Raw genomic sequence first — 57,503 nt, 5'->3', positions numbered from 1 at the left:
TGCAGGTGCTCTCCGACGATCTGTGCAAGGCGCTGTCCGGCCGGATCATCAACATCCACCACTCCTTCCTGCCGAGCTTCAAGGGCGCCAGGCCGTACCACCAGGCGCACGCCCGCGGTGTGAAGCTCATCGGCGCCACCGCCCACTACGTCACCGCCGACCTCGACGAGGGCCCGATCATCGAGCAGGAGGTCGAGCGGGTCGGCCACGAGGTCACCCCCGACCAGCTGGTCGCCATCGGCCGGGACGTGGAGTGCCAGGCCCTGGCCCGCGCGGTGAAGTGGCACAGCGAACGCCGGGTGCTGCTCAACGGCACCCGGACGGTCGTCTTCGCCTGACCGCCGGTCCCACCGGCACCCCGCCGCCTCCCCTTCCGTCCCTGCGGATTTCCGCTCAGAGCCGGGAGAGGGAGGCGGTGGCGTAGAGGACGTCGCGGATCGCCTCGCGTTCGCCGTCCGAACCGGCGGCCGCCTCGTCCGGGACGATGTGACCGGCCGCCAGCTGGCAGAACTCCTCGCCGTCCAGCGCGAGGTGCGCCACGGTGTGCTCCGGCGAGCCGACCGCCGCCGGGGAGTCCAGGGCTATGTACCAGTGACCGCCGCCGTCCCCCTCGATCTCCAGATGGAGCGTCCGGCCCGGGGCACCGGCCGCCACCAACTGCCGCGGCGGCGCGGCGAGGCCGGACTGCCGGAGGTGGGCCAGCGCCCGCGGCAGCAGCCGGGCGGCGAGATCCACCAGGCTGTGGAGGTGGTCGGCGGCCGGGCCCTCGTGCGGATAGGCGACCGCGTCCGCGATGTCACCGGCGTGCAGCCAGCAGCCGAAGGCACGGTCGAGGAAGGCGTCGCGCAGCGGCAGCTGGACCGGGCCGTACGGCACCGCGAGATCGCCCACCCCGCCGCCGGCGAACGCGGCGGTACGGATCAGGGTGTGGCTCTGCTCGCGCCACGGCCGGCGGAGGGCGGGCGTCCGGGGCGCCTCGCCGACGGTGCGCCACAGGGCGCGGGTGCGGGCGCCGGGCCCGGCCCGTCCGGTGGGTGCGGCGTCGCCGAGCGGATCGGGCAGGCCCAGGGCCGTGGCGACCAGCCCGTCGACCGCCAGCAGATGGCCGAGCACCCCGGCGGCGGTGGTCTCGCGGTGCACCGGCCGCTCGCCGTCGAACCACCGCAGCCGCACCGGGGCGCGCCACTCGGCCTCGCCCATGTCGCGCAGCAGGGCGTCCAGCTTGGCGGTCTCCGCGTCGTACGGCGCGGCCCACTCGGGCACCGGGATACGGGCCGGGCGGCGGCCCAGGCAGCCCTCCAGGACGCGGGAGCGCAGCAGCGGGTCGAGGTCGAGGCTGTCGGCGGGGTGGAGGAGGCCGACGGCGTCCCGCAGCCGCAGTGCCTCGTCGGCGCAGGGCGCGCAGTCGGTGAGGTGGGCCTCGACGGCGGCGGTCTCCTCGGGCGAGCAGGCGGCCAGCGCCCAGGCGCCGAGCAGCGAGGTCAGCACGCGGTGCGGCAGCTCGGGGCGGCCGTCGCCGGGCCGGGTGTCACCGGGGCGGGCGGCGTCACCGGGGGCCGCCCGGGCGCCCGGGGCGGCGGCGCCCGCGGGTCTGCGCTCCGGCTCCGGTGCGGCGCTCTCCGGGCCGTCGGGCAGCGGGCCGCCGTCCTCGGCCGCGGCGCGCGGTGACGGTATCCGGGGCCGGGCCGCGGGCGGGCCCGGGTCTGCGGCGCCGGGCGGCTCGCCGGGGCCGTCGGGGTGCGGCGGGTACGGCTCCCCGTAGTCGTACCCCTCCCATTCCTCCGGGCCGTTCACCGAGGCCCTCCGTTTCCGGCGCCGGGCCCGTCGGACGGCGGCTTCTGGTGGTGGGCGGTGGACAGCAGCTGAAGGCCGAGGCGGAGCCGGCGGCGCGCCTCGTCCGCGGTGACGCCCAGGTCGGCGGCGGTCTGGCGGTAGTCGCGCCGCTGGAAGTAGGCCAGCTCCAGGGCGTCGCGCAGCGGGGCGGGCATGGACGTGACGATGTAGTCGGCGCGGGCGGCGGTGGAGGCGTCGCGGATCTTCCGCTCGACCTCGGCGGGCGCCGCCTTCTGCGCGCCGTCGCCGGCGAGGGCGGCTTCGGTCTGGCGCAGCCGGTGGACGGCCTGGCGCTGGGTGAGGGTGGCGACCCAGGAGCGCAGCGAGCCCTGCTTGGGGTCGTAGGCGTCCGGGTTCTCCCAGATGTAGCCGAAGACTTCGCGGGTGACGCGGTCGGCGGCGTCCTCGTCGCCGAGGACGCGGTGGGCGAGGCTGTGCACGAGGGAGGCGAAGCGGTCGTACAGCTCGCCGAGGGCCGCGGCCTCACCGCGGGCGAGCCGCTGCTGCATCCGTCTGTCCCAGCGTGGTGGTGCGTCGCTCGCCATCGGCCTCTGCCCCGTCCCGTCGTACGGACCGCCCGAGGTGCGGCCGGACGCGCCGTCGTGCGGTCAACTCCTTGCCCGCGCCCCGCCCGCGGGTGGGACGCGCCATCGAATGTAGTCGGGGGGTCCGACAGTGCACGCTTCTTTGCGGCAAACCACTCCGGAACAAGGGTGCGGATGGTAAAGGAGTCGTCACTTTGGGGTGGGAATGCCCGGTCAGGCGGGTTCGCAGGAGATCGTTCCCGCTCTTTTCGGTGAATGCGTTACCGGGGTGTGACCGAAATTCGGCAAAGAGTGACCGCGGGCTGGGCATAGCCTTGGACGGGAACGGCCCAGTGCGCCACGCATTCCGCAGTGTTTCAGGGGAGAGAGGCCGGGCAGTCGAGCCGGGGAAGGGTGTGTTCCGGATATGTCCGGGAAACATCCCGTCCACAAGCGAGCGAAAGGCTTCGAGCGCGTGTCGTTGAAGGTGGCAGAAGACGAACAGGGCCGGTGGGCCGTCCTCCAGGTGTCCGGTGAGATGGATCTGGTGACCTCGCCCGCGGTGCGCCAGCACGTCCACGACGCGGTGGCCGACGGCCGGCGGAACGTCGTCCTCGACCTGTCCGAGGTCCGGTTCTGCGACTCCAGCGGCGTCGGCGTGCTCATCGCCGCCCGCCGTCTGATGCGCTCCTGTCAGGGCCGTCTCCGGCTGATCCTCCCTGCTCAGGGCGCCGTCGACGGTTCGCATGTCAACCGCGTCCTCGCCGCCCTCGGCGTCCGCCGCCTCTTCGAGGTCTACCCGGACCTGCACACCGCCGTCGACGAGACCGCCGCCCCGCTCTCGGCCTGAGCCCGGCACCCCTGGGTGACACGCCCCAGGGGCCGCCGCCCCGACCCCTACGGCTACGGCGCGTCCGTCCCGTAAGGGGAATCCGCCCGGTACGGGAAGCGCGCGCGGACGAGGAAGCCGCCCTCGGGCGTGTGCCGCGTCTCCAGCGTCCCGCCGAGGCTCTGCGCCCGCTCGCGCAGCCCGACCAGCCCGTGACCGCCGCCCGGCAGCGCCGGAGCCGCCGCCGAGGCGTCCGGCGGCCCGTTGCGGATCTCCACCCGTAGCCCGCCGGTGGCCGACGCGTCCGCGGTCCGCCCGGCGTCCGGCGCCTGAAGCGGATCGACGCGGACCCGCACCCGTGCCCCCGGGGCGTGCTTGCGGACGTTGGTCAGCGCCTCCTGGACGGTACGGAACACCGCCCGCTCCACGGTCTGCGTGCCCCGACCGCCCGCCACCACACCCGGCTCGTACGTCACATCGAGGCCGCTCATCCCGATCAGCCGGGGCAGCTCCGTCAGATCCGGCTGCGGCGCCGGACGACGCGCCTCCTCCGGGCCGCCGGCCGCCCGCAGCACGCCGACCATGTGCCGCAGCTCCTCCAGGGTGCGCACCGACAGCTCCCGTATGGTGCGCGCCCCCTCCCTGGCCGCCTCGTCGCCCGTGCTGACCTGCACCGCGCCCGCCTGGAGACTGATCAGGCTGACCTGGTGGGCGACGACGTCGTGCATCTCCCGGGCCAGCCGGGCGCGCTCGGTGGCCTGCACCCGGTCGGCCAGCAGCCGGTCCTCGCGGCGCAGGCTGCGGGTCAGCTCCTCGACCCGCGCGGCCAGCTCGCCCCGGGTGCGTACCAGCAGCCCCAGGGTGATCGGCGCCGCCGAGGTGACGCACGCGTCGATCAGCACCAGGGTGTTCTCCCGGTACGCGGTCAGCTCCAGGTCCGAGAGCGGATACGGGAAGAAGTGCGCGGCGATCAGCAGTGCCGCGCAGATCCCCAGCCGCACCCGCCCCGGGCGCCGCGCCGCCACCGTGTAGAGCGCGATCATCGGCGCGAACCAGATGTAGCCGATGTAGAGCCCCGGGAGCGTGAAGAGGAAGACCAGCAGCGGGAAGCGGCGGCGCAGCAGCAGCGCGGCGGCCGCGACCAGCGACACGGCCAGCTCCAGGAACATGTGGAGCCCGTTGACGAGGAACGCGTCGGCGATCCCCAGCAGCGCCGGGACGGCCAGCGGGGCGACCCGGCGTAGCCACCGCGGCACCCGCGCACCCGGGCCGCCGCGCGCCCCCGATGCGACGGCCCCGGCCCGCGCCCCCGGTGCCGGATCGTGCCCCCGCGCCCCGGGCACCGCCGGAAGCCGGTCGCCGGGCGCCCCCGGCGCGCCGTCGTCCGCGCGCGCCCCCGGCGTCCGCCGTGCGTCCCCCGCCACCGTCAGCACGTCCCGCCGGGTATACGGGCGACCAGGCCCGCGCGGTCGGCGACGATCGCCGCCTGGATGCGGTTGAGGCCGCCCAACTTGCCCAGCAGGGCTCTGACATGGTCCTTGACGGTGCTGGGTGCCAGCCCGATCCGGTCCGCGATCTGGGCGTTGGCCAGCCCCTCGCCGAGCAGCGCCAGCACCTCCGACTCCCGCGGCGTCAGGCCCTGGACGGCCCGCGCCGCGGCGGCCTGGTCCTCGGCCGTCAGATAGCCGCCGATCACCGCCCGGGTCACCCCGGGGTCCAGGACGCTGCCGCCCGCCGCCAGCGTCCGCACCGCGCGCACCAACTGCTCCGGTTCGGAGTCCTTGAGCAGGAACCCGGCGGCGCCCTCGCGCAGCGCCGCGGTGAGGTACTCCTGGGCGTCGAAGGTGGTCAGCATCGCGACCACCGGCGGCTCGGGGGCGGCGCGCAGCTGCCGCAGCACCGTCAGCCCGTCGACGTCCGGCATCCGGATGTCCAGCAGGACGACCTCGGCACCGCTGTCCAGTACGGTCCCGACCGCCTCGCCGCCGCCGCAGTCGGCGACCATCTCGATGTCCGGGGCGGTGCCCAGAATCATCCGCAGCCCCGACCTGACGAGCCGTTCGTCGTCCACCACAGCGACACGGATCACCGGGCGCCCCTCTCTTCTCGCACGTTCCCGCCGGGCGCACCACCCCGGGGAGGCCGCCCCGCGGCGGGCCCGTACCCCCGCCGACCGGCGGGGGTGTGCCCGGGACCTCGGGACGATGCCTCACCGGGGCGTCCACCGGCAGAGTGCCTTCATGCTGCACCACCGGCCGGGCCACCGGCACCGGAGGCGGTGCAGCTCACAGCGACGGCCGCCGCGGCCCCCACACGCGGCGGCCGCCTCTGCGCGTGGCCCGGCCCGCCCGCGCCCCTCAGCGCTCCGCGGCCGCCGCCCGCAGACTCTCGGCCCGCGCCCCGCCGTACGGCCCGCCCGGCCGCCCCGAGGAGAGCACCACCACCGACGTCATCGCCGCCAGGCCGTACGCCGTCGTCGCCAGCCACAGCACGCCCTGCGGCGTCTCCAGCGACCGGTTGAAGTAGTCGGTCACGGCCAGCTGCACCACCGACCGCACCGTCAGATAGAGCTGCACCGCCCCGAACGCCAGCAGCGCACTGCGCACCTCGCACCGGCCGCACCAGGCCAGCGCCCCCAGGACCAGCAGGACCAGCGCCGCGCCCGCCGCGGCGAACTCCGGGGGCGTCGCGAGCCCCACCGTCCCCGTCGCGGACGCGTCCACGACCGCCCGCAGGAACCGCCCCGGGTGCCCGGAGGCGAGCACCGGCCCCTGGACCGTCCACGCCAGCTGGACCACGCCCATCACCAGGAACAGCGTCCCGCAGATCCGTGAGGGGCGGCGCCGCCAGAGGTCCGGGGGCGCGTCCGGACCGCCGTGCGCCCCCCGGCGCCCGTCCCCGACCGGCAGCAGCGCCCCCAGCACCACCAGGGCGGTCACCAGCCCCAGACACCGGGTGGCCAGCAGCCAGCCCCACTCCGGGGCGGTCACGTACCGCACGCGGTACGCCTCGTCGCACAGCCCGACGGCCTCCCGCAGCGCGGCCGCCAGCAGCACCCAGCCGACCAGCAGCGCCGCCGCCCGCGCCGCCCGCCGCCCGGCCAGCGCCGGAGCGGCGACGCCCAGGAACGCCACCGCGAACGCCCACTCGTACGGCCCGAGCACCGTCACCGCCCCGGGGAGCGCCGGGTGGAACAGCTCCTCGACGAAGTCCCAGAGGCCGCCGCCCCCTTGGGCGACGCCCCGTACCGTCCAGCCCGCCAGCGTCAGCCCCAGGAGCCCCAGGCACACCCCCGCGGCGCGGTACCGGCCCCGGTGCGCCGGGTCGGCCCGGCCCGGATCGGGATCCGGGCGGACGTCCACCGCACCGTCGTCCTGCATCACCATGCCCCAGACCCCCGCTCCGCCCGCCGGCCGCGATAACCGGACCGTCCCGTACCGCAGCCTCACTGTGCCAAGGACGGCAGGAGCGGCGGGGGAGGTTCCCTGCCGTGTCGGGGCTTCCCCGGGGCCCGGTGCCCGACGGCGCCGCGGACGCCGAACTCCCGTCGGTGGTCGCCCTTCCGGGCGTGGCGGGGCCCTGCCACCAAGATCGAAAACGTGCCCCCGGGGCTGGCATGATGCGGCCATGACGGAAACGGGGGAGGCGCCGGACGGCCGGGGCGCACACCGTGGCGGCGTCCGCCTCACCCGGCGCGGCCGGGTCGCCGTGGGCACGCTCGCCGCAGGTGTCGCGGCGGTGCTCGCCGCGGTGCTGGTCAGCGCCGTGGACCCGTTCGGGTCGGGCGGCGTGCGCCGGGCCGCCCCCGGCGCGTCCCGTCCGCCGCGCGCCGCCCCCACGCCCTCGCCCACCACCCCCGTCGTCCTCGACTGGGAGGTCCACCACGAGCGCAGGCTCCGCGCCTGGCCGGCCGTCCCCACCACGTACGCCACGGTCGTGCACGACGACGGCGACGCCTCCTACCGGCGCCGGGGCAGCCGGATCGTCGAGTACGTCGTACCGGGCGACGACAGCAACCGGCTGCGGCTCACCACCTACGCCCACCGCCCCCGGTCGCTCACCGTCTGGGGCGCCCAGGAGGCGGCGCGGCTGCGGGAGTACTGGCCGGACGCCGAGGTGCACACCGAACCGGTCCACTTCCACGACCGCCCCGCGCTCCTCCTGGACGCCACGTACACCTTCTCGCCGCAGACGCCCACCAGGACCCGGCGGCTCCAGCTGCTGACCACCACGGCGAGCGGCCGCTCCTACGACCTGTACGTCGAGATGCCCCGGGTTCCGGCCGCCGAGCACATCGGCCGCGCGGTGTTCCAGGGCGCCCGCGACCGGCTCCGTATCGACGGCGTCTGACGGGGCGGGGGCCCGGCCCCGTGCCCCCGTGTCATCGCTGAACAGCGGCGTTGCGGCCAGCAACCACTGGCGTCTTTGTGCGGACGTCGAAAAGGTATTACCGCCGGGTACACAAAGCGGCCGCGGCCGCATTACGCTCGCCCGCATGACGGACTCGCAGGACACCGGAACAGTCGACGCCGCCCCCGGGACGGCCGCACCCGCGGCGGAGGTGCCCGCGCCCGCGGCAGGGCCCGCACCCGCCGCACCCGAGGGCGGCAACCCCGTCGCCGCCGCCGTGCCCGGTGCGCGCACCGCCGCCGACGTCGTCACCCCGGAGAGCGTCGCCCAGCTCGTCAGAGGCGTCAGCGGCAGCGGCCGCACCGCCAACCACACGCCGTTCACCGGCGAGCAGCTCGCCGAGCTGCCGGAGTCCACCCCCGAGGACGTCGCCGCCGCCTTCGACCGCGCCCGCGCCGCCCAGGAGCGCTGGGCCGAGGTCCCGCTCAAGCAGCGCGCCGCCGTCCTCCTCCGCTTCCACGACCTGGTGCTGCGGCGCCAGGCCGAGGTCCTCGACCTCATCCAGCTGGAGACCGGCAAGGCCCGGCTGCACGCCCACGAAGAGGTGCAGGCGGTCGCCGTCGCCGCCCGCCACTACGGCCGCAAGGGCCCCGCGTATCTGCGCCCCAAGGGCCACACCGGCGTCGTCCCGGTCCTGACGAAGGTCAGCGAGCTGCGTCAACCGCGCGGCGTCGTCGGCCAGATCGCCCCCTGGAACTACCCGCTGGAACTGTCCGTCGGCGACGCCCTGCCCGCCTTCGTCGCGGGCAACGCCCTCGTCATGAAGCCGGACACGGAGACCGCGCTGACCGCCCTGTGGGCCCGGCAGCAGATGATCGAGGCGGGGCTGCCCGAGGACGTCTGGCAGGTCGTCATCGGCGAGGGCCCGGTCGTCGGCCCCGCCGTCGTGCGCCACGCCGACTACGTCTCCTTCACCGGCTCCACCCGCACCGGCCGCGAGGTCGCCCAGGGCGCCGCGGCCCGCCTCGTCGGCGTCTCCCTCGAACTCGGCGGCAAGAACGCCATGGTGGTGCTCGCCGACGCCGACGTCGAGAAGGCCGCCGCCGGCGCCGTCCGCGGCTGCTTCTCCTCCGCCGGCCAGCTCTGCATCTCCATCGAGCGGCTCTACGTCCACGCCTCCGTCGCCGACGCCTTCCTGGAGAGCTTCGCCGCCCGCACCCGCGCCATGCGGCTGGGCACCCAGCTCGCCTACGGCGCCGACATGGGCTCGCTGGCCGGGCCCCGCCAGCTGGCGGCCGTCACCCGCCACGTCGACGAGGCCGTCGCCAAGGGCGCCCGCGTCGTCACCGGCGGTCGCGCCCGCCCCGACATCGGCCCGTACTTCTACGAGCCGACCGTCCTCGACGGCGTCGGCGAGACGATGACTGTCTGCGCCGAGGAGACCTTCGGCCCGGTCGTCTCCGTCTACCGCTTCGAGGACGAGGACGAGGCGATCGCCGAGGCCAACGCCACGCCGTACGGCCTCAACGCCAGCGTCTGGACCCGGGACGCCCGCCGCGGCCGCGCCGTCGCCGCCCGGCTGCGCGCCGGCACGGTCAACGTCAACGAGGCGTACGCCGCCGGATACGGCAGCGCCCAGTCGCCCATGGGCGGCATGGGCGACTCCGGTCTCGGCCGCCGGCACGGCTCCGAGGGCGTCCTGAAGTACACCGAGGCGCAGACCATCGCCCAGCAGCGGGTGATGCCGCTCGGCCCGGCCTTCGGCCTGACCGACGAGAAGTACGCCGACCTGATGACCCGCAGCCTCAAGGCGATGAAGGCGTTCCGGCTGCGCTGATCCGCCGGGCGGGCCGCGACGCCCGCGGCCCGCCCGCCCACCCCAGGAGAGCCCGTGCCGCAGCAGAACTCCGCCCACCACCCGCTCCCCGGGCAGCGCCGGGAGGCCGACCGCCCCTACGACTACGACGTGCTCGTCGTCGGCTCCGGCTTCGGCGGCGCGGTCTCGGCCCTGCGGCTGACCGAGAAGGGCTACCGCGTCGGCGTCCTGGAGGCCGGCCGCCGCTTCAGCCGCCAGACGCTCCCCAAGAACTCCTGGGACCTGCGCAACTACCTGTGGGCCCCGGCCCTCGGCTGCTACGGCATCCAGCGCGTCCACCTCCTCGGCAACGTCATGGTGCTGGCCGGCGCCGGCGTCGGCGGCGGCTCCCTCAACTACGCCAACACCCTCTACGTCCCGCCGCCGCAGTTCTTCCGCGACCAGCAGTGGGGTCATCTCACCGACTGGCAGGAGGAGTTGGCGCCCTACTACGACCAGGCCAAGCGGATGCTGGGCGTCCGGCTCAACCCGACGACCACCCCGTCCGACGTCCACCTCAAGGAAGCCGCCGAGAAGATGGGCGTCGGCGACTCCTTCCACCTCGCGCCCGTCGGCGTCTTCTTCGGCGACGGCAAGGACGCGGACGGCCGCGCCCGCGCGGAGCCCGGCGGTCAGGTCCACGACCCGTACTTCGGCGGCAAGGGCCCGGCCCGCACCGCCTGCACCGAGTGCGGCGAGTGCATGACCGGCTGCCGCCACGGCGCCAAGAACACCCTCAACGAGAACTACCTCCACCTCGCCGAACAGGCCGGAGCCGTCATCCACCCGATGACCTCCGTCGTCACCGTCACCGAGGACTCCCGCGGCGGCTACGCCCTCGGCACCCTGCCCACCGACGACAAGCGCCGTGGCCGCGGCCGGGTCTTCACCGCCCGCCGCGTCGTCCTCGCCGCCGGTACGTACGGCACCCAGACGCTGCTGCACCGCATGAAGGACAGCGGTCTGCTGCCCGGCATCTCCCCGCGCCTGGGCGAGCTGACCCGCACCAACTCCGAGGCCCTGGTCGGCTCGCAGACCAGCGACCGCCGCTACCGCAAGAAGTACGGCACCCGGCCCGACTTCACCCGCGGCGTCGCGATCACCTCGTCCATCCATCCGGACGAGCACACCCACATCGAACCGGTCCGCTACGGCAAGGGCTCCAACGCCATGGGGTCGCTCTCCATCGTGCAGGTGCCGCTCGCCGCCCGCCGCGGCCGGCGCGCCCTGGCCTGGATGGCCCGCAGCCTGCGCCACCCGGCCCAGACCGTGCAGTCGCTCTCCAACCGCCGCTGGTCGGAGAAGACCATCATCGGCCTCGTCATGCAGTCCCTGGACAACTCCCTGACGACGTACCGCAAACCCTCCGGTCCCGGAAAGGGCCTGCTCACCGCCCGCCAGGGCCACGGCGCCCCCAACCCGGAGCAGATCCCCGAGGCGCACGAGGCGGCCGGGCACCTGGCGAAGGCGATCAACGGCTTCCCCGGCAGCAACGTCGGTGAGCTGATGGGCACCCCGCTGACCGCGCACTTCCTCGGCGGCTGCCCCATCGGCGAGGACGCCGACCACGGCGTCATCGACCCGTACCACCGCCTCTACGGCCACCCCGGCATCTCCGTCGTCGACGGCGCCGCGGTCTCCGCCAACCTCGGGGTCAACCCGTCCCTGACGATCACCGCACAGGCCGAGCGGGCCATGGCGTTCTGGCCGAACAACGGCGAGGAGGACCCGCGGCCCGGCCAGGGCGAGGCGTACCGGCGGCTCGCGCCCGTCGAGCCGGTCGCCCCCGCCGTCCCGCCGTCGGCCTTCGGCGCCCTGAAGCTGCCGCTCCTCGCCGTCCCGGTCGTCCCGCCGAAGCGCACCGACGGCGCGCGCCCGGAGCCCGACGGCGACTGACCCGCGGACGCGCGAAGGGCCCCGCGGCGCCGTCCGCAAGAGGGGAGGGCGGACGGCAACGGGGCCCTTGCCGCCGGTGCCGGCGTCAGGGCGGCGCGGGCACCGGGGAGCGGCGCCGGGGGGATGCGCCGCGGGATCGGTGGAGCGGGACGGAAGAAACTGAGCAGCAAGGTCGCCGGGAGGCGGGAGTGCCGGGCGGGACGCGTGCGGAGCGGATGCGGCCGGTCCCGGGCGTCCCCAGGACCGGCCACCCATCGACGTGACCGGGCTGCTGTCCCCTGCTGACCGGTCACCTCACCGGAGCGAGGTCCCACGACGCGGGCCGCCGAGCGGCCGGCGTCTCATCCCTCCGGCGTTCCGCCCCGGGGGCGGCGTCTACGCGTAGTCCTGCCTCCCGCGCCTGGCTGACGCGGCACACGGCACAACGAAGCGGCTTCGCGGCCGGTCACGCGCCGTACGGGTGAGAGGCCAACCGAACTCAGATCCGCCCGCTGCGCCCGGCGCACGCGGCCCGCCCGCGCGCCGGTCCGCACCCGCCGTCACCCCCTAGACGCGGCCGCGGGACAGCTCCAGCAGGGTCATCGCCAGCGCGGTCCCGGACCGGCCGAGCTGCCCGCGGTAGTGGTCGAGGATCTCCATCTCGCGGGAGAGGTTCACCCGGCGCCCGCCGGACGCGATGCGCTCGCGCTGGATCACGGCGGAGACCGCCATCCGCTCCTGGACGAGGCCGATGATCCGGCCGTCGAGATCGTCGATCCGCCCGCGCGCGTCGGTGATCACCCCGACCGCCTCCGGGGTGCGCGCCCCGGTCTCGGCGGCGGGCGCGGCCGTGGCGGGGGTGGCGGTGGTGGTGTCGCTGCTCATGTTCGGGTCTCTCCTGGGGGGCGGTGGCCCCCGGAGCCGACGGGCGGACCGGGAACGACACAGGCGCCCCGGGCCTTGTCGGCCCGGGGCGCCTGGGAAGTCGCTGGTCAGATGATCAAGCAGCACGTCCATGGCAGCCGGCCGGGCCGGTGCCATAGGTAAAGACGAAGGTCAGCTGCTTGGACATGGCGCTCAGTATGGGCCCGGTAGAATCGAAAGTCCAACCCCTGCTCCACACCGCCGGAAGGCCGCCGAAGTGCCATCAGCGCCCCCCGCCGCCGCCCCGGACGTCGTCCTCGTAGTCGACTTCGGCGCGCAGTACGCCCAGCTCATCGCCCGCCGCGTTCGCGAGGCCCGGGTCTACAGCGAGGTCGTCCCGTCCACCATGCCGGTGGCCGAGATGCTCGCGAAGAACCCCAAGGCGATCATCCTCTCCGGCGGACCCTCGTCGGTCTACGCCGACGGCGCCCCCAGCGTCGACCGCGCCCTGTTCGAGGCCGGTGTCCCGGTCTTCGGCATGTGCTACGGCTTCCAGCTCATGGCCACCGCCCTGGGCGGCACGGTCGACAACACCGGCGCCCGTGAGTACGGCCGCACTCCGCTGGCCGTCTCCGGCCCCGGCTCCACCCTGTTCGAGGGCACCCCCGTCGAGCAGTCCGTCTGGATGTCGCACGGCGACGCCTGCTCCGCCGCGCCCGAGGGCTTCACCGTCACCGCGTCCACGGACGTCGTCCCGGTCGCCGCCTTCGAGAACGACGAGAAGAAGCTCTACGGCGTCCAGTACCACCCCGAGGTCATGCACTCCACGCACGGTCAGCAGGTGCTGGAGCACTTCCTCTACCGTGGCGCGGGCATCGAGCCCACCTGGACGCCCGGCAACATCGTCGAGGAGCAGGTCGCGGCCATCCGTGCCCAGGTCGGCGGCAAGCGCGCGATCTGCGGTCTGTCCGGCGGCGTGGACTCCGCGGTGGCCGCGGCCCTGGTCCAGAAGGCCATCGGCTCCCAGCTGACCTGCGTCTACGTCGACCACGGCCTGATGCGCAAGGGCGAGACCGAGCAGGTCGAGAAGGACTTCGTGGCCGCCACCGGCGCCAACTTGAAGGTCGTCGACGCCAGCGAGCGCTTCCTGAACGCCCTGGCTGGCGTCTCCGACCCGGAGACCAAGCGCAAGATCATCGGCCGCGAGTTCATCCGCGTCTTCGAGCAGGCCCAGCTGGAGATCCTCCAGGAGGAGGGCCCCGAGGTCGCGTTCCTCGTGCAGGGCACCCTCTACCCGGACGTCGTCGAGTCCGGTGGCGGCGAGGGCACCGCGAACATCAAGTCGCACCACAACGTCGGCGGTCTGCCCGACGACATCGAGTTCGAGCTGGTCGAGCCGCTGCGGCAGCTCTTCAAGGACGAGGTCCGCCTGGTCGGCTCCGAGCTGGGCCTGCCGGACGAGATCGTCCAGCGCCAGCCGTTCCCCGGCCCGGGCCTGGGCATCCGCATCGTCGGTGAGGTCACCAAGGAGCGTCTCGACCTGCTCCGCGAGGCCGATGCCATCGCCCGCCAGGAGCTGAGCGCGGCCGGTCTCGACGCCGAGATCTGGCAGTGCCCGGTCGTGCTGCTCGCCGACGTCCGCTCGGTCGGCGTCCAGGGCGACGGCCGCACCTACGGCCACCCGATCGTGCTGCGCCCGGTCTCCTCCGAGGACGCCATGACCGCGGACTGGACGCGGATGCCGTACGACGTCCTGGCGAAGATCTCGACCCGGATCACCAACGAGGTCGCGGACGTCAACCGTGTCGTCCTCGACGTCACCAGCAAGCCCCCGGGCACCATCGAGTGGGAGTGACCCGCTGACCGGTCCGCCGGTCCTCCCGCACGCCCGACGCCGTCGCTCCTCGTGAGCGGCGGCGTCGGCGCGTTTCCGGTGGTGGTCCGTTTCCGGAGGGGCGTTGACGTCGGCTCCGGTACCTCGCATCATGGCGGGCAAAGATTTCGTATGACGGTATCCAGTCTCCGTGATGCGGAATGTTAATCGGAGGTGGCGGTGCGGGCCGCGGGGCGGTGGCGCACCGGTGGAGCAGTGAGGAGCGGCGCGCGATGAGCACGATCGGATTCATCGGACTCGGCATCATGGGCAGCCCGATGGCGGTGAACCTCGCCCGGGCCGGGCACACCGTCCGCGGCTGGAACCGCAGCCCCGGCCGGGCGGCCGCACTGGTGGCGGCCGGCGGGCAGGAGGCGGCGTCGATCGCCGACGCGGTCCGCGGGGCGGATGTGGTGATCACGATGGTCCCGGCGTCCCCGCAGGTCGAGGCGGTCGCCTACGGCCCGGACGGCATCCTGGCGCACGCGGCGCCCGGCACCTTGTTCATCGACCACTCCTCGATCACCCCGCAGACCTCGGTCGACCTCGCCGCGGCCGCCGCGGACAAGGGCGTACGGGTCCTGGACGCGCCGGTCTCCGGCGGCGAGGCGGGCGCCATCGAGGGCGTGCTGTCGATCATGGTGGGCGGTGCGGCGGAGGACTTCGAGGCGGCCCGGCCGCTCTTCGACGCCGTCGGCACCACGGTGGTCCACTGCGGCCCGCACGGCGCCGGACAGACGGTCAAGGCCGCCAACCAGCTGATCGTCGCCGTCAACCTCCAGGCCGTCGCCGAGGCCGTGGTCTTCCTGGAGAAGTCCGGCGTCGACCTGGACGCGGCCCTGGAGGTGCTGGGCGGCGGCCTGGCCGGTTCGACGGTGCTGACCCGGAAGCGGGCCAACTTCCGCGACCGCGACTTCACTCCCGGCTTCAAGCTGGAGCTCCACCACAAGGACATGGGCATCGTCACGGACGCGGCCCGGGCCGCGGGGGTGCCGCTCCCGGTGGGCGCGGTCGCCGCCCAGCTGGTCGCGTCGGCGGTGGCGCGGGGGGATGGCGGGCTCGACCACTCGGGGTTGCTGCGGGGGGTGGAGCTGCTGAGCGGGCGGTAGGGGGGCGGGGTGTGTGGCGGTCGGGGCGTTGGCCGTTGCCGGTTCGCGTCGCGGTGGCGGCTCGCGCCGTGGTCGGGTGGCCCGGGCCGTGCCCGTGCCCGTGGTGGCGGGCGCGGGCCCGTGCCTCCGCCCCGCCCGTCAGGCCAGCCGCAGGTCGATCCAGGGGATGGTGTCGCCCGGCAGCAGATAGCGCTCGGTCTCGACGAAGCCGTTCCGGAGGGCGAACCGCAAGCCGTCCTCGTTGGACGACAGCACCACCGTCTCGACGGTGGTGGCGCCCAGCTGCCGCGCCCGGTCCAGCCCGCGGGTGTACAGCTCCGTGCCGTACCCCCGGCCCCGGTACGCGGGGAGCACTCGCGCGATCACCGTTGCCACGCCGTCCACCGGCGGTCGGACGGTGGAGCAGCCGACCAGCTCGCCGTCCAGACGGGCGACCTCCAGCCGATGGCGCACCGCCCGCTCCCGGACGTCGTCCAGGGACAGCTCGTGGGTCGGGATGACCGTGTTGTGGACGTGGCGCCAGTCCTGCAGGGCGGCGTCGTCGGCGGGCGGGACGATATGGAGACGGGACATCGCAGCAGGAAACGCGGGCGGGGGCGGGGCGTCAACCGGTTTGCGCCGGGGCGTTCGCGGGCGTCCCCGCACGGGAGCGCCCGACCGGGGCGCCCTCGGGGTGAGGCGGGGGGCGTCCGGGGCCGTCCTCGGGCGCCGGGGTTCCGGCCCGGCTTCGCGGTACGGTCCGGCTTCGCCGAGCGGTCCGGCTTCGCCGTCCGGCCTGGCCGAGCGGCCTTTCTCCGTGGTCAGTTGCGTGCGAGGAAGCCCCGGGCCGCCGTGACGAACGCGGCGCGCGCCGCCGTGTACGTCTCCCACGCACCGTCCGGCGCCGCGTCGACGTGGTGCAGCGCCCGGAGCCGGTCCATCAGCTCCCGGGCCTGCTCGACCGGGCCCACGCCCTCCACATCGAGCACATTGAACGCGGCCTGCGTTGCCGCGTAACTCTCCCGGGTCGCCGTGAGGGCGGCGTCGAGGGAGCCGTAACGGCCCTCCAGGCGGCCCCAGATCACCGCGCCCTCGGCGTCGCTCGCGGTGAGGAACGCGGCGTACGCGTCCCGCCGTGCGAGATACATCAGCGGATCCTTCGGCACCGGCCACCTCCACCGTGCGGGGACAGGGCGGCAGTATCGGCCGCGCGGCCCGACTAATGAAGAGCCCGTACACCGGCGGATACCCCACCGCCCGGGACGCGCGGTGGGGCGTCAACCCGGGCGCAGCGCCTTCACCCGCCGCCATCTGGACGTTTCCCCGCACCACCCGACACCTGCGGCACACTGCCCTCCGGACGTAATCCCTGACGGGTGACGGAAGTTGACGCCGAACGCGGCCCGAGGGCGGCGCGGGGTCATGGCGAGCGGCGGTGACGTGGCGGTGGAAGCGGCAGACGGGGCGATGGGGACGCCCGGTGCGGGTGTGATTCCGGGGACGGGCGACGGCCCCGGAGGAGAAGGGTGCCGCTGCGGCCGGTGCGGGCACGGGGCGCGCGCCGCGCACCGGAAGGCGGTCGCGGCGTTCGTCGCGCTGCGCGAGGAGTACGCCGCCGGGCGCGGCATACCGGCCGGACTGGCCCGCTCCGCCGGCGCCGCCCGCCAGTGGATCTCCGATGAACTCACCCTCTCCGCCCGCAACTTGACCGAACACGCCGCCGCCACCCGCGTGACCTGGCTCGACTCCGTGCACCGCGGCACCCTCCGGACGCTGTGGGGCGCGGTCGCGGCGCTCCTCCTCGGCCAGGCGCTGACCGCGGTCGGCGGCGGCTGGACCGCGCACCGTACGGCCACGCTCACCGCCGCCGTCGCCCTGGCCCTCGGCGGCACCGTGACGGCATGGCGGCACCGCGGGCACGGCGGCGTACTGGCACCGCTCACCGGTGAGGACCAGCGGCTCTCCACCTCCCGTACGGTCGCGGCCGGTTGGTTCGGCGTGGCGGTCTTCGCGGTGCTGACGGCGGTGACCGCGAACGTGCTGCCCGGCGGGGCGGTGCCGTCCCCGGTGGCGGCGGACGGCGCGCTGTCCGGGCGGGCCGCACTCTCCCCGCCGCTGCTGCTCGTCCTGCTGACGGTGGGCGGTACGGCGGTGGCGGCGCGCGCCGTGGTGGCCGCGCGGGTCCGGACCGGACGGCTCCAGAAACCGGCGGCCGAACGCCCCCGGGCCGTCGACCTGTTCGCCGACGACGCGGGCCGCGCCGACCTCGCCGCCACGCAGTATCTGCTGGTGAACGCGGTGGTGGCGGCGCTCGCCCTGACCGCGGTGATCGGGCCGCCCGGACTCGTCCGGCCGTCGGCGGGCTGGGTCCCCGCCGCGCTCGTCGTGGTGTCGGCCGCCGGCTACCTGGCCGCCAAGTGCGACGAGGGCGGCCGGCCCGTCATCCTGTCGGTGGTCCGCGCCCGGGAGCCGGGCGATCTGCCCGCACCGATCCGCCCGGGCGACGACATCGAGATCCGCGGCACGGGCTTCGTCCCACCGGGTGCCCGCACCCCTGACCTGCTGTCCCGCATCGTCGTACGCATCGGAACGGTGCATGTGCCGGTGCCCCTGGTGCCCGGCCCCGGCGGCTTCACCAGCCCTGCGGACGCCGCCTTGACCGTCCCCGTACCGGCCGACATCGACCCGGGCCCCACCGAGATCCGGGTGATCACCGCCTCCGGCGCGGAGTCGGCGGCCTGGACCGCGGAGGTGGGGGAGTAGGCAGCGCCCCGGCGCCGCCCGGCCGTCGCCGTCGGCTCGGCGCTACCGCTCAGCGCCCGGGCGTCCCCGGCGGGCGACGGCCCAGATCACGGCGGTGACACCGGAGGCCAGCAGACCGGCCGGTATCGCCAGGAAGAGCCAGGGCCCGGGCGCATGCCAGACATCGAGGGCGTCGAGGCCGTAACCGACACCGACGGCCACCGCGGCCAGCCCGCAGATCATCCGCGCCGGTTCGAAGGGGTGACGCTTCATGAGGTGCCTCCCTGGGACGGCCGGGGGCCGAGGACGAGCGTGACGGCGCGGGGAGCGGCGGGTATGCGCCCGTCGGCCGGCACCGACGGGCCGACCGGTGCGAGGGCGGCGACTGCGGCAGCCGGGAGGGCCCCGGTCCGCGAACCGGCCGGCGGCGGGGAAGCCGCCCCGGACGGTGACGGGGGCGAGGGCTCCGCGGGCGGTGGCGGGGGAGTGTGGCGGACGTCGATCTGCCCGGCGCCGACCCGGAGCGTCAGGTCGAGGAAACCGTGCGGCTTCTCCCCCTTCTTCAGCCCCTTGGCGGGCAGCGTGACCGTGCGGGGCCGGTCGCCCGCGGAGATCCGTACGTCGTCGGCGCGCTCGCCGGGCAGGCGCACATCGCCGAGCCCCAGCGACAGATGCACCGTCGTCTCCACGCCCGGCGGAAGCGTCACCTCCAAGCGCCCCGCGCCCACCTCGGCGCCGGTACGGATCGTGCGGCCGTCCTTGACGGACAGCCCTGCGAGGTCCAACCTGCCTTCTCCGGAGCCGAGTTCGTAATGCCGCTGGACGGCGGCGGCTTCGGTGGGGGTCCAATGACGGTTCTGCCACTCGGCGCTGAGGTTGTCCGGCAACACCGTCGACACCGCCAGGAGTGCGCTGGTCAGCACCATCATGAAGACGGTGCCGCCGCCCGTCCGCCCCAGCCAGGCGCTGACCGCCAGCCCCAGCCCGAACACCACCAGCGCACACGCCAGACCCGCCTGCACCGCGTGCGAGAACGGCGCGTGCCGCTCGACGCCGAACGCCGTACCGGCGCCGCCGAGCACGGCCAGCAGGAAGACCGGGCCACCGATCTGTGGCCCGGACCGCGGCCGGCGCCGTGGCGCCGCGGCTGCGCCGTCCGGATGGGCCGGCGCCCTGCCGGGCCGGAAACCGGGCGGCCACACCGGGCCACCGGGCACACCGTGGCCGCCCTCGTAGGTGATCTCGACATGCTCCGGGCCCCACAGATACATCAGCCCGGCGGTTTCCTTGCCGAGCGGCCCCCGCCACCACGAGGGCGCCTGCGGGCCGGGCGGTGCCTGGGTCTCCGGCGGCGCGTCGGCGACGGCTTGTGCGGTGGCCGCGTCCCGGGGGCCGGGGCCCTCCGGCCCGCCGCCCCGGTGGCGGCGCGACCAGTACGCGGCACCGGCCACCGCCAGCGTCAGCAGGGCGGCGAAGGACATGACGTTGCCCTTGCCCAGCGTGGTGAGGAACAGCCCGCAGCCGACCAGCGCGAACAGCAGCGCCGTGAGCGCCGAGCCTTCGACCCGGCCGGAGAGCAGCCGACGGCCCTCGTTCTCCTCCTCGCCGTGGAGCGGGATGATCAGCCAGGCGAAGCCGTAGAAGATCAGCCCCAGGCCGCCGGTGACGGAGAGTACGGCGAGGACGATCCGGAAAATCACCGGATCGAGATCCCACTGCCGGCCCAGGCCACCGCACACGCCCGCGACGACCTTGTGCCGTCGGCTGCGGCGCAGCGGCGGGCGCGGCGGGGCGGTGCCGTCGGGCGCTGCCGATTCCTCGGCGGGGGCTGCTTCGTTCATGAACCCATGGTGACAAGCGCGACGGATTCCCGGCATCCGTGGAAACCCTGGCAGAACCCTGAGATCGACCCCGAGCAACCCCGATATCACCCGCGGGTTCGCATATCCCCCCGAGATGCCTCGGCGCGGTGGACGGACCGTGCACGCGCGCGGCAGGCGAGGGCCGGATCGGCCGGGTCGGAGACTATCGTTGCGCCCTGGATACGTACGGGTTTCCGGAGGGGCGTGCGGTGACGGAGGCGGCGTCGGTGGACGAGGGGCGACTGGTCGCCGGGCGATATCGCCTGATCGAGCGGATAGGCCGCGGCGGTATGGGCACCGTGTGGCGGGCGCGGGACGAGGTCCTCGCGCGCCAGGTCGCCGTCAAGCGCCTGCACGTCTCGCCCCAGTTGGACGCGGACGAGCTGGCCCTTCGCCATGAGCGGACCACCCGCGAGGCGCAGGCCGCGGCCCGGATCAACCACCCCAACGTGGTCAGCGTCCACGACGTGGTCCTCGACGACGGGCTGCCGTGCATCGTCATGGAGTACGTCCCGGCCGGGACGCTCGGCGACCTCATCAAGCGGGCGGCGCGGGAGAACCGTTTCGTGGACCCCCGGGAGGCTGCCCGGATCGGCCGCGGCATGATCGCCGCGCTGCGCGCCGCGCACGCCGCCGGGGTGCTGCACCGGGACGTCAAGCCGGGCAACGTCCTCCTCGGCGACGAGGGCCGCGTCGTCCTGACGGACTTCGGGATCGCCGTCGCCTCCGGGACGTCCACCCTCACCAAGACCGGCGAACTGGTCGGATCCATCGACTACCTGGCGCCCGAGCGGGTCAAGGGCGGTACCCCCGGGCCCGCGTCCGACCTGTGGGCGCTGGGGGCGACGCTCTATCAGGCGGTCGAGGGGCGGCCCCCGTTCCGTAAGACCACGGCGGTCGAGAGCGCGTACGCCATCGCCGTCGACCCGTTGGAACCGCCGGCGCACGCCGGGCCGTTGGCGCCGCTGATCGAGGCGCTGCTGGAGAAGGAGCCCGGCGACCGGCCGACGGCCGAGGTCGTCGAGCAGGCGCTGCGCACCGCCGAGGCCGAGGTGGACACGGCGCTGATCGGCTGGCCGACGCTGGCCCTGGGCACCGTCGGGCGCGGCGGCTCCGACACGGCGAGCAGATCCGACACGGCGAGCGGCTCCGAGGCGCCGACCCGGCCGGCCGTGCCCTCGGACACCGCGGGCGGCGGACGGTCCACCCAGGGGCGCAGCGGTACGGGCGCCACCACCGGGATCGCCGGACGGGCGGGCGGTACCGGGGCGGTCACCGACCCCCGGATAGCCGCCTCCCTGGGCAGCGCGGCCGCGGCCACCGACACCGCGACCGCTGATTCCGCGACCGCTGATTCCGCGACCGCCGATTCCGCGACCACCGGCACCACCGGCCGGGTCACCGGAGCGGTGGCGGCCACGCGCGGCCTCACCGATGTGGAGACGGAGGCCAAACGGGTTGCCGAGGCGGACACCGGCTCCCTGGGCGGCGCGCTCCTTCCGGCCGCCGACGGGGCGGCCGTGACGGGGACCGACGAGACGGGCCGGGTCGCGCTGGCCCCGCCGCCCCGTAAGCGGCGCGGACGGGTCGTCCTCTGGTGTGCCCTCGGGGTACTGGCGACCGGTGGCGCCGCGGGCGGCGCCTGGTACGCGCTCCACAAGGCGGACGACGGTAGGGGACGACCAGGGATGAGCACCCTCCCCGCGGTGCCCGCCGAGTCCGAGCACCCCGTCGGGCCGCCCCCGCGCACCCCGGACGGCATGCACCGCGTCGAGGAGCGGCAGCTCGGGGTCTCCTACCCGGCGCCGGACGGCTGGACGCGGCAGGTGAAGGACGGCGGCCGGCAGATCCTCTACATCTCCCAGGCATCGCTCGCGCAGCTGACGATCAGCGTGCTGGACTTCTCCTCCGGCGACCAGGTGGCGCACTTCAAGCAACTGGAAGGGGTGATGCAGAAGGAGTACCCGAGCTATTCGCGCAAGCGGTTGCAGGACACGAAGTACCAGAACGACCCGGCCGCCATCTGGGAGTTCACCTTCCAGGGGAAGGCGCGGCAGTACCGCGGCATCGACCTCGGATTCGGCCGTGAGGGGGAGAAGGAGTACGCGATCTACGTCTCCGCGCCGAGCGCCGACTGGGACAGGTTCAGCGACCTCTTCTCCAAGGTGAAGGACGGCTTCCGCAAGAGCGAGGACGCGAGCTGAGCCGCGCCCGCGCCCGCACCGGGACCGTCGGGGTGCGGTCGCCCGGCTCCCGCACCGGCGCCGGATGCCGTCGGCGAAGCCCGTAGAACTCAGGGACCGGGTCAGAAATCTCAGGGACCGAGTCAGGGTCCACCCTGATGTCCCCGGACCCGCCGCGTGTGACGATCGGTGCATGACCACAGCCCCGCCCCGCGCCGGAGCGCACCACGCGTCCGCGCAGGAATCCGACGAGCCGCCCGTGCGCAAGCTCTACCGCAGCGCCGACGGGCGGCTGCTCGGCGGCGTCGCGCGCGGACTCGCGGGGCATCTGGGACTCCCCGTCTCCTGGGTCCGGGTCGTCTTCGTCGCGCTGTTCCTCGCCGAAGGCATGGGCGCGCTGCTCTACGCCGCGTTCTGGTTCTTCGTCCCGCTCGGCGTCGGCGGGGTGGAGGACCGCCGGACCGCGGCCGACGGCGCCCGCCGCGCCGGGATCCGCAGACCGGACACGGGCCAGGTCATCGCGTTGATCGCGCTGCTGGCCGGGTCCGCCTTCGTCGCCTCCCGGTTCCAGCTGGGCATCGGCAACGGCTATCTCTGGCCGGTGCTGCTGATAGCCGCGGGCGTCGCCCTCGTCTGGCGGCAGGCCGACAACGCCCGCCGTGCGCAGTGGCTGGAGCTGGGCCGCCGCAAGGGCGTCCTCCCGGCGCTGCGCGGTGCGGCCGGGGTGGTGCTCGTCTGCGTCGGAGTGACCGGCATCGTCCTGCTCCAGGGCTCGGTGGGCCACCTCAGCTCGGTGCTCCAGGCCGCGCTCGCCGTCGTCGTCGGCATCGCCCTGCTCGTCGGCCCCTATCTCGTCCGCCTGATCCAGGACCTCTCCGAGGAGCGGCTGATGCGCATCCGCGCCCAGGAGCGGGCCGAGGTCGCCGCCCATGTCCACGACTCCGTGCTGCACACCCTCACCCTCATCCAGCGCAGCGCCGACGACTCCCGCGAGGTCGCCCGGCTCGCCCGCGCCCAGGAGCGGGAGCTGCGGGCCTGGCTGTACCGGCCCGAGGGGCGCACCCAGGAGGAGGACGCGGAGCCCGCGACCCTCGCCGACGCGGTGCGTAAGGCGGCGGCCGAGGTCGAGGACCACCACGGCGTACCGATCGAGGTCGTGGTCGTCGGCGACTGCCCGCTGGACGAGGCGCTGGGCGCACAGATGAAGGCCGCCCGCGAGGCGATGGTCAATGCCGCGAAGTACGGCGGCGACGGCGGGCCGGTGCAGGTCTTCGCCGAGGTGGAGGGCCGCACGGTCTTCGTCTCCGTACGCGACCGGGGCCCGGGCTTCGACCTGGACGCCGTCCCCGACGACCGGATGGGCGTCCGCGAGTCCATCATCGGCCGGATGGAACGCAACGGCGGCACCGCCCGGCTGCGGTCCGTGCCGGGCGGCGGCACCGAGGTCGAGCTGGAGATGGAGCGAGCCGAATGACGCCATCCCCCGGCTCGCCGCACGCCCCGTCCCTCCCCGCGAACGCCCCCACGAGTACCCGTATGACCGGCACCCCATGGCCGGCGCCTCCATGACCGACACCGCGCCCGCCGGGCGCCGCATACGCCGCTGCGGGCACACGGCCCGCCGCGCCGCGCGATGATGACGACGCAGACCACGAGGGACGGACGGAAGAGATGAACAGCGACGGCGCACAGCAGGGCATGAGCGGCGACGACACCCCCCTGACCACACCGGTCGGCACCGGCACACCGGCCCCCGGCACCGCCACGGCACCCGACGGGCCCGCGACGCTGGGACCGGCGGACGACTCCCCGGCCGGTGACGGGTCGGGTGAGGAGCGGCGCACCGTACGGGTGGTGCTCGTCGACGACCACCGGATGTTCCGCACCGGTGTCCAGGCGGAGATCGGGGTGACGGAGCGGACCGGCGTCGAGGTGGTCGGCGAGGCGGCCGACGTCGACCAGGCGATCACCGTCATCACCGCCACCCGCCCCGAGGTCGTGCTCCTGGACGTCCATCTGCCCGGCGGCGGCGGTGTGGAGGTGCTGCGCCGCAGCATGACGCAGATGGCCGACCCGGAGCGGCCGGTCCGCTTCCTGGCGCTGTCGGTCTCCGACGCGGCCGAGGACGTCATCGGCGTCATCCGGGGCGGCGCACGCGGCTACGTCACCAAGACGATCACCGGGAAGGACCTGGTCGACGCGATCTTCCGGGTGGCCGACGGGGACGCGGTGTTCTCACCCCGGCTGGCCGGGTTCGTCCTGGACGCGTTCGCCTCGACGGACGCCCCGCCGGTGGACGAGGACCTGGACCGCCTCACCCAGCGGGAGCGCGAGGTCCTGCGGCTGATCGCCCGCGGCTATGCGTACAAGGAGATCGCCAAGCAGCTCTTCATCTCCGTCAAGACCGTGGAGTCGCATGTCTCCGCGGTGCTGCGCAAGCTCCAGCTCTCCAACCGCCACGAACTGACCCGCTGGGCCGCCGCCCGCCGCCTGGTCTGACCCGGGCCGGGCCACCGGCGACGGCCCGGCCCGGAGCACCGCCGATGGGCCCCGGCCCACCCGGGCCGGGGCCTCGGCACCGTTCCGAAGATCCGTCCGACGACAGGAGGAAAGAAGCTCGCGAAGAGGGGCAACCAGGACGTCGTGGAACGCCGTCTAACGGCGCGGAAAGGCTCGCTGCCGTCGGCGCGGCCACCACCCCGTCGACCGCGTACACGCCGTACATGTCCTGGAAGCGAGACCCCGATGAGCCTGACGGGCACGCCCTTCTTCCTCACCTCGCTTCTGCTGCTGATCGTCGCGATCGTCCTGCCACTGGCGCTGTGGAGCCGGATAGCCGGGCCGCGTCTGCTGCGCGGCGCCATCCGCCTGCTGATGCTGCTGTTCGCGCAGGTCACCGCCATCACCCTGGTCTTCGTGCTGGTCAACAACGCCAACAACCTCTACGACACCTGGGACGACCTGCTCGGCACCGGCAGTCACATCGAGGCGGCCCAGGACCTCGGGCCCGACGGGCTGGGCGGCCGCCAGATCTCCGCCGAGCCGCGCCGGGCCCAGGCGTTCCGCCCGGCGGACGATCCGGTGCTCGGCCCCGGTGTGCAGATGACGGAGCTCCAGGGCCGGATCTCCGGCGTCAGCGGTGAGGTGTACGTCTGGCTGCCGCCGCAGTACCACGACCCGGCGTACCGCACCAAGAAGTTCCCGGTGGTCGAGCTGCTGCCCGGCTACCCCGGCTCGGCCAAGTCCTGGCTGGGCACGCTGGCGGCCGGCCGGCAGTTGCAGCCGCTGATGGAGCGCGGGGAGATCAAGCCGTTCATCCTGGTCGCGCCGCGTACCAACATCTACCAGGGCGCCGACACGGGCTGCGTCAACATCCCCGGGAAGGTCAACGCCGACAGCTGGCTGACCGTCGACGTACGCCAGATGGTCATCAACACCTTCCGGGCCGAGGACCACGCCGACGGCTGGGCGCTGGCCGGTTACTCCGCCGGGGCGCACTGCGCGACCCGGCTCGCGCTGGCCCACCCCGACCGCTACCGCGCGGCGGTCGGCATGTCCGGGTACAACGACCCGGCGGGCGAGGCCAGCTCGCTCGCTGGCAAGGACCCGAAGCTGCGGATCGAGAGCAACCCGCTGCACGAGCTGCGGGAGGCCAACCTGGCCGGACGCCCGCCGCGCACCGCGCTCTTCCTCTCCGGCGCCACCGGCGACGGCTACGAGGCCGGTCTCGGACTGCGGCGGGAGGCCCGGCTGCCCACCACGGTGACCGTGCAGCACATCGGCAAGGACGCCGGTGGCCACACGAGCGCGGTCTGGCGCGCACAGGTCCCCGAGATCTTCCGCTGGCTGAGCGGCCAGGTCAGGGGCTGACGCACCGGGCGCGGGCGGCGCCCGCGCGCCACGAGCCGCCCGGGTCGCCCAAGTCGCCCCTTCACTCCCTGCACGACACCTCCGTCACCGGGGAGCGCAGGCTCCAGCCCATGGACGCGTACAGCTCCCGGCCGGACGGGGTGGCGACGAGCAGGCTCTCGGTGGCGCCCCGCCGGGCGGCGTGGACGCCGAGCACCGTCACCACCAGGCGGCCCAGGCCCCGGCGGCGGTGCTCCGGCCCGGTGACGATCATGTCGTGGACGGCGGAGACCGGGGCGCCGCCGGTCCCGCCGGTGAGCGCGGTCCGGCCCCTCGCGGCGGGCAGCTCGGCCGCCTCGCCCGTGGCCCACACCCGTACGTCCAGGATCCCGTCGCACTCCTCGGTGTCGAGGCGGTAGCCGGGCGGGGCCGGTGTGACCTGGGAAGACGGGGGCATCGGGGCCGTCATGAGGTACTGGGGCCCGTCGTGGTGCCAGGCGGTGGAGAGCAGTGGCGCGACCTCGGCGTGGGGCGCGAAGATCTTGAGCCAGGTGTGCGGCACCGCCACCGTACGGGCCAGGTCGCGCAGCGCCACGGGGTCGGGGTCCGGGACGATGTACCGCACGGCGTCCCGTGGACGGCCCAGCTCGATACGGAGGCCGCCCGGAACCACCTGCGGCACCGGGTGGGCGCGGGCCCGTGCCCACCCGTGGGCCCAGACCTCGATGAGCCGTACGAGACCGGCCCGGTCGGCGATGGCCACCGAGCCCCCTGAACCGGCGCCTTCGCCGTTCCCCAGTTCCATGCGCCGCAGCCTAGAACCGGCCCCCACGGCGCGGACAGGCCATGAACAGGCCAGGAACAGCCGCGACGAGGCCCCCCGAAGGAGGTAAGGGGGAGGCCGTTACGATCCGGAGTATGGACGTAGTACTCAATATCTTCGTCGGCCTGCACATCATCGGTATCGCCTCCCTGCTGGGAGGCTTTCTCACGCAGATGAAGGCGATGAGCGCGGGCACCGCCCGGTTCGTGCCGGCGATGCTGCACGGTGCGCTGACGATGCTGGTCACCGGCATCGCGCTGGTCGGCCTGAACCAGGCCCAGGGCAGCTCCGTCGACAACATCAAGATCGGCGTGAAGCTGGCCGTCCTCGTCGTCATCCTGGGGCTGGTCTACGTCAAGCGGGACGAGGAGAGCATCGCCAAGCCGCTGTTCGGCACGGTCGGCCTGCTCACCATGGTCAACATCTTCATCGCGGTGCTCTGGACCTGAGTCCGACCGGGGCGCGCGGCCGTATCCTCCGCGCCCCCGGCACACCCCGCGTACGCCTCCGGCCCGGCCCTCACCGAGGGACCGGGCCGGAGCCGTTCGACCGGGAGGCCGCGCGGTGCGGCGGCCTCCCGGAAGGGCGTCACGCCGGGCGGACGCTGCCGTAGATCGGCATGTAGTAGATCGACTCGATGCGCACGCTGGCGCCCGGCTTCGGGGCGTGGATCATCTTGCCGTCGCCGATGTACATCCCGACGTGGCTGATGTCGTTGTAGAAGAACACCAGGTCACCGGGGGCGAGGTCCTTGGTGGCGACGCGCTCGCCGACCTTGACCTGGTCCCACGTCGTGCGCGGCAGGCTCACCCCGGCCGCCTTCCACGCGGCCTGCGTCAGCCCGGAGCAGTCGTAGGAGTTGGGACCGGTGGCGCCCCAGACGTACGGCTTGCCCATCTGGGCGCGGGCGAACGCGAGCGCCTTCTCGGCCTTCGTACGGTACGAGCCGTCGGCCGGTCCGCCGCCCTGGCCGGGGTCGGGCGTACCGGAGTCGCCGGTGCCCGTACCGGGGGAGCCGGTGTCCGAACCGCCGCCGGGCTGCTGCTCGCGCTGCTTGCGCGCCTCCTCCTCGGCCTTGCGCCGGGCCGCCTCCTCCTTCTTGCGCTCCAGCTCCGCCAGGCGCGCCTTCTCCTGGGCGGTCAGCTCGGAGAGCAGCTGGCGGGCCTCGGTCAGCTTGCCCTGGACCGTCCGCTTGGAGTCGGCCAGCTCGGACTGCGACTCCTGGAGGCGTTCCAGGCTGCGGGTCGCCTCGGCCCGCTGACGGGCGGCGGCGGCCTGCTGCTCCTGGTAGGCGTCGACGGCCTGCTGCTGCCGCCCGGTGAGCCGCTCCATCAGGTGGCTGCGGTCGGCGAACTGCTGCGGGTCCTTGGAGAACATCAGCTGTGCCGTCGCGTTCACGCCGCCGCTGCGGTACTGCGCGGCGGCGAAGGTGCCCAGCTCCCGGCGGGCCTCGTTGAGCTTGCCGGTGCGGCGCGCCGCGGCGTCCTGGAGGTCGCTGACCTCCGACCGCCGCTCGCCGACGCGCTCCTTGACGGCGTTGTACTTCTGGGTCGCGACCTCCGCCTGGTGGTAGAGGGTGTCGACCTTCTTCTTGACCTCTTCGACGGTCGGCTTCGGGGAGCGGGGGGACGCCTCGGCCGGCTGGGAGAGCAGGGTGACCGTGGCGAGGGCGGCGGTCGTCAGACCGGCGGCCGTCCGGCGGCTGCCGGGCGAGGTGAGGACGCGGGTACGCGGCTTGCGGTGCGACGGCAAGGCCGACGACTCCTTCCGTGGACCGCCTACCGGGTTAGCTGTCGGGTTCGGGCGGTGTCGCAGACGGAAGGCTTGCCCTACGGTCCGTACGTGCGCGCTGGCGGCCGTACCGACCGATTCACCCCGGTGGTGCTGGTGGGTCCCCGGCTCCGGGTGCCGTGGGGCAGGGCCGGACTCGGCGGAGGCGGCCTGTGCGGACGCTGTCGTCCACGGGATGCAGGCAGCCCGAGCGTGAACCTAGCCAACTCGTGTGGCTCCTGTGAAGGCAGATGTTCGATTTGCCCGAAACCTTTTCGTGACCTGTGTGCATGAGGTGACGTTCGTGTGGGCAGGGCGGGGTATCTGCGCGGAATGCCGGGTTCGCCGCGCGAGGGGGAGCGGAACGCCCGCGCTTCCGGCCTTTCCACGGCTCCGGGCCCGACTGTCGGTGGGGCGGCCTAGACTCGGTGGGCGATGAGCAGCCTCTTTGACGACAGCTTCCTGGCGGACCTCGCTCCCAAGGACGAGGAGCCCCCGCCACCCCCCGAGGACGAGCACGGCCCGGCCCGGGAGGAGGTTCCGCACGACCTCTTCAGCGGGAAGTTCGACGCCCCCGTACCCCGGGACGCGCACTACCGCGACGGCGCCGCCCGCCCCGCCGTCGACCCCGCCGCGCTCCTGGAAGGGCTCAACGACGCCCAGAAGGCCGCCGTGGTGCACTCCGGCGGCCCGCTGCTGATCGTCGCCGGAGCCGGTTCCGGCAAGACCCGGGTGCTCACCCACCGCATCGCGCATCTGCTCGCCGCCCGCGGCGTGCACCCCGGCCAGATCCTCGCGATCACCTTCACCAACAAGGCCGCCGGTGAGATGAAGGAGCGCGTCGAGGAGCTGGTCGGCCCCCGGGCGGGCGCCATGTGGGTCTCCACCTTCCACAGCGCCTGCGTCCGCATCCTGCGCCGCGAGTCCAAGCACCTCGGCTTCACCTCGTCGTTCTCGATCTACGACGCCGCCGACTCCAAGCGCCTGATGGCCCTGGTCTGCCGCGATCTCGATCTCGATCCCAAGCGGTTCCCGCCCAAGTCCTTCAGCGCCAAGGTCTCCAACCTCAAGAACGAGCTCATCGACGAGGAGACCTTCGCAGGCCAGGCGGCCGACGGCTTCGAGAAGACCCTGGCCCAGGCGTACGCGCTCTACCAGGCACGGCTGCGCGAGGCCAACGCCCTGGACTTCGACGACATCATCATGACGACCGTCAACCTCCTCCAGGCGTTCCCGGACGTCGCGGCCCACTACCGCCGCCGCTTCCGCCACGTCATGGTCGACGAGTACCAGGACACCAACCACGCGCAGTACACCCTCATCCGCGAGCTGGTCGGCCCGGCCGAATCCGCCGCCGAGCTGTGCGTCGTCGGCGACGCCGACCAGTCGATCTACGCCTTCCGCGGCGCCACGATCCGTAACATCCTCCAGTTCGAGGAGGACTACCCGGACGCCACGACGATCCTGCTGGAGCAGAACTACCGCTCCACCCAGACGATCCTCTCCGCCGCCAACGCCGTCATCGAGCGCAACGAGAACCGCCGCCCCAAGAACCTCTGGACCGAAGCCGGCGAGGGCCCCCGCATCACCGGGTACGTCGCCGACACCGAGCACGACGAGGCCCAGTTCGTCGCCGAGGAGATCGACCGCCTCACCGACGCGAAGGACGCCCGCGCCGGAGACGTCGCGATCTTCTACCGCACCAACGCCCAGTCCCGCGTCTTCGAGGAAATCCTCATCCGCGTCGGACTGCCCTACAAGGTCGTCGGCGGCGTCCGCTTCTACGAGCGCAAGGAGGTCCGCGACATCCTCGCGTACCTGCGCGTGCTCGCCAATCCGGAGGACACCGTCCCGCTCCGCCGGATCCTCAACGTCCCCAAGCGCGGCATCGGCGACCGCGCCGAGGCGATGATCGACGCCCTGGCGCTCCGCGAGAAGATCAGCTTCCCGCAGGCGCTGCGCCGCGTCGACGAGGCGTACGGCATGGCCGCCCGCTCCGCCAACGCCGTCCGCCGCTTCAACACCCTGATGGAAGAGCTGCGCACCATCGTCGAGTCCGGCGCCGGCCCGGCCACCGTCCTCGAAGCGGTCCTGGAGCGCACCGGCTATCTGGCCGAGCTGCAGTCCTCCACCGACCCGCAGGACGAGACCCGGATCGAGAATCTCCAGGAACTCGCCGCCGTGGCCCTGGAGTTCGAGCAGGACCGGGTGGCCGGTCCCGCCGCGGCGGACGCGGACGCGGAGGAGCCCGTCTCCGGCGGCACGCTCGCCGACTTCCTGGAGCAGGTCGCGCTGGTCGCCGACTCCGACCAGATCCCCGACGAGGACGAGGACGGCAGCGGCGTCGTCACCCTCATGACCCTGCACACCGCCAAGGGCCTGGAGTTCCCGGTCGTCTTCCTCACCGGTATGGAGGACGGCGTCTTCCCGCACATGCGCGCCCTCGGCCAGACCAAGGAGCTGGAGGAGGAGCGCCGCCTCGCCTACGTCGGCATCACCCGCGCCCGCGAGCGCCTCTACCTCACCCGCTCCACGATGCGCAGCGCCTGGGGCCAGCCGTCGTACAACCCGCCGTCGCGGTTCCTGGAGGAGATCCCCGCGTCGTTCGTCGACTGGCGGCGCACCGGACCGGCCACCCCGTCCGCGACGATGGGCGGGATGCGCTCCGGCAGCAGCAGCAGCGGCGGGATCGGCTCCGGTTTCGGTACGCCGCGGGCCAAGGGCGGCCCGAGCGGGTTCGCCACCCGGCGGGGCAACGACCGCCCGGTGGTGGCGCTCGCCGTCGGCGACCGCGTCACCCACGACAGCTTCGGCCTCGGCACGGTCACCGGCGTCAAGGGCAGCGGGGACAACGCCGAGGCGACGATCGACTTCGGCGGCGAGAAGCCCAAGCGGCTGCTGCTGCGGTACGCCCCGGTCGAGAAGCTGTGAAAAAGGCCCGGCCCCTCAGGGGCCGGGCCTCCATGCGGGTGCCTGCCGGGCGGACCGGCGGGCACCGGGCGTCAGTTGGGGTTGAGTCCGTGGCTCTGCAGCCACGGCAGCGGGTTGATCGGCGAGCCGCCGCCCGGCCGCACCTCGAAGTGCAGATGCGGGCCGGTGGAGTTGCCGGAGCTGCCGGAGTACGCGATCTGGTCCCCGGCCTTGACCGAGCCGGAGCGGATCTTGGTGCTGCTGAGGTGGCAGTACCACGTCTCCGTACCGTCGGGCGATGTCACGATCGCCATGTTGCCGTAGGCGGAGTTCCACTGGGTGCGGACGGTGCCGTCGGTCGCGGCCATCACGGGGGTGCCGTACTGCACGGGGAAGTCGATGCCGGTGTGGACGGACATCCAGTTGACGCCCGCCTGGCCGAAGAGCGCGCTCAGCCCGTGCTGGCTGACCGGGAGCAGGAACTTCGGACGGGCGGCCTCCTTGCGCCGCGCCTCGTCCTCCTTGCGCTTCTTCTCCGCGACCTGCCGGGCCTTGAGGTCGATGCGCTCCTGGGTGCGGCTCGCCCGGTCGGCGAAGTCGTCGGCCCCGGCGCTGAGTCCGGCGAGCTGGGTGTCGAGCTTGCTGTTGGCCGTCGACGGCTTGACGCCCCCGGCCTCCGGCGCGGCCTGCGCCGCCTCGTCCTTCTCGTCCCCGCCGAAACCGCCGACGGTGGCCGCCGCGGCGGCGCAGACGCCGAGGGCGGCGACGGAGGGCACCGCGATGGTCAGCAGCGCCGACCGCTTCGCCGTCCGGCGGCGGCTGCGGCCGCGCCCCGCGGGGGCGGCCCGGCCGTGGTCAGGTGCGTCGTCGGCCGGGACGACCGGGACCGCCTGGGTCATCGCATCGGCGAGCGCGGCGGCGCGCGCCCCCGAACCGGACCCGGGGGATCCGCCCTCGGGCCGCGGCGGTTCGCCGGGCTCGTGCGGCAGCGAGTCGACGGCCGGGGGACCGCTCTGCGCCGGGATGATCGCGGTGGCCGCCTGGTCGATCGTCGGCCATACGGCGGTGGCGTCGTGCCCGGACGCGTCGTGCCCGGCGTCCTCGGTGAGAGCGGGCCATACGGCGGTGGCGTCGTGCCCGGCGCTCTCGGTGACGGCCGGCTGCACCGCCGTGGCGGTCGCCCCGTAGCCGCCGGTGCCGTACGCGGTCCGGTCGTCGTACCCGGGGGCGTCGTAACGGTCGGTGCCGACGGAGTAGCCGCCGCTGCCGAGGGGGTCACCGGCGTAGGCGTACGTGCCGGTGCCGGGTGCCTCCGCGGCGGGTGCGGCCGTGGCGTAGGCGCCGGTGCCGTAGGTGGCGTGGTGCGTGCCGGTCGAGTAGGCGCCGGTGTGGGTGCCGTACCCGTCGTCGTAGCCGTACCCGTGGGTGCCGGCGCCGGGGGTCTCGTGGCCGGTGTGGGCGTAGGGGTCGTAACCGCCGCCCTGCACGTCCGTGCCGTAGCCGCTCCCGTAGGCCGCGGTGTGGTGCGTGCCGGTGTCGTAACCGGTCGTGTCGTACCCGCCGGTGGCGTAGGAGCCCGTGTCGGGGGAGCCGGTGCCGTATGCGGACGCGGCGTAGGTTCCGGTGTCGTAGGTGCCGGTGCCGTACGGATCGCCGCCGTAACCGGCCGTCGGGTACTGCCCGGTGCCGTAATCGGCGGGCAGGGAACCGAAGAGCGGATCACCGCCGTCGTAACCGGCATAACCGGCCGTGTGTTGCTGCTGCCCGTAGGAGTCGTACGCGGCGGAGTGCCCGTACGAGGCGTCGGGAGCGGGGCCTGTCGGGAGGGGACCCTCCGACGGGTGACGGTCGTTCACCACCAGCTTCTCTTTCGCCTCGGCAGCAGGAGAATTAGCGGCGACTGTACCCGGCGGTACGCGACGCCGACAATCTTCCCCAGGTTTCGGGCGGGACCGGGGCGGGCATTTGGTCGCCTTTCGGGGGCATCCATGCCTTCTCTTGGTGTCCCGTTCGAGAGCGCACGGGCGTGGAACCCGGCGCACACGCGGTGACCGGGCCCTCGGAGCCGGAATTCCCTTGCCGTATCCGGCGCGTACCGGGCACGCCGTTCGTGGTGATATCGAATGCGGATATCGCGCCACGGAATGGCGAGGGATGGCTCGATGCCGACCTTTTGATGCCGTTAGTCGCTTCCGGAGCGGTGAGGTGAAGGCTCCGCGAATGCCGGATGCATTCCGGTGGGGCGCCGCGTCGGTGTCGGGGAACGGGCGCGGGCGGAGCGCCGGGCCCGCGTGGCGTGCCCGGTCCGCGCGGGGGGGGACGGGGCCCGGACGCCGGGGCGCGGAAGGGGGGTTCGCGTGTGATTTCCCCCTCCCCGCATGTCACGGGAGCGCCGGGTGCGCGATGCTGGCGATAACGTTCGTTCACTTGCGGCCACCGGACCGGACGGCCGCACGATCGGTTGTCGGCTCGGCGGCACACACGGCGTGCCGTGCATGACTTGGAGGCGGTTATGGGTGTGGCACGGCATGACGAGGCGCAGGCGGACGCCCGCGGCACGGCCGGTACGTCGGGGCCGATCCGCGTCGTGGTGGCCAAGCCGGGGCTGGACGGGCACGACCGGGGTGCAAAGGTCATCGCGCGGGCGCTGCGCGACGCCGGTATGGAGGTCATCTACACCGGGCTGCACCAGACTCCGGAGCAGATCGTCGACACCGCCATCCAGGAGGACGCCGACGCCATCGGCCTGTCGATCCTCTCCGGCGCCCACAACACCCTCTTCGCCAAGGTGATCGCGCTGCTCAAGGAGCGCGACGCGGACGACATCAAGGTCTTCGGCGGCGGCATCATCCCGGAGGCGGACATCGCACCGCTGAAGGAACAGGGCGTCGCGGAGATCTTCACCCCCGGCGCCACCACCACCGCGATCGTGGAGTGGGTGACCGCGAACGTGCGGTCCCTGTCGGCCTGAGGCGACGCGCGGGCCCGGCCGCCTGACGGGGAGGACGACGTGCCCCGGCGGTGGTCGGCGGGGCGCCCGCCGCCGGGCGGGGCGTCGTGGGGCGTCGGTCATGGGGGCTCACTCCGTCCCGGTGATGGGCGGGGCGCCGGGGACCGAGGCGTCGGCGGGCCTCCCGGCAGCAAGGGGAGCGGTGGCGTCGGCGAGTTCGGCGAGCATGGTGGCGCGGAGGCGGAGGGTGCCGACGAGGCGCTGGAACGCCTCGGACCAGTAGCCCCCGGCCCCCGGGGAGGCGCCCTCCGGCTCGTCGGTGACCGCCGTCAGCATGTCCAGCCGGTCCGCCGCGGCCGGATCCAGGCAGCGCTCCGCCAGGCCCATCACCCCGCTGAAGCTCCACGGGTAGCTGCCCGCGTCCCGTGCGATGTCCAGCGCGTCGACCACCGACCGGCCCAGCGGTTCGGCCCACGGCACCGCGCAGACCCCCAGCATCCGGAACGCGTCGGCCAGACCGTGCGCCGCGATGAACCCCGCCACCCAGGCGGCGCGTTCCCCGGACGGCAGCACGGTCAGCAGCTTCGCCGTGTCGCGGGACGAGCCGCCCGAGGCGCCGCCGGTGTCCTCGGGCGCCGACCCGGGGGCGCCCAGCAGGGCCCGTGCCCAGGCGGGGTCCCGCTGCCGGATCGCCGCGCGGCACCAGGCGTCGTGCAGTTCGGTGCGCCAGCCGTCCGCCACCGGGAGGGCGACGATGTCCTCCGGCGCGCGTCCGCCGAACCGCGCGGACCAGCGACGGAGCGGCGCCGCCTCCACCAACTGCCCCAACCACCAGGCGCGTTCACCCCGCCCCGAGGGGGCCTTGGCGGCCACGCCGTCGCGCCGCATCCCCTCGTCGCAGGCGCGCGGCGGCGTCACGCCGATGCGCGGGCCGGACGGACCGGCCGTCCCGGGGACGAGGGTGACGCAGCCATGGGCGCGGGCCGCCATCCGCGCGGCGAAGGCGGACTCCGGGAGTGTGGAGAGGAGTTCGGCGGCGGTGGCGCGGACGGTGCGGCTGCGGTCGGCCAACGCCTGTTCCAGGAACGCCTCGTCGGACGGGGAGAGGCCCTCGCGCAGCGTGTCGAGGAAGAGCAGCCGGTCCTCGGCGTGCTCCGCCGACCAGGTGCCGGCCAGCAGTTCCCGCCCGGTGTCCGGTGCGCTCCGGCGGACCGCGGCCAGCAGGGCCGCCCGCTCGGCGAACAGCCCCTCGTCCCACAGGCGCCGCACCGCCTCGGGGTCCTCGGCGCCCGGCGTCGCCCGGGCGCCGGTGGCGCGCAGGGCGAACTTCCAGTCGGGGTGGAACTGCGCCAGCCAGCGGGCCCGCTGACCGGCCAGCGCCAGCGCCGCCGGACGCAGGTCGGTCCGGGCGCGGGCGGCGTCGAGCAGCGCGGGCAGCAGCGCCTCGGGGGCGCGGTAGCCGTGCGCCTGGGCGGCGGACAGCCATTGGGGCAGCAGCTCGGTGAGGTCGGGCGCGGTGCCGCGGCGACTGCTTCCGGCCGTTCCGCCGCGGTCCGCGAGCAGCAGTGCCAGACGGCGGCGGGCGGCCGGAGGGATCACGGGCCGCGGGTCGTCCGGGGCGGGAGCGGGACGGTCGGCGGCGGGTGCGGGCCGCAGCGCGGCGCGGCGGCGCACCGTGCTGACGGCGGCCGCATCCAGCAGCGCGGCGGCGGCACTCCGCCCGGGCCGCACCGCCACGGGCGGCGTCCGCCGCTCCGTCCCCAACAGTGCCGCGCTCACCAGGGCGGACCAGGGGACGGGCGGGGGAGCGGCGGCGTTTGGCGGGTCGGCCGCCTCCCCGGTGGAGGTGGCGGTGGCGACCGGGGAGGCCGAAGAAGGGGAAGCTGCGGATGTCATGCCGTACTCCAGGAGTCGTCGGGTGGGGCGTGGGGCTGGAGCCGTCGGGCGGGGTGAGGGAGAGAGGGCGCGGGGCGGTGGCCGTCCGGGGTGCTCCGGGTGCGCTCTTGTACGGGTGCGGCGCCGTCCCGTCCTACGCGGTACGGGCTCAGGGCCCCGGCTTACGGCGGGGACCGGCTGAGGCCCTCGGGCTCATGGCGGGCCGGCCCCAGGGCCTCGCCTCACAGGGAGACCGGCTCCGGGTCCCAGGTGGTCAAGGGGAGGAAGCCGCGGTGGCCGCAGGTGCCGAAGACCGTGACGGGGTGGCCGCCCGATATCGCGGTCAGCCGCCACAGGCCCGGTCGGGGCAGGGCGCGCGGGTCGAGCGGCAGCGCGGATTCGCCGTCCGCGTCGGCCAGTTGCCAGCCGGATCCCCCGTCCCCCGGTATCGGTATGACGTCCGCGAGCACCACCGGCCAGGAGCCCAGCCAGGGGTCGTCGCACAGCGCCTCGCCGTAGGCGCGCAGCGCCGCGTCGATGCCGCACCCGGACGGTGTCGGACCCTGGACCGGTGGTGCGTGGTGCTCACCCAGTGCGGCCCGCAGGGGCCGGGCGCCCGGATAGAAGGCGAGGTCGGCGTCGAGCAGCAGGCCGGGCGGCAGCGTCGGCTCCAGGGGGCGGCCGCCGCCGGAGTAGGAGAGGTGGAGCGCCATCCGGCCGGTCCGTTCGCCCCGTAGATGGATACGCCGGGCGGTCAACATGCCTTCGTCGGCGTCATGTTGGGACAGCACCAGCCAGCGGTCCCGTACCGGCGACGCCTCGGGGCCGGTCAGCAGCTCGGCGGTGTCCGTCGTCAGGCCGACGCGGGCGCGGACCGTGGCGGCGAGCGGTGGCGGCAGCCGGTCGATGGCGAGAAAGCCCTCGTCGAGGAGGTGGAGCAGGGAACATTCCGCCAACAGGCGGGAGGGCCAGTCGCCGCCCGAGGCGGGGATGGTGCCCAACTCTCGGACCCGGGCGGCGAGTCCGGGGGCCTGGGCGTCCACCATTCGGGCGGCCGTTTCGTCCCAGGAGGCGTAACCGGCGCCCTCCGCGGCGGCAAGTCCCGTGCGCAGCAGGTCTTCCAGCCGCTGCTCCAGCTCCGTCGCGCCCGCGCCGATCCGGGCCGCCCGCCGCGCCGCACGTCGGGCAGCGGGCCCCGTATCGGCGGTGGTGCGTGTGGACGTCCCGCCGTCCGGGGGTGCGGTCGCGCCGCGATCGGCCTGCTCCCGGCGGCCGGTCAGCCACTCGTCCGCCCAGGGCGGCGGCGCGCCGGCGGGGACCGCGTCGCCGCCGCCGGACCAGAGCAGCAGCAACCCCAGCGCGTGCTTGCACGGGAACTTGCGGCTCGGGCAGGTGCACCGATACGCGGGGCCGGTGAGGTCGACGACGGCGCGGTACGGCGTCCGGCCGCTGCCCTCGCACAGCCCCCACACGACGCCGCCGTCCGCGCCCGCCCCCGACCACGGCCCGGGCCCGGCGAGTCTGCCGCCCGCCCGGCGTGATGCCTCGTCAGGCGCCAGCGCGAGCACCTGATCCGTCGTCCAGCGTTCCCCCTGCGGATTCATGTCACCGACGCTACGACCCGCCACTGACAATCGGTCGCGCGCGGAGAGAAAGCGCAGTTCAGAAGCGGTTTCGGGGGCGTTGTCAGTGGTCGGGTGCAGAGTGGAATCCGCAAGCGGCCGACCGCCTGCCGGGCGTCGGCGGCAGTTCGTTCGATGAGGGGGAGCCATGTCCGCGGACGGGTGGAAGACGACGGAAGAAGCGACGGCGCAGACGCCGGGCGGAGCGCGTCAGGAGCCGCGCGAGCGGGCGTCGAAGGGGACGGACGGCGGCGCCGGGGGAGCGGTGCTGCGGCCACACGCGGAGGAGACGTTCGCCGACGAACTCACCGCGCTGGCCGCCGCCGACGACCGGCCGCGGCCGGAGCGCTGGCGCCTCTCGCCGTGGGCGGTGGCGACGTACCTCCTCGGCGGCACGCTCCCCGACGGCACGGTCGTCACACCGAAGTACGTCGGGCCGCGCCGCATCGTCGAGGTGGCGGTGACGACGCTGGTCACCGACCGCGCACTGCTCCTGCTGGGGGTGCCGGGGACGGCGAAGACCTGGGTGTCGGAGCATCTGGCCGCCGCGGTCAGCGGCGATTCCACGCTGCTCGTCCAGGGCACCGCCGGCACGCCCGAGGAAGCGATCCGCTACGGCTGGAACTACGCCCGCCTCCTCGCCGACGGCCCCGGCCGGGAAGCGCTGGTGCCCAGCCCGGTGATGCGGGCGATGGCGTGCGGGGCGACCGCCCGCATCGAGGAGCTGACCCGTATCCCGGCCGACGTCCAGGACACCCTCATCACGATCCTGTCCGAGAAGACCCTGCCCATCCCCGAGTTGGGCGAGGAGGTGCAGGCGGTACGCGGCTTCAACCTGATCGCCACGGCCAACGACCGCGACCGCGGGGTCAACGACCTCTCCAGCGCGCTGCGCCGCCGCTTCAACACCGTCGTCCTGCCGCTGCCCGAGACGTCCGACGCCGAGGTGGAGATCGTCTCCCGCCGGGTCGAACAGCTGGGCCGCTCGCTGGAACTCCCGGCCGGGCCCGAGGGGTTGGACGAGATACGGCGGGTCGTCACCGTCTTCCGCGAGCTGCGCGACGGGGTGACGGAGGACGGGCGCACCAAGGTCAAGTCGCCGTCCGGGACGCTGTCCACGGCCGAGGCGATCTCCGTGGTGACCAACGGCCTGGCGCTGGCGGCCCACTTCGGTGACGGCGTACTGCGCCCCGGCGATGTGGCCGCCGGTCTGCTGGGCGCCGTCGTCCGCGATCCGGCTGCGGACCGCGTCGTCTGGCAGGAGTACCTGGAGACGGTCGTCCGGGAGCGGGACGGCTGGAAGGACTTCTACCGCGCCTGCCGGGAGGTGACGGCATGAACGGGTCGGGCGGCAGCCGAGGGCCCGGTGGCGTGCGCGGGGACGCGCCCGAGGAGCCGGTGCTGCTCGGGGTGCGGCACCACGGCCCCGGCTCGGCGCGGGCGGTGCGCGCCGCACTGGAGCAGACCGACCCGTGCGCGGTGCTCATCGAAGGGCCACCGGAGGCGGACGCCCTGGTGCCGCTCGCCGGGGATCCCGGTATGCGCCCGCCGGTCGCCCTGCTCGCCCATGTCCGGGACGCCCCGGGGCGGTCGGCGTTCTGGCCGCTGGCGGAGTTCTCCCCGGAGTGGGTGGCGCTGCGCTGGGCCCTGGAGCGGGAGATCCCGGTCCGCTTCATCGACCTCCCGGCCGCCCACTCCCTGGCGCTGCCGGAGCCGGAGCCCGGCCAGGAGCCGCAGCCGGAGCAGGAGCCGGGTTCCGGGGAAGCCGCCGGTGGCGGGCTCGCGACCGCCCCTGGGGCGCCGGACGCCGCGCCACGCGCGGATCCGCTGGGGGCGCTCGCCCGCGCCGCCGGGTACGACGACGCCGAGGCGTGGTGGGAGGACGCCGTCGAGCACCGCGCGGCGGGCGGGCCCGGGGCGGCGGACGCCCTGGCGCCGTTCGCGGCGGTCGCCGAGGCGATGGCCGCCCTGCGCGAGGCGTTCGGCGACGGCGGGCATCCGCACGACCCGGTCCGCGAGGCCCATATGCGGTTGCGGCTGCGGGCCGCCCGGCGGGAGTTCGGGGACCGCGTCGCCGTCGTCTGCGGCGCCTGGCACGTCCCGGCGCTGACCCGCCGTACGACGGTCACCGCGGACCGCCGGCTCCTGTCCGGCCTGCCCAAGGTCAAGACCGAGCTGACCTGGGTCCCCTGGACCCACCGCCGCCTCGCCCGGCACAGCGGATACGGCGCCGGAATCGCCTCGCCCGGCTGGTACGGCCACCTCTTCCGGGCGCCCGACCGGCCCGTCGAGCGCTGGCTGATCCGGGCCGCCGGGCTGCTCCGGGAGGAGGACTACGCCGTCTCCCCGGCCCATGTCATCGAGGCGGTACGGCTCGCCGAAGGGCTCGCCGCGGTCCGCGGCCGGCCGCTCCCCGGGCTCGCCGAGACCATGGACGCGATCCGCGCCGTGCTGGGCGACGGCTCCGACGTCCCCGCCGCGTTGATCCACGACCGGCTCGTGGTCGGGGACGCCCTGGGCGAGGTGCCCGACGACGCACCGGCCGTCCCCCTCCAACGCGATCTGACCCGCACCGCCCGTACCCTGCGCCTCAAGCCGGAGGCGGCCGAGCGCGAGGTGGAGCTGGATCTGCGCAAGGAGACCGACGCCGGGCGCAGCCGTCTGCTGCACCGGCTGCGGCTCCTCGGCATCCCCTGGGGCGAGCCGGTCCGGTCGCGCGCCACCACCGGTACGTTCCGCGAGACCTGGCGGCTGCGCTGGGAGCCGGAGCTGTCGGTGAAGGTCGCCGAGGCCGGGATCTGGGGGACGACCGTACCGGCGGCGGCCACCGCCAAGGCCGCGGCGGACGCGGCGGCCGCCACCGCGCTCGCCGAGGTCACCGCCGTCGCCGAGAACTGTCTGCTCGCCGCACTCCCGGACGCGTTGCCGCAGGTCATGCGGGTCCTGGCGGACCGCGCCGCACTGGACACGGACGTCGGCCGCCTCGCCCGGGCGCTTCCCGCCCTCGTCCGCGCCGTCCGCTACGGCGACGTACGCGGCACGGACGGCGCGGCGCTGCGCGAGGTGGCCGCGGGCCTGGCCGAGCGGATCTTCGTCGGCCTGCCGCCCGCCTGCGCCGGCCTCGCCGCGGATGCCGCCACCGAGATGCGCGACCACCTCGACGCCACCCACCGGGCGGTCACCCTGCTGAGCCGCCCGGAGACCACCGAGGGCGCCGGGGCCGACGAGGAAACGGGGGCTTCCGCCGCCGACCGTTGGGCGCGGGCGCTGCGCGGCGTCGCCGAACGGGAGCGCGTCCCGGGGCTGCTCCGGGGCCGCGCGGTGCGGCTGTTGCGCGACGACGGGCGGCTCGGGGACGGCGGCGCGGAGCGGCTGATGGGGCTCGCCCTGTCGCCCGCCGCCCCGCCCGCGGACGCGGCCGGCTGGATCGAGGGGTTCGCCGGGGGCGGGGACGGCGACGGCATGGTGCTGGTCCACGACGAGCGGCTGCTGGCGCTCGTCGACGGCTGGCTGACCAGGGTGCCGCCCGAGGCGTTCACCGACGTACTCCCGTTGCTGCGCCGGACGTTCGCCGCCTACGGGCCCGGAGTGCGCCGCGCCCTCGGCGAGCAGATACGCCGGGGCCCCGCCGCCCTCGTACCGCAGGCGCCGCCCGGCCGGGGCGCGGGCCCGGACGACGCCGTGCCGGTGCCCGGCTTCGGCCCCGGTCTCGACCGCGACCGCGCCGCCGCCGTCCTGCCCACCCTCCATCTGCTGCTCGACCCCGCCGCGCACGTCAACGACCCCTTGGGGAAGGCATGTTGAACGCCACCGACCACACGGACCCGCACGCCACCCGAGCCCCTGCGACCAGCCACCCCACCACCGCAGCCGCGCCACCGCCCGCCGCCATCGCGTCCACCGGCATCGCATCCAACGGCGCCGCTTCAGGTGACACCGCACCCGACGACACCGCACCCGACGACACCGCACCCGACGGCACCACACCCGACGCCGCCGCCCCCTCCCTCCCCGCCGACGAGCGGTTGCGGCGTTGGCGGATGGTGCTCGGCGGGGGAGCGGCGGACGGAACCGGACGCGAACTGCGCGGCCGGGACCGGGCGATGGACGACGCGCTCGGCGCGCTCTACGGACGGGACGGCGCCGCACGGGACGGCGCGGGCCGGGCCGCCGGGGGCCGTCGGGCCGCCGGGCTCGGTGCGTCCGCGCCCGGTGTGGCGCGCTGGCTCGGCGACATCCGTACGTACTTCCCCTCCCCGGTCGTCCAGATCATGCAGCGCGACGCCATCGACCGCCTCGGGCTGGCCGCGCTGCTGCTGGAGCCGGAGATGCTGGAGGCGGTCGAGGCCGACGTCCACCTGGTCGGCACCCTGCTCACGCTCCACAAAGCCATGCCCGAGACGACCCGGGAGACCGCGCGGGCCGTCGTCCGCAAGGTCGTCGCGCAGCTGGAGCAGCGGCTGACGTCACGGACCCGCGCCACCCTCACCGGCGCACTGGACCGCTCGGCCCGGACCGCCCGCCCCCGCCACCACGACATCGACTGGAACCGCACCCTCCGTGCCAACCTCAAGAACTATCTGCCCGAGCACCGCACGGTCGTCCCCGAGCGGCTGATCGGTTACGGCCGTGCCGCGCGCTCGGTGCGGAAGGAGGTGGTGCTCTGCGTCGACCAGTCCGGCTCCATGGCCGCATCCGTCGTCCACGCCGCGGTCTTCGGTGCGGTGCTCGCCTCGATGCGGTCCCTCGACACCCGGCTGGTCGTCTTCGACACCTCCGTCGTCGACCTCACCGACCAGCTCGACGACCCGGTCGACGTCCTCTTCGGCACCCAGCTCGGCGGCGGCACGGACATCAACCGCGCGCTCGCCTACTGCCAGTCCCGCATCACCCGCCCCGCCGAGACCGTCGTCGTCCTCATCAGCGATCTCTACGAGGGCGGGATCCGCGACGGAATGCTCAAGCGGGTGGCCGCGATGAAGGCGTCGGGGGTGCAGTTCATCTGTCTGCTGGCGCTGTCCGACGAGGGCGCGCCCGCCTACGACCGGGAGCATGCGGCGGCGTTGGCGGCGCTGGGCGCACCGGCCTTCGCCTGCACACCTGACCGCTTCCCGGATGTCATGGCCGCCGCAATCGAAAAGCGCCCCCTATTCATACCGGACATGCCGGAGCAACGGTGACGGGTCGCACCGAGGGTCCTTGCGGCGTGGCTCCCGGGGCGGGCAAGGTCGCCGTATCGCCCACGACGTGAGCGGCACCACGGTTCCGGGCCGTGACCGCCCCCGTCCTCCTGGGAAGCACTCCCCGTTTCCGTCGCCTCCGTCACCCCTGCCCGCGTACGCACGGTGCCAGGGCGATCGGTGTGCGAACGGATACGGCGCACCCGCACCACGCACGTCCGACTTCGTCGGTGGCCGTCGCCAACGGGCCGCTGGGGAAGGCCGGTTGTGCGCCTGCATCACCCGCTCGTCGGCGATCCGGTGCGCGGGACGGGCAGGGCAACCGCCAACTTCAGAAGCGAAGGACCGTCACCATGCGTCATCCCGTTCGCCGTTCCCTGGCCCTCGCCGCCGCCGCTTTCGGCCTGGTCGCCTTCGGCGCGACCGCCGCCCACGCCGACAGCGAGTGGTACCCGACCGAGAAGGGCAACCCGGTCGTCTTCCGGTCGGCCCCCGCCGCCGGTGACAGCGGCCGGGTCGTGTGCTACCCCGACGGCCGGTGCTGTGACGCGGACGGCTGCTGGCTGGACCGCGTCGATCCGATCCCCGCCGGCGCCTCCCACCTCCAGCCGCTCGGCTGACTCCGCACGGAGCCGCTTCGGCGCCCACGGTGTTGGGAGCGGCGCCATCCGCGGTACGACGGTGACGCCGTGCCGCCCTGCCGCCGGTGCGCCTGAGCGCACCGGTGCCCCGAACCGCCGGGTGGTCCTCTGTGGGGGAGGATCACCCGGCTTCGGCGTTTCCGGAACCGGCGCTCCCGGCCCCGGAGTTCCCCCTACGTCAGGACGCCGGGCCGCACTCCGGCTCACAGGTGAGAGAACGTCATTCCCCGGCCCATGCCCTGTGCTCGACGTCAATTCACCGGTAAATCGAAAGCTGTTCGCACGTCATACCGGACATGGCGGAGGAACGTGACAGGAGCGCCGAGGGGACTTGCGGGGGCCCTGGCCCCTCGTGCAAGGATCAGTTCATCGCTTGATCACCCGTGACGGAAGCGACGCCGTGGCCCCTGCCCGGCGTCCCCGTCCTTCTGGGAAGGTCTCCTCCGTTGTCTGCTGCGTTCGTCCTGCCTGCCGCCGTGCGCCTGCCGCGCACCGTGGCCGTGCGGCGCGCGCTGCTGGCGGGGCTCTTCCTGGTGGGTTTCGTGGCCCTCGGCTTCGCCTTCGGCCCCGGCGCCCACGCGGACGACCGCACGGCGGGACTGCCGGGAAAGCTCTCCCCGGCCGCCGCCAAGTCGACCGTCGACCAGCCGTCGTCGCAGGTCCGGGCCGTGCCCGTGGACCGGGCGACGGCCTCGCCCGCCAAGGCCACGGCCAAGGCGGCGGCACCGGTCCGGGCCGCCACCCGGGCCGCGTCGCCGGAGCTGGAGTCCTCCGAAGCCGCCGTCGAGCGGCAGGGGGCCCGGGCGGGCGCGGCGACCGAACGGCAGGCACGGGCCGCGACTGGTGAACTCACTGACGCCGTACGGCCCGCCGCCGAGCGCGCCGTCCAGGCCGCCGATCCGGTGACCGGTCTCGTACGGCAGGTGGGCGGTGCGGCGGGTGCCGTGCTGCCGCAGCCGTCCGGGACGCACCCGGGGCACCCCGGGGACGGCGGTCGGCCGCAGCACGGCGGCGCGCCGCACGGCGCCCCGCAGGACCCGGCGCACCGCGTCGGACCTGCGAAGAAGGCGAACGCTTCGGATGCCGGCGAGGTGCGGGCGAAGGACGCCGAGGGGGCGCGCAGCGCCGCTCGCGCGCCGGGTGGGCCGAGCCGGGACGGTGCTTCGGCGCCGCTTCCCAGAGGGACGTTCGCGCCCGCGTCGTCGAGCATGGGCGACGGTCACGGTCCCCGTGGCGATCAGCACGCCGCAGGCGTGGCGGAGACCGCGTACGCCGGGTTGACGCCCGGCGGTGCGTACCGGGCCGAGGGCGCGCCGACGCGTCACCGTCCCCACGACATCCTCGAATTCCCGGGCTAGGGCGGACCGTTCCGCGTCTCTCCTGACCTGCCGCGCGGGGGCGGCACAGGTCTGCCCGTACACCCCTGAATTCGAAGGACCTTCACATGCGTATCGCCATCCGTCGTTCCATCGCCGTCGTCGCCACCGCCACCGGTTTGCTGGCCCTCGGTGCCGTCTCCGCCAACGCAGCCGAACTGCCCGGCACTTCGGACCTGCCCGCCGTCGGTTCGCCGGCCGACGCGGGGAAGAAGGTGTCGGACGCCGTTCCGGCCGTCCCCGCCGGGAAGGACCTCCCCGCCGGGCTGTCGAAGGCCGCGAAGAAGGCCCAGGGCACCCTGACCACGGAGCACGGCGTTCCGGCCGACCTGTCGAAGGCCGCGAAGAAGGCGCCGCGCTCCGTCCCGGCGGTGCACGGTGTCCCGGCCGGCCTGTCGAAGGCGGCGAAGAAGACCGCGGGTTCCCTCCCCGCGACCCCCGGCGCTCCGGCCACCTCCGACCTGCCCGCCGTTCCGCGCGTCCCGGCGCTGCCCGCCACCCCGGACGTTCCCGCGGTCCCGGCGCTGCCCGCCACCGACGGTCTGGGCCCGGTGCTCAACGCCCTGGGCGGTATCCACACCTCGATCGCCAAGGGCGACCAGTACGGGCGTCTCCAGGAGGACCTGACCCGCGCCCTCCCCGGCGCCGACCTGGCCGACCCGGCCCAGCTCACCAAGCTCAACGGGCTGACCAACGCCGCCGACCTCACCGTGCCGACCAACGCGGCCGACCTCACCGACCTGCCCGGTCAGGTGCCGTCCGTTCCGGCGCTGCCCGCGAAGCCGGGCCTGCCCAAGGTCCCGGGCCTGCCCAAGACCCCGGCCGTTCCCTCGATCCCGGCCGTCCCGGCCACCTCGACCGTGCCGTCCGTCCCGGCGCTCCCCGGCAAGCCCGCACTGCCTGGCAAGCCCGCGCTGCCCGGTGCCTCCGGTTCCGTCCTCGACCGTGCGGCGACCCTCGTCCTCCCGGCCGCCGAGCGGACCGTCGACGGGGTGAACCCGGGCGCCGTGCGGAACGTCGCCGTGACGCTGCTGCCCGCCGGCACCGTGCCCACCGACCTGACCGACCCGGCGGGCATCCCGGCCCTGCCGGGCGTCCCGGCCACTCCCGCCGTCCCGGGCGTCCCGGCCGGTGTGCCGTCGGTCCCCGGTGTGCCCACCGGTGACGCCGTGCCCGCGCTCCCGGGTGTGCCCGCGCTCCCGGCCCAGGGCGTCTGACGGCGGTGACACCGCGATGCCACCCCTGCGCGGGTGACATCGCGCCATGAACAGCCGGGTGGCCCTCTGTGGGGGAGGGCCACCCGGCATCGTCATGTCCGGGGCCGGGCCGACGGCGGGGCCCGGCCCCGGAGCCGCGCACGGTCCGGAGCCGGGCCCCGTCCAGGCTCGCGCCGCCGGTGCTACGAAGCGGGAACCTGTAGCCGTTCCCAGCTCACCCGCCCCGGGATGCCGTCCGCGTCGTCGCCGCTGAAGCCGAGCTTCCGCTGCCAGGCGGCGTACGAGTCGCGGTCGGCGTCGGTCCACTCCGGGCCCGGGCCCTGCTGGTAGTGGCCGCAGCCCTCGGCCACCAGGCGTTCGCCCATCGCCGTGACGACCGGGCTGCGGGTGCCGGACCGGAAGAAGTCCGCCCCGGGGAACGGCTCGTGGGACGCGGGCCGCTCGCCGCCCTCGGTCTCCCCGCCGTCCGCCGTCTCCCCGGCATCGGCCGGTGCGGCGAGCCGGGCGCGGATGCGGGTGCGCAGGGTGTCCATGGAGAAGCCGCGCGGGTCGACCTTCCCCGGCTGCCACTCCAGATGGCCGATGACGGAGCGCTCGCCCCAGCCGTGGGCGCGGCAGAGCGCCGCCGACGCCCGGACGATCGCCCGGATCTGCGCCTCGGGCCACGGGTCGTCGCCGTCGCCGAGGTTGATGCACTCGAAGCCGTAGAAGTGCGGGTTGCCGTCGGTGTCGGACGCGTTGTCGTGCGGCAGCTCGCTCTCGCGGACGACGGCGCGCAGCACATCGCCGTCGCCGAGCCCGGCGTGGTTGGCGCGGCCGTTGCCGACGAGGTGGATCTCCCCCTTCTTGTCGATCACCCCGTGGCACAGCGGGCCGGGCAGATCCGACCGGCCCTCGTAGCAGAGGGCGACGGAGTCGTCGGTGCCCTCGGTGGCGGTGTGGTGGATCATCACGCCGTTCAGTGGGCCCCAGTCGCCCTTCTCGTTGCGGTTGTGGGTGCGCCAGTCGCGTACCTCGTGGACGGTGAGACCCTCGTCGCGCAGCGCCTTGAGCAGGTCGGACGCGGTCAGCGGTGTGGCCATCGATCTCCCCCATGCAGTGGATGCGGCCGTCGCCGGGCCGCCGCACCGAGGTACGGCGGCCGGTTCCGGCGGCCGCGCGCCGGGCTCGGACACGGCCGGGCGGCGCGGGCACCCGGCCCCGAGCCGGGCACTCCCCCTTGTACCCAGGCGGGCGGCGGGTAGTGCACCGGACGGTTGTGCGCCGTCCGCACCGGGCCGCGCGCCGGGCGCCGTACGGGCCGGCCCCACGGGAAGGCGCAGGTGGCCGGAATCGGGTGCGGATTTCGTGGCGGGGGCCGTTCGGGCGGTGACGTGAGGCGTTCCACAGTGACCCGGCCGGGCGCCGGGAAACCGCCGGTCCACGGCCTCCGTACGGGTACTGCCTGGGATTCTGTGACCGTAATCACCGCTCCAGCATGAGCTGTGATTTAGGGCCGCACGGCCTGCGGCGATAACCTGCGAGACGGACATGCCGCGTATTCGGTCACCGTGTACGCCTCCCCTGTGACAGCGCCGTCACGTTGCCCTTCGCGGCACGCCCATCGCAGAGAACGACCCGCGATCACTACGGCGATTCTGAGAAGACAAGGGACGGACGCGCGTGGACCTGTTCGAGTACCAGGCGAGGGACCTCTTCGCCAAGCACGGTGTACCGGTGCTGGCCGGTGAAGTCATCGACACGCCTGAGGCAGCCCGCGAGGCGACCGAGCGTCTGGGCGGCAAGTCGGTCGTCAAGGCGCAGGTGAAGGTCGGCGGCCGCGGCAAGGCCGGTGGCGTCAAGCTGGCCGCCACCCCTGACGAGGCGGTCGAGCACGCGACCAACATCCTCGGCATGGACATCAAGGGCCACACGGTCCACAAGGTGATGATCGCGGAGACCGCTCCCGAGATCGCCGAGGAGTACTACGTCTCGTACCTCCTCGACCGGACCAACCGCACCTTCCTGGCCATGGCCTCCGTCGCCGGTGGCATGGACATCGAAGAGGTCGCGGCGACCACGCCCGAGAAGCTCGCCAAGATCCCGGTCGACGCCAACGAGGGCGTCACCAAGGAGAAGGCCCAGGAGATCGTCGCCGCGGCGCAGTTCCCGGCCGAGGTCGCCGACAAGGTCGCCGACGTGATGGTCACCCTCTGGAAGACCTTCGTCGCCGAGGACGCGCTCCTCGTCGAGGTCAACCCGCTGGCCAAGGTCGCCTCCGGTGAGGTGCTCGCCCTCGACGGCAAGGTGTCCCTGGACGCCAACGCCGAGTTCCGCCAGCCGGAGCACGAGGCCCTGGAGGACAAGGCCGCGGCGAACCCGCTGGAGGCCGCCGCCAAGGCCAAGGGCCTGAACTACGTCAAGCTCGAGGGCGAGGTCGGCATCATCGGTAACGGTGCCGGTCTGGTCATGTCGACCCTGGACGTCGTCGCCTACGCCGGTGAGAACCACGGTGGCGTCAAGCCCGCCAACTTCCTCGACATCGGTGGCGGCGCCTCCGCCGAGGTCATGGCGAACGGCCTGGAGATCATCCTCGGCGACCCGGACGTCAAGTCCGTCTTCGTCAACGTCTTCGGTGGCATCACCGCCTGTGACGAGGTCGCCAACGGCATCGTCCAGGCCCTGGAGCTGCTCAAGTCCAAGGGTGAGAACGTCAGCAAGCCGCTGGTCGTGCGCCTCGACGGCAACAACGCGGAGCTGGGTCGCAAGATCCTCAGCGACGCCAACCACCCGCTGGTGCAGCGCGTGGACACCATGGACGGCGCGGCCGACAAGGCCGCCGAGCTCGCGGCTGCGAAGTAAGGGACGAGGTCAGACACCACCATGGCTATCTTCCTCACCAAGGACAGCAAGGTCATCGTCCAGGGCATGACCGGCGCCACCGGCATGAAGCACACCAAGCTCATGCTCGGTGACGGCACCAACATCGTCGGCGGCGTGAACCCCCGCAAGGCCGGCGAGAAGGTCGACTTCGACGGCACCGAGGTGCCCGTCTTCGGCTCCGTCGCCGAGGCGATGGAGCAGACCGGCGCCGACGTCTCCGTCATCTTCGTGCCGCCGAAGTTCGCGAAGGCCGCCGTCGTCGAGGCGATCGACGCCGAGATCGGTCTCGCCGTCGTGATCACCGAGGGCATCGCGGTCCACGACTCCGCCGCCTTCTGGGCGCACGCCAAGACCAAGGGCAACAAGACCCGGATCATCGGTCCGAACTGCCCCGGTCTGATCACCCCCGGCCAGTCCAACGCCGGCATCATCCCGGGCGACATCACCAAGCCCGGCAAGATCGGTCTGGTGTCGAAGTCCGGCACGCTGACCTACCAGATGATGTACGAGCTGCGTGACATCGGCTTCACCTCGGCCGTCGGCATCGGTGGCGACCCGGTCATCGGCACCACCCACATCGACGCTCTGGAGGCTTTCGAGGCCGACCCGGAGACCGAGCTGATCGTCATGATCGGTGAGATCGGCGGCGACGCCGAGGAGCGTGCGGCCGACTTCATCAAGGCCAACGTCACCAAGCCGGTCGTCGGCTACGTCGCGGGCTTCACCGCGCCCGAGGGCAAGACCATGGGCCACGCCGGCGCCATCGTCTCCGGCTCCTCCGGCACCGCCCAGGCGAAGAAGGAGGCCCTGGAGGCCGCCGGCGTCAAGGTCGGCAAGACCCCGTCGGAGACCGCCCGCCTGGCCCGCGAGATCCTCGTCGGCTGACGGCAGTCCTTCCGGTGGCACCGGGCCCGTACCCCTTCGGGGGTGCGGGCCCGGTGTCGTTTCTCCGTCAGTGCGGCGACGGGGACGGCGGGCGGGCCGCCGGTGGCGGGACGGCCCGGGGCGCGGCACCGGGGGTGGCCGGTGGCGGTGCGGCCGCCTTGGGTGTGGTCGCCGCGGGCGAGGGCGGTGGCGCCGATCCGGGTGCGGCAGGTCCGGGCGGTGGGACCGAGCGGGTGCCCTGCTGCGCGGCGGACGGGGCGGTGCCCGGGGCCGGGCGGGGGCCGGGGTGGCGGCCGGGTGTGGGGGAGGGGCGGGCCGCCTTGTCGTCGCCGTCGTCCGCCGCGTCGGGCCCGTCGTCGCGGGCGGCCGGGGCGTCCCCGGAGTCGTCCGCCTCGGCGTCGGGCGCCGGGCTGCCGGGCGGGGCCTGGGCGGCGTCCGGCCGGTGGGTGCCCGGGGCCGAGGCGGGCCGGGCGGGGGCGGAGGCCCGGGGGTGCGCCGGGGGCGCGGGCTGTTCGTGCCATACGGCGGTGACCAGGGCGAAGACGGTGGTGGCGGCGAGCAGACCGGTCAGCCCGAGCGCACCGTAGGTCAGCCGGCGCACGCTCAGATCGCTGCCGCCGCGGACCGCTTCGGGGGCGGGCGGGGCCACCGGCGGGGTGGCGGCGAGCGCGGTGAGCCGGTCGTGCAGGACCGCGCCCTGCCGCTCCGGGGACCGGGCGGACAGCTCCAGTTCGGGCATCCGCTCCGCGACCGTCGTGCGGGCGTGGGTCAGCCGACCGGCCGCCGCCCGGATGCTCGCCTCCACCTCGGCGGCGGTCGCGCGGAGCCCGAGCCCGACGCCGTCGTGCAGCACCAGGGTCCGCCGGTACGGGGCGGGCAGCTCCAGCAGGGCGCCGAGGAGCGCCCGGTCACCGGGGTCGGCGGGCGGCGGCGCGGGGGCGGTCGGCGTGGGCCGCTCCGCCGTCCGGGTGCCGGTCCGCAGACCGTGCCACGGCGACAGCGCGTACTCGTAGGCGGCGGCCCGTACCCAGCTGACCGGGTCGCGGTCGACGGCCACCTCGGGCCAGCGCTGCCAGGCCAGCCGGAACGCCCGCTCGACCGCCTCCTGTGCGCGCCGGGGCCGCCCGGTGAGCAGGTACGCCTGCCGGATCAGGGGCTCCGCATGGCGGGTGTAGAGGGCGTCGAACGCGGCGACGGCGGCGGCGCCGGGGTCCTGCGCCGGGCCCGGACCCGGGCCGGTCCGGACGCCGGGCCGGGGCGGGGCGATGGTGATGACCGGGAACTCCATGGTGTCCGCCGGGTCGCCGGTGAGGATCGGCAGCTCGGCGGTGTCGTCGAGGGCGGAGTCGGGCTCGGGGCGGGGGCGGTCCGGGGCGGGGCGTGGGGGCCGTTCCGCCGGCTCGGCGCCGGGCGTGGGGTCCGTGGCCGCCGACGGGTCGGGGTCCCGCCGGATCGGGGGGCGCCGTGGGCGGTGTTCGGGGGCCTGTCGGTCCGGTTGCTGTCGTTCGCGGTGACTCATGCCGTCCTCTCCACGCGTCCCCGGCACTCCGGCGGTACGCGGTACGTGGTGCACAAGGGACCACCGGGCGAAGTGGCCTCGGGGGCGGTCAAGGGGTCGAGGGATCGTGAGCGTCCGGGCACTGGAGAGCCGGACATAAGACAGTGTGAAAAACCAGATAACCGGATCATGTGCGACACGTCGGTCATTTGGTCACTACGCGGATGAATCGGGTGTTATTGGCAGCATGGCGCCGTGAGCCAGCTGACCGACCGTGGCCCCGGAACGTTCCCGCGCGGCCGTCCCGCCGCGCACGGCCCTTCCGCGCGTGGCCCTTCCGCGATCGCCGTGGCCCTCTTCGGCGGCATGACGGCCGCCGGGCTCGGCCTCGGCGCGGTCACCGTCGCGGTGCTCCTGGTCTGGGTCGCCTCGCCCTACCCCGGCGGCGACCCGGCGGAGGCCCTGCACCTCGCCGCCGATCTGTGGCTCCTGGCGCACGGTGCCGACCTGGTCCGCACCGTCGCGCTCACCGGCGCACCGGCCCCGGTGGCGCTCACCCCGCTGCTCTTCGGCGCACTGCCCGTCTGGCTGCTCCACCGGTCCGCCCAGCACCTCCTCACCGCCCGGGCCGACGGCCGCTTCGACTCCGCCCCGGCCGCCTCCCGCGAGGCGTCGCCCGCGGTCCGGCTGGCGGCGCTGTTCGCCGGATATCTGCTGGTCACCGCCGGTGCCGTCGGCTACGCCTCGGCGGGCCCGCTCCGCGTCGACCCGCTCGGCGCCGCGCTGTGGATCCCCGCCTTCGTCGCCGGCACGCTCGCCCTCGGCGCCTGGTACGGGCAGGGCCGCCCCGGGTGGGACGAGGTGCTGCCGCCGGGCGTGCGCGCCCGACTGGGCGGCGCGCGGGGTACGGCCGTGCGCCGGGCGGCGACCGCCGCCACCCTCGCGCTGCTCGGCTCCGGGGCGGTGCTCACCCTCGCCGGTCTGGTCCTGCACGCCGGGGCGGCCCGGCGTGACCTCCTCGTCCTCGCCCCGGACTGGGTCGGCCGCGGCACCGTGCTGCTGCTCTGCCTCGCCCTCCTCCCCAACGCGGCCGTCTGGGGCGCCGCCTACGCCCTGGGACCCGGCTTCACCACGGGCGCGGGCGCCCTCGCGGCCCCGCTGGGCACCACGGCACCGGCCGTCCTCCCGCACTTCCCGCTCCTCGCCGCCGCCCCCGCACCCGGCCCCGGCACCCCGCTGACCTGGTCCGTCGCCGCCGGTCCGGTCCTCGCGGGGGTGCTGCTCGGCCGGTACGTGGCCCACGCCGCGGTGCGGCCGGACGCCGGGCGACCCTGGCGGCGCCGGACCACCCTGGGAATGGCCACCCTCGCGGCCGGGGCCTGCGGCGCCCTCACGGCGGCGGTGGCCGCACTGGCGGGCGGCGCCCTGGGCGCCGGGAGCCTGGCGATCTTCGGCCCGTCCTGGTGGCTCACCGGCCTCGCCGCCACCGCCTGGACCGCCCTGACCGGCCTCCCCGTCGCCCTCCTGCTCCGCGCCTGCCGCCTGTACGCCCGGCGGAAGCGGGGCCGGCTGCGGGACGGGGCGGAGCGGCACCCGTCACGCAAGGCCCGGCGCGCGGAACGGAAGGCCGCCGAGCCGGAGCCTGCGGCCGTGACGCCGGAGCGCGTGGGCGTGCCCCCGGAGCCCGTGGCCGTAACGTCGGAGCGCGTGGCTGTAACGCCGGAGCCCGAGGTGGGGAAGGTCGACCGCAGGATGGCGCGGGCGGAGCGGAAGGCCGCGAAGCCGGACCGTAAGGCGGCGCGGGCGGAGCGCAAGGCAGCGAAGGCCGACCGCAAGGGGGCCAAGGCCGCGCACGCGGGTGCCGGGCGGCAGGGCCGTGACCGGGTTCCCGCCGAGGAGTCCTACGGGCTCGACATCCTCCTCAACCAGTTCGACCCCTGGCACGAGGCGGAGAGCCGGTCGGCGCGGTGGGCGGAGCTGCGGGACCGCCCGGACGGTGAGCCGTCGGAGCGCGTGGGGGAGAGCGGTCCGCCGGCGGGCGCCGCAGTCGGGGGCCCGGCCGCCCCGGCCGCGGAGAACCGGCGAGCCCCCTGACGCGGCCGCGGAACGGCAGCACATCAGGGGGCTCGAAGCGCTCCCGGGCCACCGGGGGCGGGCGGTCACCGCCGGGCGGTCACTCCTCCTGGGAGCCCAGCAGCGGGCGGAACTGCTCGGGGAGCAGCTTTTCGCAGGACTTGGCGGAGGCGCGGGTCAGGGCGTCGTCGACGCAGGTGAAGTAGTCGCGGTAGGCGACCTTCACGAAGAACGTCGCCGCCACCATCAGCAGGGCCAAGGACGCCGCGACCACACCGCTGACCGCCGCCGTGGTCTGCGGCCGTCGACCGGAGGCAGGTGCGGCCGGGCCGGTTCCGGCGGCGGACGGTGCCGGGCGGCCCTCCATGGCCGCCGTCGTCGCCGCGGCGGACGGCTTCGCGGTGCCCGGCTTGGCGCGCAGCGAGCTGATCCCCCAGTAGAGGGCGAGCGCACCGAGCAGCAGCGCCACCTCCGGGAGGCTGAAGAGGGCGAAGAAGAACGCCCACATACCGGCGAGCAGCGCGTACCGGGCGCGCCGCTGCGCCGGGTCGGTCGGGTCCCAGCGCAGCCCGCCGGGGCGTCCTTCGGGGCCGCCCTGGCCGGTGGGGCGCCCGGGGCGGTTGCCGAAGCCGCCGCTCTGTCGCCCCGGCTGCCGGCTGCTCCACTGGCTGCCCCAGGTCGGCGGCGTGTCCTCACCCTGACCGCCCTCGGGGTGCGAGCCCTGGGAGCCGTCCTGCCCGGCCCGCCTGCGCGGCCGCCACTCCTGGTCCGGAGCGCCCTCGGGCGGCGGCGCGAAGGGGTTGCGCTCCTCCTGACCGGAGCCGGAGCCGGATTCGGAGCCCGAGCCGGATTCCTGGCCCGATCCCGTACCGGATTCCGGGCCCGATCCCGTCCCGGAGCCGTCGTCGGACCCCGAGCCGGACCCCGTCCCCGTACCGGAGCCGGACTCCCCGGGCTCTTCCGACCGCAGCGCGAGGCCGGGGCCGAAGGAGGCCGGGAGCCGCCGGGAGAAGGGGGCGGAGGGAGCAACGGCGGCGGAGGAGGGGACGCCCTCTCCCGGCAGCAGGGCCGTCCCGGGGGACGTCGCGGCCAGCGGGAGGAGGGGGGCCGCGCGGCGGCGTCGGTCCGGCATCTGGAGTGAGTCTTCCCTTTGTCTCGGCCGCCCTTCCGGCCCGGGGCCGGGGGGACGAGCACCACGAACTGCATGTGTTCCTGCGCCTGACGCTACCTCCCGTGCCCGCCCCCGTCCCGTGGGGGCCGCACGGTGTGCCGGTATCGTTGCTGACGGTCGGCGCCTTCGTAGGGTTCCCCGTATTTACGCGACCCATGGCTTCGTACGACCGCACAAACGCCGGACAAGGCCGTCGGGTGGCGGTGCGGGCACCGGCCCGCAGCACCGCACGCCCACCGCACCGCAGCAGCACCACGCGAGAAAGACCCCCATCGTGGATCCCCTTCTCCCCCCGCGCCGCCCGGACGCCGAGGCGTCCCCGGCCCGGCTCGTCGTTCTCGTCTCCGGCTCCGGCACCAATCTCCAGGCGCTGCTGGACGCCATCGAGGAGGCCGGGCCCGCCGCGTACGGCGCGCAGATCGTGGCCGTCGGCGCCGACCGTGAGGCCATCGCCGGTCTGGAGCGCGCCGAGCGCGCCGGGCTGCCGACCTTCGTCTGCAAGGTCCGCGACCACGCCTCCCGCGCCGAGTGGGACGCCGCGCTCACCGCCGCCACCGCCGCGTACGCGCCGGACCTCGTCGTCTCCGCCGGGTTCATGAAGATCCTCGGCCCGGAGTTCCTGGCCCGCTTCGGCGGCCGGGTGGTCAACACCCACCCCGCCCTGCTGCCCAGTTTTCCCGGGGCCCACGGCGTCCGCGACGCACTCGCGTACGGCGCGAAGGTCACCGGGTGCACCGTCCATTTCGTCGACGAGGGCGTCGACACCGGGCCGATCATCGCGCAGGGCGTGGTGGAGGTCCGAGGCGAGGACGACGAAGCCGCGCTGCACGAGCGCATCAAGGAAGTCGAGCGCACTCTGCTCGTCGAGGTCGTGGGGCGTCTGGCCCGTCACGGCTACCGCATTGAGGGACGAAAGGTACGTATCTCTTGACCGCCACCGCCGAAGACAGCAAGCGACCGATCCGCCGGGCTCTGGTCAGCGTCTACGACAAGTCCGGCCTGGAGGAGCTGGCGCAGGGGCTGCACGCGGCCGGTGTCCAGCTGGTGTCGACCGGCTCGACCGCCGGGAAGATCGCCGCCGCCGGTGTGCCCGTCACCAAGGTCGAGGAGCTGACCGGCTTCCCCGAGTGCCTGGACGGCCGGGTCAAGACGCTGCACCCCAAGGTGCACGCGGGCATCCTCGCCGACCTGCGGCTGACCGAGCACCGCAAGCAGCTGGCCGACCTCGGCGTCGAGCCGTTCGACCTGGTGATCGTCAACCTCTACCCGTTCCGGGAGACCGTCGCCTCCGGCGCCACCCCCGACGAGTGCGTCGAGCAGATCGACATCGGCGGCCCCTCGATGGTCCGCGCCGCCGCCAAGAACCACCCGTCGGTCGCCGTCGTCGTCAACCCCGACCGCTACGGCGAGGTCCTCGAAGCCGTCTCCCAGGGCGGCTTCGACCTCACCGCCCGCAAGCGGCTCGCCGCCGAGGCGTTCCAGCACACCGCCGCCTACGACGTGGCCGTCGCCTCCTGGTTCGCCGCCGACTACGCCGCCGCCGACGACTCCGGCTTCCCCGACTTCCTCGGCTCCGCCCTGGAGCGCAAGAACGTCCTGCGCTACGGCGAGAACCCGCACCAGGGCGCCGCGCTCTACCTCGACCCGGCCGTGCCGGGCGGCCTCGCCGACGCCGAGCAGCTGCACGGCAAGGAGATGTCGTACAACAACTTCACCGACACGGACGCCGCGCGCCGTGCCGCGTACGACCACGACGAGCCGTGCGTGGCGATCATCAAGCACGCCAACCCCTGCGGCATCGCGATCGGCGAGGACGTCGCCGAGGCGCACCGCAAGGCCCACGAGTGCGACCCGCTCTCCGCGTTCGGCGGCGTCATCGCCGTCAACCGCCCGGTCAGCAAGGCGATGGCCGAGCAGGTCGCGGAGATCTTCACCGAGGTCATCGTGGCGCCCGACTACGAGGACGGCGCGCTGGAGGCGCTCACCCGCAAGAAGAACATCCGGGTGCTGCGGGTGCTCGGCGCCCCGGGGGCGTCCGTCGAGGTCAAGCCGATCGACGGCGGTGCGCTCCTCCAGGTCGCCGACCGCCTCCAGGCCGACGGCGACGAGCCGGAGAACTGGACGCTGGCCGCCGGCGAGCCGCTCTCCGAGGCCGAACTGGCCGAGCTGGCCTTCGCCTGGCGCGCCGGGCGGGCGGTGAAGTCCAACGCGATCCTGCTCGCCAAGGACGGCGCCACCGTCGGCGTCGGCATGGGCCAGGTCAACCGCGTCGACTCCGCCAAGCTCGCCGTCCAGCGCGCGGGCGAGGAGCGGGCCCGGGGCGCGTACGCCTCCTCCGACGCCTTCTTCCCCTTCCCCGACGGCTTCGAGGTGCTGGCCGAGGCGGGCGTCAAGGCCGTGGCGCAGCCCGGCGGTTCGATCCGCGACGAACAGGTCGTCGAGGCCGCCGAGAAGGCGGGCGTGACGATGTACTTCACGGGGACGCGGCACTTCTTCCACTGAGCCGAACCCGTACGGGCCGCGCATCCCCCGTGGGGTGCGCGGCCCGCGTGCGTCCGGACCTCGAAGCCCGGCAGGTCTCCGGAAAGCCCGCAGGCCCCCTCCCGTACCGGTGGGAGGGGGCCTGCGGGGAGCGGAGCGGCGTCAGTAGCGCGGGCGGTTGAACCACGCCTTGGCTTCCGTCTTCGAGCTGAAGGCGATGACCATGATGCCCAGCACGGTGTGGATCAGGCCGAACGGGAAGACGCAGAAGCTGATGATCAGCGTCGCCGCGCCGAAGACGGTGACACCGACCCGGACGCCGTTGCCGCCGCTCGCGAACTGCAGCGCCAGCACGACGGCCAGCACCGTGAAGATCGCGATGACCACGATCAAGGCGATCAGTACGCCCTTGCCCAAGGTGGCCATGGCGTGGCTGTCGCCG

Annotated in this window: 45 protein-coding genes and 1 riboswitch (2 of these 46 running past the window's edge); of the genes, 26 read left to right on the top strand and 19 right to left on the bottom strand. The window is 74.5% G+C overall.

What is annotated here, in order from left to right; genetic code table 11:
* Window positions 1–338 carry the end of a formyltetrahydrofolate deformylase gene (gene purU, locus ACZ4U4_RS23010; RefSeq protein WP_467877370.1) on the top strand. Its footprint begins 586 nt before the window's first position, so the window shows 338 of its 924 coding nt (coding positions 587–924); its start codon lies off the left edge, out of view; the stop codon is at window positions 336–338.
* Between the two features lie 55 nt (window positions 339–393).
* On the opposite strand, the gene ACZ4U4_RS23005 is transcribed toward purU, so the two are convergent.
* Complete coding sequence (locus tag ACZ4U4_RS23005) at window positions 394–1,794, bottom strand: zf-HC2 domain-containing protein (RefSeq protein ID WP_467877367.1); 1,401 nt, start codon at window positions 1,792–1,794, stop codon at window positions 394–396.
* The gene (locus ACZ4U4_RS23000; protein ID WP_467877364.1) at window positions 1,791–2,378 is read right to left on the bottom strand and encodes a sigma-70 family RNA polymerase sigma factor; all 588 of its coding nucleotides are present in this window, start codon (window positions 2,376–2,378) and stop codon (window positions 1,791–1,793) included. The genes ACZ4U4_RS23005 and ACZ4U4_RS23000 overlap by 4 nt, the downstream gene beginning before the upstream one ends.
* Window positions 2,379–2,832: 454 nt before the next feature.
* On the opposite strand from ACZ4U4_RS23000, the gene ACZ4U4_RS22995 reads away from it, so the two are divergent.
* Window positions 2,833–3,207 carry an STAS domain-containing protein gene (locus tag ACZ4U4_RS22995; protein ID WP_030288295.1) on the top strand — a complete coding sequence of 125 codons (375 nt, stop codon included), beginning with the start codon at window positions 2,833–2,835 and terminating at the stop codon, window positions 3,205–3,207.
* Between the two features lie 53 nt (window positions 3,208–3,260).
* On the opposite strand, the gene ACZ4U4_RS22990 is transcribed toward ACZ4U4_RS22995, so the two are convergent.
* The 3 genes from ACZ4U4_RS22990 to ACZ4U4_RS22980 form a co-directional block, all read right to left on the bottom strand.
* Window positions 3,261–4,442, bottom strand: a complete 1,182-nt coding sequence (locus ACZ4U4_RS22990; protein WP_467877360.1) for a sensor histidine kinase — start codon at window positions 4,440–4,442, stop codon at window positions 3,261–3,263.
* Between the two features lie 170 nt (window positions 4,443–4,612).
* Window positions 4,613–5,275 (bottom strand): response regulator, encoded by a 663-nt coding sequence (locus ACZ4U4_RS22985; RefSeq protein WP_467877357.1) that lies wholly within the window; start codon window positions 5,273–5,275, stop codon window positions 4,613–4,615.
* Between the two features lie 268 nt (window positions 5,276–5,543).
* The gene (locus ACZ4U4_RS22980; protein WP_467877354.1) at window positions 5,544–6,572 is read right to left on the bottom strand and encodes a hypothetical protein; all 1,029 of its coding nucleotides are present in this window, start codon (window positions 6,570–6,572) and stop codon (window positions 5,544–5,546) included.
* Window positions 6,573–6,813: 241 nt separating this feature from the next.
* Here ACZ4U4_RS22980 and ACZ4U4_RS22975 point away from each other — a divergent pair, with 241 nt between their 5' ends.
* The 3 genes from ACZ4U4_RS22975 (at window position 6,814) to ACZ4U4_RS22965 (ending at window position 11,287) form a co-directional block, all read left to right on the top strand.
* Window positions 6,814–7,536, top strand: a complete 723-nt coding sequence (locus tag ACZ4U4_RS22975) for a hypothetical protein (protein ID WP_467877351.1) — start codon at window positions 6,814–6,816, stop codon at window positions 7,534–7,536.
* Between the two features lie 145 nt (window positions 7,537–7,681).
* Window positions 7,682–9,373, top strand: a complete 1,692-nt coding sequence (locus ACZ4U4_RS22970; protein WP_467877349.1) for a succinic semialdehyde dehydrogenase — start codon at window positions 7,682–7,684, stop codon at window positions 9,371–9,373.
* Window positions 9,374–9,427: 54 nt separating this feature from the next.
* Window positions 9,428–11,287 carry a GMC family oxidoreductase N-terminal domain-containing protein gene (locus ACZ4U4_RS22965; protein WP_467877346.1) on the top strand — a complete coding sequence of 620 codons (1,860 nt, stop codon included), beginning with the start codon at window positions 9,428–9,430 and terminating at the stop codon, window positions 11,285–11,287.
* 546 nt (window positions 11,288–11,833) lie between these two features.
* Here the strand turns inward: ACZ4U4_RS22965 and ACZ4U4_RS22960 are convergent.
* On the bottom strand, window positions 11,834–12,151 hold the full coding sequence (locus ACZ4U4_RS22960) for a chorismate mutase (protein ID WP_467877344.1): 318 nt from the start codon (window positions 12,149–12,151) through the stop codon (window positions 11,834–11,836).
* A gap of 256 nt (window positions 12,152–12,407) precedes the next feature.
* Here ACZ4U4_RS22960 and guaA point away from each other — a divergent pair, with 256 nt between their 5' ends.
* Both guaA and ACZ4U4_RS22950 read left to right on the top strand, forming a co-directional pair.
* On the top strand, window positions 12,408–13,985 hold the full coding sequence (gene guaA / locus ACZ4U4_RS22955) for a glutamine-hydrolyzing GMP synthase (RefSeq protein WP_467877341.1): 1,578 nt from the start codon (window positions 12,408–12,410) through the stop codon (window positions 13,983–13,985).
* A 179-nt stretch (window positions 13,986–14,164) separates the two neighbouring features.
* Window positions 14,165–15,112 carry a 2-hydroxy-3-oxopropionate reductase gene (locus tag ACZ4U4_RS22950; protein ID WP_467877339.1) on the top strand — a complete coding sequence of 316 codons (948 nt, stop codon included), beginning with the start codon at window positions 14,165–14,167 and terminating at the stop codon, window positions 15,110–15,112.
* Window positions 15,113–15,250: 138 nt separating this feature from the next.
* On the opposite strand, the gene ACZ4U4_RS22945 is transcribed toward ACZ4U4_RS22950, so the two are convergent.
* Both ACZ4U4_RS22945 and ACZ4U4_RS22940 read right to left on the bottom strand, forming a co-directional pair.
* Window positions 15,251–15,685: a GNAT family N-acetyltransferase gene (locus ACZ4U4_RS22945; protein WP_467877336.1), complete on the bottom strand. Its 435-nt coding sequence runs from the start codon at window positions 15,683–15,685 to the stop codon at window positions 15,251–15,253.
* Between the two features lie 227 nt (window positions 15,686–15,912).
* A complete protein-coding gene (locus ACZ4U4_RS22940; RefSeq protein WP_467877334.1) occupies window positions 15,913–16,239 on the bottom strand; it encodes a hypothetical protein in 327 nt (108 codons plus the stop codon).
* A gap of 319 nt (window positions 16,240–16,558) precedes the next feature.
* Here ACZ4U4_RS22940 and ACZ4U4_RS22935 point away from each other — a divergent pair, with 319 nt between their 5' ends.
* Window positions 16,559–17,854 carry a hypothetical protein gene (locus tag ACZ4U4_RS22935; protein ID WP_467877509.1) on the top strand — a complete coding sequence of 432 codons (1,296 nt, stop codon included), beginning with the start codon at window positions 16,559–16,561 and terminating at the stop codon, window positions 17,852–17,854.
* A gap of 42 nt (window positions 17,855–17,896) precedes the next feature.
* Here ACZ4U4_RS22935 and ACZ4U4_RS22930 read toward each other — a convergent pair whose 3' ends face one another.
* Together ACZ4U4_RS22930 and ACZ4U4_RS22925 are read right to left on the bottom strand one after the other, a co-directional pair.
* On the bottom strand, window positions 17,897–18,106 hold the full coding sequence (locus ACZ4U4_RS22930; protein WP_467877331.1) for a hypothetical protein: 210 nt from the start codon (window positions 18,104–18,106) through the stop codon (window positions 17,897–17,899).
* Window positions 18,103–19,674, bottom strand: a complete 1,572-nt coding sequence (locus ACZ4U4_RS22925; RefSeq protein WP_467877328.1) for a PspC domain-containing protein — start codon at window positions 19,672–19,674, stop codon at window positions 18,103–18,105. Before ACZ4U4_RS22925 ends, ACZ4U4_RS22930 begins: the two co-directional genes overlap by 4 nt.
* A gap of 230 nt (window positions 19,675–19,904) precedes the next feature.
* On the opposite strand from ACZ4U4_RS22925, the gene ACZ4U4_RS22920 reads away from it, so the two are divergent.
* The 4 genes from ACZ4U4_RS22920 to ACZ4U4_RS22905 all read left to right on the top strand — a co-directional run bounded on the left by ACZ4U4_RS22920 (window position 19,905) and on the right by ACZ4U4_RS22905 (window position 25,748).
* The gene (locus ACZ4U4_RS22920; protein ID WP_467877324.1) at window positions 19,905–21,899 is read left to right on the top strand and encodes a serine/threonine-protein kinase; all 1,995 of its coding nucleotides are present in this window, start codon (window positions 19,905–19,907) and stop codon (window positions 21,897–21,899) included.
* Between the two features lie 172 nt (window positions 21,900–22,071).
* Complete coding sequence (locus tag ACZ4U4_RS22915) at window positions 22,072–23,352, top strand: PspC domain-containing protein (RefSeq protein WP_467877321.1); 1,281 nt, start codon at window positions 22,072–22,074, stop codon at window positions 23,350–23,352.
* A gap of 224 nt (window positions 23,353–23,576) precedes the next feature.
* On the top strand, window positions 23,577–24,377 hold the full coding sequence (locus ACZ4U4_RS22910) for a LuxR C-terminal-related transcriptional regulator (RefSeq protein WP_467877506.1): 801 nt from the start codon (window positions 23,577–23,579) through the stop codon (window positions 24,375–24,377).
* 246 nt (window positions 24,378–24,623) lie between these two features.
* Window positions 24,624–25,748, top strand: a complete 1,125-nt coding sequence (locus tag ACZ4U4_RS22905; RefSeq protein ID WP_467877319.1) for an alpha/beta hydrolase — start codon at window positions 24,624–24,626, stop codon at window positions 25,746–25,748.
* A gap of 61 nt (window positions 25,749–25,809) precedes the next feature.
* Here the strand turns inward: ACZ4U4_RS22905 and ACZ4U4_RS22900 are convergent, their stop codons facing one another.
* A complete protein-coding gene (locus tag ACZ4U4_RS22900; protein WP_467877316.1) occupies window positions 25,810–26,532 on the bottom strand; it encodes a GNAT family N-acetyltransferase in 723 nt (240 codons plus the stop codon).
* A gap of 113 nt (window positions 26,533–26,645) precedes the next feature.
* On the opposite strand from ACZ4U4_RS22900, the gene ACZ4U4_RS22895 reads away from it, so the two are divergent.
* Complete coding sequence (locus tag ACZ4U4_RS22895) at window positions 26,646–26,999, top strand: hypothetical protein (RefSeq protein ID WP_467877313.1); 354 nt, start codon at window positions 26,646–26,648, stop codon at window positions 26,997–26,999.
* A 139-nt stretch (window positions 27,000–27,138) separates the two neighbouring features.
* Here the strand turns inward: ACZ4U4_RS22895 and ACZ4U4_RS22890 are convergent, their stop codons facing one another.
* Window positions 27,139–28,302, bottom strand: a complete 1,164-nt coding sequence (locus ACZ4U4_RS22890; RefSeq protein WP_467877310.1) for a C40 family peptidase — start codon at window positions 28,300–28,302, stop codon at window positions 27,139–27,141.
* An 8-nt stretch (window positions 28,303–28,310) separates the two neighbouring features.
* Window positions 28,311–28,493: riboswitch (cyclic di-AMP (ydaO/yuaA leader) on the bottom strand.
* 262 nt (window positions 28,494–28,755) lie between these two features.
* Here ACZ4U4_RS22890 and pcrA point away from each other — a divergent pair.
* Entirely contained in the window at window positions 28,756–31,251 is a 2,496-nt protein-coding gene (gene pcrA / locus ACZ4U4_RS22885) for a DNA helicase PcrA (RefSeq protein WP_467877307.1), read from the top strand.
* Window positions 31,252–31,322: 71 nt separating this feature from the next.
* Here pcrA and ACZ4U4_RS22880 read toward each other — a convergent pair whose 3' ends face one another.
* A complete protein-coding gene (locus tag ACZ4U4_RS22880) occupies window positions 31,323–33,086 on the bottom strand; it encodes a M23 family metallopeptidase (protein WP_467877503.1) in 1,764 nt (587 codons plus the stop codon).
* 656 nt (window positions 33,087–33,742) lie between these two features.
* On the opposite strand from ACZ4U4_RS22880, the gene ACZ4U4_RS22875 reads away from it, so the two are divergent.
* On the top strand, window positions 33,743–34,201 hold the full coding sequence (locus tag ACZ4U4_RS22875) for a cobalamin B12-binding domain-containing protein (RefSeq protein WP_467877304.1): 459 nt from the start codon (window positions 33,743–33,745) through the stop codon (window positions 34,199–34,201).
* 108 nt (window positions 34,202–34,309) lie between these two features.
* Here ACZ4U4_RS22875 and ACZ4U4_RS22870 read toward each other — a convergent pair whose 3' ends face one another.
* Window positions 34,310–36,076, bottom strand: coding sequence for a DUF5691 domain-containing protein (locus tag ACZ4U4_RS22870; protein ID WP_467877301.1), 1,767 nt, complete (start codon window positions 36,074–36,076; stop codon window positions 34,310–34,312).
* Between the two features lie 221 nt (window positions 36,077–36,297).
* Window positions 36,298–37,659 carry an SWIM zinc finger family protein gene (locus ACZ4U4_RS22865; protein WP_467877298.1) on the bottom strand — a complete coding sequence of 454 codons (1,362 nt, stop codon included), beginning with the start codon at window positions 37,657–37,659 and terminating at the stop codon, window positions 36,298–36,300.
* A gap of 166 nt (window positions 37,660–37,825) precedes the next feature.
* Between ACZ4U4_RS22865 and ACZ4U4_RS22860 the strand changes: the two genes are divergently transcribed.
* The 6 genes from ACZ4U4_RS22860 to ACZ4U4_RS22835 all read left to right on the top strand — a co-directional run bounded on the left by ACZ4U4_RS22860 (window position 37,826) and on the right by ACZ4U4_RS22835 (window position 46,091).
* The gene (locus ACZ4U4_RS22860) at window positions 37,826–39,016 is read left to right on the top strand and encodes an ATP-binding protein (RefSeq protein ID WP_467877295.1); all 1,191 of its coding nucleotides are present in this window, start codon (window positions 37,826–37,828) and stop codon (window positions 39,014–39,016) included.
* Window positions 39,013–41,481, top strand: coding sequence for a DUF5682 family protein (locus ACZ4U4_RS22855; RefSeq protein ID WP_467877292.1), 2,469 nt, complete (start codon window positions 39,013–39,015; stop codon window positions 41,479–41,481). Before ACZ4U4_RS22860 ends, ACZ4U4_RS22855 begins: the two co-directional genes overlap by 4 nt.
* 236 nt (window positions 41,482–41,717) lie before the next feature.
* Entirely contained in the window at window positions 41,718–42,857 is a 1,140-nt protein-coding gene (locus tag ACZ4U4_RS22850) for a VWA domain-containing protein (RefSeq protein WP_467877499.1), read from the top strand.
* 353 nt (window positions 42,858–43,210) lie between these two features.
* A complete protein-coding gene (locus tag ACZ4U4_RS22845; RefSeq protein WP_467877289.1) occupies window positions 43,211–43,477 on the top strand; it encodes a hypothetical protein in 267 nt (88 codons plus the stop codon).
* A gap of 467 nt (window positions 43,478–43,944) precedes the next feature.
* Window positions 43,945–44,856 (top strand): hypothetical protein, encoded by a 912-nt coding sequence (locus tag ACZ4U4_RS22840; protein WP_467877286.1) that lies wholly within the window; start codon window positions 43,945–43,947, stop codon window positions 44,854–44,856.
* An 86-nt stretch (window positions 44,857–44,942) separates the two neighbouring features.
* Window positions 44,943–46,091, top strand: coding sequence for a hypothetical protein (locus ACZ4U4_RS22835; protein ID WP_467877284.1), 1,149 nt, complete (start codon window positions 44,943–44,945; stop codon window positions 46,089–46,091).
* Between the two features lie 182 nt (window positions 46,092–46,273).
* On the opposite strand, the gene ACZ4U4_RS22830 is transcribed toward ACZ4U4_RS22835, so the two are convergent.
* Entirely contained in the window at window positions 46,274–47,173 is a 900-nt protein-coding gene (locus ACZ4U4_RS22830) for a peptidoglycan-binding protein (protein WP_467877281.1), read from the bottom strand.
* 580 nt (window positions 47,174–47,753) lie between these two features.
* Between ACZ4U4_RS22830 and sucC the strand changes: the two genes are divergently transcribed.
* Complete coding sequence (gene sucC / locus ACZ4U4_RS22825) at window positions 47,754–48,932, top strand: ADP-forming succinate--CoA ligase subunit beta (protein WP_467877278.1); 1,179 nt, start codon at window positions 47,754–47,756, stop codon at window positions 48,930–48,932.
* Between the two features lie 21 nt (window positions 48,933–48,953).
* On the top strand, window positions 48,954–49,838 hold the full coding sequence (sucD, locus tag ACZ4U4_RS22820) for a succinate--CoA ligase subunit alpha (RefSeq protein ID WP_399086952.1): 885 nt from the start codon (window positions 48,954–48,956) through the stop codon (window positions 49,836–49,838).
* A gap of 67 nt (window positions 49,839–49,905) precedes the next feature.
* Here the strand turns inward: sucD and ACZ4U4_RS22815 are convergent, their stop codons facing one another.
* Window positions 49,906–51,357: an RNA polymerase sigma factor gene (locus ACZ4U4_RS22815; protein WP_467877274.1), complete on the bottom strand. Its 1,452-nt coding sequence runs from the start codon at window positions 51,355–51,357 to the stop codon at window positions 49,906–49,908.
* Window positions 51,358–51,591: 234 nt separating this feature from the next.
* Here ACZ4U4_RS22815 and ACZ4U4_RS22810 point away from each other — a divergent pair, with 234 nt between their 5' ends.
* Window positions 51,592–53,430 (top strand): cell division protein PerM, encoded by a 1,839-nt coding sequence (locus ACZ4U4_RS22810; protein WP_467877270.1) that lies wholly within the window; start codon window positions 51,592–51,594, stop codon window positions 53,428–53,430.
* A 79-nt stretch (window positions 53,431–53,509) separates the two neighbouring features.
* Here ACZ4U4_RS22810 and ACZ4U4_RS22805 read toward each other — a convergent pair whose 3' ends face one another.
* Window positions 53,510–54,541, bottom strand: coding sequence for a hypothetical protein (locus tag ACZ4U4_RS22805; protein WP_467877267.1), 1,032 nt, complete (start codon window positions 54,539–54,541; stop codon window positions 53,510–53,512).
* A gap of 313 nt (window positions 54,542–54,854) precedes the next feature.
* Here ACZ4U4_RS22805 and purN point away from each other — a divergent pair, with 313 nt between their 5' ends.
* Both purN and purH read left to right on the top strand, forming a co-directional pair.
* Window positions 54,855–55,511, top strand: coding sequence for a phosphoribosylglycinamide formyltransferase (gene purN / locus ACZ4U4_RS22800; protein WP_467877264.1), 657 nt, complete (start codon window positions 54,855–54,857; stop codon window positions 55,509–55,511).
* Window positions 55,508–57,082, top strand: a complete 1,575-nt coding sequence (gene purH / locus ACZ4U4_RS22795; protein WP_467877261.1) for a bifunctional phosphoribosylaminoimidazolecarboxamide formyltransferase/IMP cyclohydrolase — start codon at window positions 55,508–55,510, stop codon at window positions 57,080–57,082. Before purN ends, purH begins: the two co-directional genes overlap by 4 nt.
* Before the next feature lie 141 nt (window positions 57,083–57,223).
* On the opposite strand, the gene ACZ4U4_RS22790 is transcribed toward purH, so the two are convergent.
* Window positions 57,224–57,503: the 3' portion of a hypothetical protein gene (locus ACZ4U4_RS22790; RefSeq protein WP_467877258.1), read on the bottom strand. 272 nt of this gene lie beyond the right edge of the window; 280 of the gene's 552 nt are visible here — the last part of the coding sequence; its start codon lies beyond the right edge, outside the window; the stop codon is at window positions 57,224–57,226.

The organism is Streptomyces sp. NPDC029159 (genome assembly GCF_055564055.1).
Note: the sequence above shows the minus strand (reverse complement) of the source record. Positions and strands in the feature narration are given on the sequence as shown.

Bases quoted from the DNA above. Each gene is read 5' to 3' on its own strand.
- ACZ4U4_RS23000 (WP_467877364.1), bottom strand. From the start codon at position 2,378: ATGGCGAGCGACGCACCACCACGCTGGGACAGACGGATGCAGCAGCGG.
- ACZ4U4_RS22980 (WP_467877354.1), bottom strand. From the start codon at position 6,572: ATGGTGATGCAGGACGACGGTGCGGTGGACGTCCGCCCGGATCCCGAT.
- ACZ4U4_RS22975 (WP_467877351.1), top strand. From the start codon at position 6,814: ATGACGGAAACGGGGGAGGCGCCGGACGGCCGGGGCGCACACCGTGGC.
- ACZ4U4_RS22970 (WP_467877349.1), top strand. From the start codon at position 7,682: ATGACGGACTCGCAGGACACCGGAACAGTCGACGCCGCCCCCGGGACG.
- ACZ4U4_RS22960 (WP_467877344.1), bottom strand. From the start codon at position 12,151: ATGAGCAGCGACACCACCACCGCCACCCCCGCCACGGCCGCGCCCGCC.
- ACZ4U4_RS22950 (WP_467877339.1), top strand. From the start codon at position 14,165: ATGTTAATCGGAGGTGGCGGTGCGGGCCGCGGGGCGGTGGCGCACCGG.
- ACZ4U4_RS22945 (WP_467877336.1), bottom strand. From the start codon at position 15,685: ATGTCCCGTCTCCATATCGTCCCGCCCGCCGACGACGCCGCCCTGCAG.
- ACZ4U4_RS22940 (WP_467877334.1), bottom strand. From the start codon at position 16,239: ATGTATCTCGCACGGCGGGACGCGTACGCCGCGTTCCTCACCGCGAGC.
- ACZ4U4_RS22935 (WP_467877509.1), top strand. From the start codon at position 16,559: ATGGGGACGCCCGGTGCGGGTGTGATTCCGGGGACGGGCGACGGCCCC.
- ACZ4U4_RS22930 (WP_467877331.1), bottom strand. From the start codon at position 18,106: ATGAAGCGTCACCCCTTCGAACCGGCGCGGATGATCTGCGGGCTGGCC.
- ACZ4U4_RS22925 (WP_467877328.1), bottom strand. From the start codon at position 19,674: ATGAACGAAGCAGCCCCCGCCGAGGAATCGGCAGCGCCCGACGGCACC.
- ACZ4U4_RS22915 (WP_467877321.1), top strand. From the start codon at position 22,072: ATGACCACAGCCCCGCCCCGCGCCGGAGCGCACCACGCGTCCGCGCAG.
- ACZ4U4_RS22910 (WP_467877506.1), top strand. From the start codon at position 23,577: ATGAGCGGCGACGACACCCCCCTGACCACACCGGTCGGCACCGGCACA.
- ACZ4U4_RS22905 (WP_467877319.1), top strand. From the start codon at position 24,624: ATGAGCCTGACGGGCACGCCCTTCTTCCTCACCTCGCTTCTGCTGCTG.
- ACZ4U4_RS22900 (WP_467877316.1), bottom strand. From the start codon at position 26,532: ATGGAACTGGGGAACGGCGAAGGCGCCGGTTCAGGGGGCTCGGTGGCC.
- ACZ4U4_RS22895 (WP_467877313.1), top strand. From the start codon at position 26,646: ATGGACGTAGTACTCAATATCTTCGTCGGCCTGCACATCATCGGTATC.
- pcrA (WP_467877307.1), top strand. From the start codon at position 28,756: ATGAGCAGCCTCTTTGACGACAGCTTCCTGGCGGACCTCGCTCCCAAG.
- ACZ4U4_RS22875 (WP_467877304.1), top strand. From the start codon at position 33,743: ATGGGTGTGGCACGGCATGACGAGGCGCAGGCGGACGCCCGCGGCACG.
- ACZ4U4_RS22870 (WP_467877301.1), bottom strand. From the start codon at position 36,076: ATGACATCCGCAGCTTCCCCTTCTTCGGCCTCCCCGGTCGCCACCGCC.
- ACZ4U4_RS22865 (WP_467877298.1), bottom strand. From the start codon at position 37,659: ATGAATCCGCAGGGGGAACGCTGGACGACGGATCAGGTGCTCGCGCTG.
- ACZ4U4_RS22860 (WP_467877295.1), top strand. From the start codon at position 37,826: ATGTCCGCGGACGGGTGGAAGACGACGGAAGAAGCGACGGCGCAGACG.
- ACZ4U4_RS22855 (WP_467877292.1), top strand. From the start codon at position 39,013: ATGAACGGGTCGGGCGGCAGCCGAGGGCCCGGTGGCGTGCGCGGGGAC.
- ACZ4U4_RS22850 (WP_467877499.1), top strand. From the start codon at position 41,718: ATGGTGCTCGGCGGGGGAGCGGCGGACGGAACCGGACGCGAACTGCGC.
- ACZ4U4_RS22845 (WP_467877289.1), top strand. From the start codon at position 43,211: ATGCGTCATCCCGTTCGCCGTTCCCTGGCCCTCGCCGCCGCCGCTTTC.
- ACZ4U4_RS22835 (WP_467877284.1), top strand. From the start codon at position 44,943: ATGCGTATCGCCATCCGTCGTTCCATCGCCGTCGTCGCCACCGCCACC.
- ACZ4U4_RS22830 (WP_467877281.1), bottom strand. From the start codon at position 47,173: ATGGCCACACCGCTGACCGCGTCCGACCTGCTCAAGGCGCTGCGCGAC.
- sucD (WP_399086952.1), top strand. From the start codon at position 48,954: ATGGCTATCTTCCTCACCAAGGACAGCAAGGTCATCGTCCAGGGCATG.
- ACZ4U4_RS22815 (WP_467877274.1), bottom strand. From the start codon at position 51,357: ATGAGTCACCGCGAACGACAGCAACCGGACCGACAGGCCCCCGAACAC.
- ACZ4U4_RS22805 (WP_467877267.1), bottom strand. From the start codon at position 54,541: ATGCCGGACCGACGCCGCCGCGCGGCCCCCCTCCTCCCGCTGGCCGCG.